This is a genomic window from Streptomyces sp. NPDC031365 (assembly GCF_055569765.1).
Genome location: NZ_JBVIIM010000003.1, coordinates 361,533 through 417,979, shown reverse-complemented (window position 1 = coordinate 417,979; position 56,447 = coordinate 361,533). Strand labels below are relative to the sequence as shown.

The 56,447-nt window shown below is 72.7% G+C and carries 47 protein-coding genes and 4 pseudogenes (1 of these 51 only partly in view); 23 read left to right on the top strand and 28 right to left on the bottom strand.

What is annotated here, in order from left to right; all coding sequences use genetic code 11:
- Together ACZ5C2_RS07195 and ACZ5C2_RS07190 are read right to left on the bottom strand one after the other, a co-directional pair.
- Nucleotides 1-35, bottom strand: partial view of a GAF domain-containing protein gene (locus ACZ5C2_RS07195; protein ID WP_468787698.1) — the 5' end (the start) only. The gene continues 1,225 nt to the left of window position 1, outside the view; 35 of the gene's 1,260 nt are visible here — the first part of the coding sequence; its start codon is at nt 33-35; the stop codon falls past the left edge of the window.
- Nucleotides 36-474: 439 nt separating this feature from the next.
- Complete coding sequence (locus ACZ5C2_RS07190; RefSeq protein ID WP_468787455.1) at nt 475-2,109, bottom strand: acyl-CoA dehydrogenase family protein; 1,635 nt, start codon at nt 2,107-2,109, stop codon at nt 475-477.
- A gap of 89 nt (nt 2,110-2,198) precedes the next feature.
- Between ACZ5C2_RS07190 and ACZ5C2_RS07185 the strand changes: the two genes are divergently transcribed.
- The gene (locus ACZ5C2_RS07185) at nt 2,199-3,344 is read left to right on the top strand and encodes a YihY/virulence factor BrkB family protein (protein WP_468787453.1); all 1,146 of its coding nucleotides are present in this window, start codon (nt 2,199-2,201) and stop codon (nt 3,342-3,344) included.
- A gap of 121 nt (nt 3,345-3,465) precedes the next feature.
- On the opposite strand, the gene ACZ5C2_RS07180 is transcribed toward ACZ5C2_RS07185, so the two are convergent.
- On the bottom strand, nt 3,466-4,308 hold the full coding sequence (locus ACZ5C2_RS07180; protein WP_468787451.1) for a Rossmann-fold NAD(P)-binding domain-containing protein: 843 nt from the start codon (nt 4,306-4,308) through the stop codon (nt 3,466-3,468).
- A gap of 81 nt (nt 4,309-4,389) precedes the next feature.
- Between ACZ5C2_RS07180 and ACZ5C2_RS07175 the strand changes: the two genes are divergently transcribed.
- The gene (locus tag ACZ5C2_RS07175) at nt 4,390-5,325 is read left to right on the top strand and encodes an AraC family transcriptional regulator (RefSeq protein ID WP_468787449.1); all 936 of its coding nucleotides are present in this window, start codon (nt 4,390-4,392) and stop codon (nt 5,323-5,325) included.
- A 10-nt stretch (nt 5,326-5,335) separates the two neighbouring features.
- Nucleotides 5,336-6,022, top strand: a complete 687-nt coding sequence (locus ACZ5C2_RS07170; RefSeq protein ID WP_468787447.1) for a helix-turn-helix domain-containing protein — start codon at nt 5,336-5,338, stop codon at nt 6,020-6,022.
- Here the strand turns inward: ACZ5C2_RS07170 and ACZ5C2_RS07165 are convergent.
- The gene (locus ACZ5C2_RS07165) at nt 6,005-6,364 is read right to left on the bottom strand and encodes a VOC family protein (RefSeq protein WP_468787696.1); all 360 of its coding nucleotides are present in this window, start codon (nt 6,362-6,364) and stop codon (nt 6,005-6,007) included. The two genes, ACZ5C2_RS07170 and ACZ5C2_RS07165, sit on opposite strands and share 18 nt — an antisense overlap.
- Before the next feature lie 144 nt (nt 6,365-6,508).
- On the opposite strand from ACZ5C2_RS07165, the pseudogene ACZ5C2_RS07160 reads away from it, so the two are divergent.
- Nucleotides 6,509-6,754, top strand: a pseudogene (locus tag ACZ5C2_RS07160) (SDR family oxidoreductase); the annotation flags it as partial.
- Between the two features lie 177 nt (nt 6,755-6,931).
- On the opposite strand, the pseudogene ACZ5C2_RS07155 reads toward ACZ5C2_RS07160, so the two are convergent.
- Nucleotides 6,932-7,621: pseudogene (locus ACZ5C2_RS07155) on the bottom strand (LysR family transcriptional regulator substrate-binding protein); the annotation flags it as partial.
- Nucleotides 7,622-7,650: 29 nt separating this feature from the next.
- Between ACZ5C2_RS07155 and ACZ5C2_RS07150 the strand changes: the two are divergent.
- Complete coding sequence (locus ACZ5C2_RS07150) at nt 7,651-8,301, top strand: ThuA domain-containing protein (RefSeq protein ID WP_468787445.1); 651 nt, start codon at nt 7,651-7,653, stop codon at nt 8,299-8,301.
- Here the strand turns inward: ACZ5C2_RS07150 and ACZ5C2_RS07145 are convergent, their stop codons facing one another.
- Genes ACZ5C2_RS07145 through ACZ5C2_RS07135 form a run of 3 tightly spaced genes read right to left on the bottom strand, consistent with a single transcriptional unit; the run spans nt 8,302 to nt 11,126 of the window.
- Nucleotides 8,302-9,198, bottom strand: a complete 897-nt coding sequence (locus ACZ5C2_RS07145) for a transporter substrate-binding domain-containing protein (RefSeq protein WP_468787443.1) — start codon at nt 9,196-9,198, stop codon at nt 8,302-8,304.
- Nucleotides 9,199-9,211: 13 nt separating this feature from the next.
- Nucleotides 9,212-9,961, bottom strand: a complete 750-nt coding sequence (locus ACZ5C2_RS07140; RefSeq protein WP_468787441.1) for a hypothetical protein — start codon at nt 9,959-9,961, stop codon at nt 9,212-9,214.
- 58 nt (nt 9,962-10,019) lie between these two features.
- Nucleotides 10,020-11,126: a LacI family DNA-binding transcriptional regulator gene (locus ACZ5C2_RS07135; protein ID WP_468787439.1), complete on the bottom strand. Its 1,107-nt coding sequence runs from the start codon at nt 11,124-11,126 to the stop codon at nt 10,020-10,022.
- A gap of 208 nt (nt 11,127-11,334) precedes the next feature.
- On the opposite strand from ACZ5C2_RS07135, the gene ACZ5C2_RS07130 reads away from it, so the two are divergent.
- A complete protein-coding gene (locus ACZ5C2_RS07130; protein ID WP_468787437.1) occupies nt 11,335-12,879 on the top strand; it encodes a carboxylesterase/lipase family protein in 1,545 nt (514 codons plus the stop codon).
- Nucleotides 12,880-12,896: 17 nt separating this feature from the next.
- On the opposite strand, the gene ACZ5C2_RS07125 is transcribed toward ACZ5C2_RS07130, so the two are convergent.
- Complete coding sequence (locus ACZ5C2_RS07125; RefSeq protein WP_468787435.1) at nt 12,897-13,457, bottom strand: mycothiol transferase; 561 nt, start codon at nt 13,455-13,457, stop codon at nt 12,897-12,899.
- A gap of 70 nt (nt 13,458-13,527) precedes the next feature.
- Nucleotides 13,528-13,731, bottom strand: a pseudogene (locus ACZ5C2_RS07120) (DNA alkylation repair protein); the annotation flags it as partial.
- Nucleotides 13,732-13,776: 45 nt separating this feature from the next.
- On the opposite strand from ACZ5C2_RS07120, the pseudogene ACZ5C2_RS07115 reads away from it, so the two are divergent.
- Both ACZ5C2_RS07115 and ACZ5C2_RS07110 read left to right on the top strand, forming a co-directional pair.
- A pseudogene (locus tag ACZ5C2_RS07115) lies at nt 13,777-14,127 on the top strand (transposase); the annotation flags it as partial.
- An 815-nt stretch (nt 14,128-14,942) separates the two neighbouring features.
- A complete protein-coding gene (locus ACZ5C2_RS07110) occupies nt 14,943-15,371 on the top strand; it encodes a transposase (protein WP_468787694.1) in 429 nt (142 codons plus the stop codon).
- Here ACZ5C2_RS07110 and mmuM read toward each other — a convergent pair.
- Together mmuM and ACZ5C2_RS07100 are read right to left on the bottom strand one after the other, a co-directional pair.
- Complete coding sequence (gene mmuM / locus ACZ5C2_RS07105; protein ID WP_468787433.1) at nt 15,271-16,188, bottom strand: homocysteine S-methyltransferase; 918 nt, start codon at nt 16,186-16,188, stop codon at nt 15,271-15,273. The genes ACZ5C2_RS07110 and mmuM overlap by 101 nt on opposite strands.
- A gap of 166 nt (nt 16,189-16,354) precedes the next feature.
- Entirely contained in the window at nt 16,355-17,758 is a 1,404-nt protein-coding gene (locus tag ACZ5C2_RS07100; protein WP_468787431.1) for a DUF2252 domain-containing protein, read from the bottom strand.
- A 287-nt stretch (nt 17,759-18,045) separates the two neighbouring features.
- On the opposite strand from ACZ5C2_RS07100, the gene ACZ5C2_RS07095 reads away from it, so the two are divergent.
- From ACZ5C2_RS07095 to ACZ5C2_RS07085, 3 genes are all read left to right on the top strand, one after another.
- Nucleotides 18,046-18,873 carry a class II glutamine amidotransferase gene (locus ACZ5C2_RS07095; protein WP_468787429.1) on the top strand — a complete coding sequence of 276 codons (828 nt, stop codon included), beginning with the start codon at nt 18,046-18,048 and terminating at the stop codon, nt 18,871-18,873.
- 683 nt (nt 18,874-19,556) lie between these two features.
- Nucleotides 19,557-20,363 (top strand): isocitrate lyase/PEP mutase family protein, encoded by an 807-nt coding sequence (locus ACZ5C2_RS07090; protein WP_468787427.1) that lies wholly within the window; start codon nt 19,557-19,559, stop codon nt 20,361-20,363.
- A gap of 71 nt (nt 20,364-20,434) precedes the next feature.
- Nucleotides 20,435-20,860, top strand: coding sequence for an NUDIX hydrolase (locus ACZ5C2_RS07085; protein ID WP_468787425.1), 426 nt, complete (start codon nt 20,435-20,437; stop codon nt 20,858-20,860).
- Here the strand turns inward: ACZ5C2_RS07085 and ACZ5C2_RS07080 are convergent.
- Together ACZ5C2_RS07080 and ACZ5C2_RS07075 are read right to left on the bottom strand one after the other, a co-directional pair.
- Entirely contained in the window at nt 20,847-21,575 is a 729-nt protein-coding gene (locus ACZ5C2_RS07080) for a hypothetical protein (RefSeq protein WP_468787423.1), read from the bottom strand. The two genes, ACZ5C2_RS07085 and ACZ5C2_RS07080, sit on opposite strands and share 14 nt — an antisense overlap.
- Nucleotides 21,576-21,603: 28 nt before the next feature.
- Entirely contained in the window at nt 21,604-22,980 is a 1,377-nt protein-coding gene (locus ACZ5C2_RS07075; RefSeq protein ID WP_468787421.1) for a prenyltransferase/squalene oxidase repeat-containing protein, read from the bottom strand.
- Nucleotides 22,981-23,437: 457 nt separating this feature from the next.
- Here ACZ5C2_RS07075 and ACZ5C2_RS07070 point away from each other — a divergent pair, with 457 nt between their 5' ends.
- Nucleotides 23,438-25,165, top strand: coding sequence for a PHP domain-containing protein (locus ACZ5C2_RS07070; protein ID WP_468787419.1), 1,728 nt, complete (start codon nt 23,438-23,440; stop codon nt 25,163-25,165).
- Nucleotides 25,147-25,671 carry a hypothetical protein gene (locus ACZ5C2_RS07065; RefSeq protein WP_468787417.1) on the top strand — a complete coding sequence of 175 codons (525 nt, stop codon included), beginning with the start codon at nt 25,147-25,149 and terminating at the stop codon, nt 25,669-25,671. The genes ACZ5C2_RS07070 and ACZ5C2_RS07065 overlap by 19 nt, the downstream gene beginning before the upstream one ends.
- Nucleotides 25,672-25,676: 5 nt before the next feature.
- Here the strand turns inward: ACZ5C2_RS07065 and ACZ5C2_RS07060 are convergent, their stop codons facing one another.
- From ACZ5C2_RS07060 to ACZ5C2_RS07035, 6 genes are all read right to left on the bottom strand, one after another.
- Nucleotides 25,677-28,550: a glycoside hydrolase family 2 TIM barrel-domain containing protein gene (locus ACZ5C2_RS07060; RefSeq protein WP_468787415.1), complete on the bottom strand. Its 2,874-nt coding sequence runs from the start codon at nt 28,548-28,550 to the stop codon at nt 25,677-25,679.
- Between the two features lie 11 nt (nt 28,551-28,561).
- Nucleotides 28,562-29,434: a carbohydrate ABC transporter permease gene (locus ACZ5C2_RS07055; protein ID WP_468787413.1), complete on the bottom strand. Its 873-nt coding sequence runs from the start codon at nt 29,432-29,434 to the stop codon at nt 28,562-28,564.
- Nucleotides 29,431-30,396, bottom strand: a complete 966-nt coding sequence (locus ACZ5C2_RS07050) for a carbohydrate ABC transporter permease (RefSeq protein ID WP_468787411.1) — start codon at nt 30,394-30,396, stop codon at nt 29,431-29,433. The genes ACZ5C2_RS07055 and ACZ5C2_RS07050 overlap by 4 nt, the downstream gene beginning before the upstream one ends.
- A gap of 23 nt (nt 30,397-30,419) precedes the next feature.
- Complete coding sequence (locus tag ACZ5C2_RS07045) at nt 30,420-31,685, bottom strand: ABC transporter substrate-binding protein (RefSeq protein ID WP_468787409.1); 1,266 nt, start codon at nt 31,683-31,685, stop codon at nt 30,420-30,422.
- Nucleotides 31,686-31,848: 163 nt separating this feature from the next.
- Complete coding sequence (locus ACZ5C2_RS07040; RefSeq protein ID WP_468787407.1) at nt 31,849-33,075, bottom strand: ROK family transcriptional regulator; 1,227 nt, start codon at nt 33,073-33,075, stop codon at nt 31,849-31,851.
- A gap of 137 nt (nt 33,076-33,212) precedes the next feature.
- Nucleotides 33,213-34,466, bottom strand: a complete 1,254-nt coding sequence (locus ACZ5C2_RS07035) for an FAD-binding protein (RefSeq protein WP_468787405.1) — start codon at nt 34,464-34,466, stop codon at nt 33,213-33,215.
- Between the two features lie 156 nt (nt 34,467-34,622).
- Between ACZ5C2_RS07035 and ACZ5C2_RS07030 the strand changes: the two genes are divergently transcribed.
- Nucleotides 34,623-35,945 (top strand): radical SAM protein, encoded by a 1,323-nt coding sequence (locus tag ACZ5C2_RS07030; RefSeq protein ID WP_468787403.1) that lies wholly within the window; start codon nt 34,623-34,625, stop codon nt 35,943-35,945.
- A gap of 238 nt (nt 35,946-36,183) precedes the next feature.
- Entirely contained in the window at nt 36,184-37,665 is a 1,482-nt protein-coding gene (locus ACZ5C2_RS07025) for a cellulose binding domain-containing protein (RefSeq protein WP_468787401.1), read from the top strand.
- A gap of 159 nt (nt 37,666-37,824) precedes the next feature.
- On the opposite strand, the gene ACZ5C2_RS07020 is transcribed toward ACZ5C2_RS07025, so the two are convergent.
- From ACZ5C2_RS07020 to ACZ5C2_RS07005, 4 genes are read right to left on the bottom strand one after another with little or no spacing between them, the layout of a single operon-like run.
- On the bottom strand, nt 37,825-38,466 hold the full coding sequence (locus ACZ5C2_RS07020; protein ID WP_468787399.1) for a hypothetical protein: 642 nt from the start codon (nt 38,464-38,466) through the stop codon (nt 37,825-37,827).
- 6 nt (nt 38,467-38,472) lie between these two features.
- Nucleotides 38,473-39,879, bottom strand: coding sequence for a (Fe-S)-binding protein (locus tag ACZ5C2_RS07015; protein ID WP_468787397.1), 1,407 nt, complete (start codon nt 39,877-39,879; stop codon nt 38,473-38,475).
- Nucleotides 39,876-41,258 carry an FAD-binding oxidoreductase gene (locus ACZ5C2_RS07010; RefSeq protein ID WP_468787395.1) on the bottom strand — a complete coding sequence of 461 codons (1,383 nt, stop codon included), beginning with the start codon at nt 41,256-41,258 and terminating at the stop codon, nt 39,876-39,878. Before ACZ5C2_RS07010 ends, ACZ5C2_RS07015 begins: the two co-directional genes overlap by 4 nt.
- Nucleotides 41,258-42,934: an L-lactate permease gene (locus ACZ5C2_RS07005; RefSeq protein WP_468787393.1), complete on the bottom strand. Its 1,677-nt coding sequence runs from the start codon at nt 42,932-42,934 to the stop codon at nt 41,258-41,260. Before ACZ5C2_RS07005 ends, ACZ5C2_RS07010 begins: the two co-directional genes overlap by 1 nt.
- A 131-nt stretch (nt 42,935-43,065) precedes the next feature.
- On the opposite strand from ACZ5C2_RS07005, the gene ACZ5C2_RS07000 reads away from it, so the two are divergent.
- Both ACZ5C2_RS07000 and rsgA read left to right on the top strand, forming a co-directional pair.
- Entirely contained in the window at nt 43,066-43,737 is a 672-nt protein-coding gene (locus ACZ5C2_RS07000) for a GntR family transcriptional regulator (protein WP_468787391.1), read from the top strand.
- Between the two features lie 462 nt (nt 43,738-44,199).
- Nucleotides 44,200-45,300 carry a ribosome small subunit-dependent GTPase A gene (gene rsgA, locus ACZ5C2_RS06995; protein ID WP_468787389.1) on the top strand — a complete coding sequence of 367 codons (1,101 nt, stop codon included), beginning with the start codon at nt 44,200-44,202 and terminating at the stop codon, nt 45,298-45,300.
- Between the two features lie 222 nt (nt 45,301-45,522).
- On the opposite strand, the gene ACZ5C2_RS06990 is transcribed toward rsgA, so the two are convergent.
- Both ACZ5C2_RS06990 and ACZ5C2_RS06985 read right to left on the bottom strand, forming a co-directional pair.
- Nucleotides 45,523-46,527, bottom strand: a complete 1,005-nt coding sequence (locus ACZ5C2_RS06990; protein ID WP_468787387.1) for a MerR family transcriptional regulator — start codon at nt 46,525-46,527, stop codon at nt 45,523-45,525.
- Nucleotides 46,514-47,203 (bottom strand): HEAT repeat domain-containing protein, encoded by a 690-nt coding sequence (locus ACZ5C2_RS06985; RefSeq protein ID WP_468787385.1) that lies wholly within the window; start codon nt 47,201-47,203, stop codon nt 46,514-46,516. The genes ACZ5C2_RS06990 and ACZ5C2_RS06985 overlap by 14 nt, the downstream gene beginning before the upstream one ends.
- Before the next feature lie 136 nt (nt 47,204-47,339).
- On the opposite strand from ACZ5C2_RS06985, the gene ACZ5C2_RS06980 reads away from it, so the two are divergent.
- Nucleotides 47,340-48,719 carry a bifunctional transcriptional activator/DNA repair enzyme AdaA gene (locus tag ACZ5C2_RS06980; protein WP_468787692.1) on the top strand — a complete coding sequence of 460 codons (1,380 nt, stop codon included), beginning with the start codon at nt 47,340-47,342 and terminating at the stop codon, nt 48,717-48,719.
- Between the two features lie 2 nt (nt 48,720-48,721).
- Nucleotides 48,722-49,216 (top strand): methylated-DNA--[protein]-cysteine S-methyltransferase, encoded by a 495-nt coding sequence (locus tag ACZ5C2_RS06975; protein WP_468787383.1) that lies wholly within the window; start codon nt 48,722-48,724, stop codon nt 49,214-49,216.
- A 12-nt stretch (nt 49,217-49,228) separates the two neighbouring features.
- Here ACZ5C2_RS06975 and ACZ5C2_RS06970 read toward each other — a convergent pair whose 3' ends face one another.
- A complete protein-coding gene (locus ACZ5C2_RS06970) occupies nt 49,229-49,711 on the bottom strand; it encodes a DUF456 domain-containing protein (protein ID WP_468787381.1) in 483 nt (160 codons plus the stop codon).
- A gap of 172 nt (nt 49,712-49,883) precedes the next feature.
- Between ACZ5C2_RS06970 and ACZ5C2_RS06965 the strand changes: the two genes are divergently transcribed.
- Nucleotides 49,884-51,449, top strand: a complete 1,566-nt coding sequence (locus ACZ5C2_RS06965) for a protein phosphatase 2C domain-containing protein (RefSeq protein WP_468787379.1) — start codon at nt 49,884-49,886, stop codon at nt 51,447-51,449.
- 66 nt (nt 51,450-51,515) lie between these two features.
- Nucleotides 51,516-53,258 (top strand): pyruvate dehydrogenase, encoded by a 1,743-nt coding sequence (locus tag ACZ5C2_RS06960; protein WP_468787377.1) that lies wholly within the window; start codon nt 51,516-51,518, stop codon nt 53,256-53,258.
- A 6-nt stretch (nt 53,259-53,264) separates the two neighbouring features.
- Here the strand turns inward: ACZ5C2_RS06960 and ACZ5C2_RS06955 are convergent, their stop codons facing one another.
- Entirely contained in the window at nt 53,265-54,860 is a 1,596-nt protein-coding gene (locus ACZ5C2_RS06955; RefSeq protein ID WP_468787375.1) for a helix-turn-helix domain-containing protein, read from the bottom strand.
- A gap of 249 nt (nt 54,861-55,109) precedes the next feature.
- Between ACZ5C2_RS06955 and ACZ5C2_RS06950 the strand changes: the two genes are divergently transcribed.
- Entirely contained in the window at nt 55,110-55,730 is a 621-nt protein-coding gene (locus tag ACZ5C2_RS06950) for a hypothetical protein (protein ID WP_468787373.1), read from the top strand.
- Between the two features lie 202 nt (nt 55,731-55,932).
- Nucleotides 55,933-56,334, top strand: coding sequence for an ATP-binding protein (locus tag ACZ5C2_RS06945; protein ID WP_468787371.1), 402 nt, complete (start codon nt 55,933-55,935; stop codon nt 56,332-56,334).
- The last annotated feature ends 113 nt before the right edge of the window (nt 56,335-56,447 follow it).

The window sequence follows — 56,447 nt, the reverse complement described above, 5'->3', positions numbered from 1 at the left end:
GCCGTGTCGACGGCCGTCAGATGCGTCATGTCCATCGGCGAGAACGCCACCGGACCTCCCGGAAGAAGACCTGTCGGACCCATACTGCCGTCTGCCCCGGGTGAAGACGCTCAGTACGGGGACGGCGACAGCACGTTGCAACCCCCTGCAACCCTGGTGGACCGCCGTCGACTGTTTGAAGATTGAGCGACGTCGCCCCGAGCGGCGTCCACGGCTCCCATGGGGCCCGTGCGGCGGGGGTGGTGCCGTGTCGGCGCAGCACCACCCCCGCGTTGTGCCGGGCGGAGGCGGGGCGGTGTGCGCGGCACGGGGTACGGCTCGCTGCGCGTCGGCGGCTCTCGGGCAGTGGGTGGCTGGTCGCGCAGGTCCCCGCGCCCCCTGGGTGGGTGGCCGGTTGCGCGGCTTCGGGCGTTCGCGCGCCGTGCCCCTCGGGCCCGCGCCCGCGCCCGTGTTCTCGGACGGGTCGCCGGCCGCTCAGGAAACCGGCCGGGCCCGCTCCACCACCGACGCCAGAGCCGGCGTGTGCGGCAGCGTCCCGAACGCCGCGCCCGCGTCGCCACCCAGCCGTGCCGCGCAGAACACGTCCGCCACCTCCGGCGGCGCGTACCGCACCAGCAGCGACCCCTGGAGCACCAGCGCGAGGCGCTCCACCAGCCGCCGCGCCCGCCCTTCGGCACCTTCCAGATCCGCCAGCCCGGTCAGCAGGTTCTTGATCGCCCCGTCCAGCCGGTGATCCGCCCCGCGCGCCTGCCCGACCTCCCGCAGATACGCGTCCAGCACCGTCGGCTCCCGGCGCAGCGCCCGCAGTACGTCCAGCGCCTGGACATTGCCCGCGCCCTCCCAGATCGAGTTCAACGGCGACTCCCGCACCAGCCGGGGCATCCCCGACTCCTCGACGTAGCCGTTCCCGCCCAGGCACTCCGCCGCCTCCACCGCGACCGGCGCGCACCGCTTGGTCACCCAGTACTTCGCCGCCGGCACCGCGATCCGCAGCAGCGCCCGCTCCTGCTCACCGCCGTCGTCGTAGGCCGCCGCCAGCCGCAGCGCCAGTGTGGTGGCCGCCTCCGACTCCAGCGCCAGATCGGCCAGTACGTTGCGCATCAGCGGCTTGTCGACGAGTTTCCCGCCGAACGCCTCGCGGTGCGTGCAGTGGTGCACCGCCTGCGCCACGGCCTGCCGCATCAGCCCTGCCGAGCCCAGCACGCAGTCGAGCCGGGTAGCCGCCACCATCCCGATGATGGTGCGCACCCCGCGCCCCTCCTCCCCGACCCGGCGCGCCCACGTCCCGGCGAACTCGACCTCGGCGGAGGCGTTGGACCGGTTGCCCAGTTTGTCCTTGAGCCGCTGGATGAGGAACACGTTGCGCGTGCCGTCCTCCAGCACCCGCGGCACCAGGAAACACGTGATCCCTCCGGGCGCCTGCGCCAGTACCAGGAACGCGTCGGACATCGGCGCCGAGCAGAACCACTTGTGCCCGGTCAGCTCGTACGCGCCGTCCTCGGCCAGCGGCCGCGCGGCCGTCGTGTTCGCCCGTACGTCGCTGCCGCCCTGCTTCTCCGTCATGCCCATCCCGAACAGCGCGCCGGGCTTCTGCCCGGGTGGCCGCAGGGCACGGTCGTAGACGGCCGACGTCAGCCGGGGCTCCCACTCCGCCGCCAGCGCCGGATCCGTACGCAGCGCGGGCACCGCCGCGTGGGTCATCGACAGCGGGCACAGGTTGCCGGCCTCCACCTGGGTCCACATCAAGAACGCCGCCGCCCGGCGCACATGCCCGCCCGGCCGTCCCCACGCCCCCGTCAGCCCTGCCGAGACGCCCTTGCCGAGCAGCCGGTGCCAGGAAGGGTGGAAGTCGACCTCGTCGATCCGGTGACCATAGCGGTCGTGGGTGCGCAGCCGCGGTGGATGCTCGTTGGCCTGCACTCCCCACTCCTGCACCTGCGCGGAACCGGTCGTCCGCCCGAGGGCCGACAGCTCCGAGCGTCCCTCGTCGAGCACGTCCGCCGCCAGATGCCGTTCGACCGCCTCCACCAGAGCCCGGTCGGCGCCGAAGACGTCGTACTGCACCAGCGGTGGAGCCTGGTTGGTCACGGTGTGCGTGGTGCCTGCCATGTCCCGAACGTACCCGGCGGCGGGCCTTCCTCACCCGGCGATCCCGCCTCTGGGTGAGTGCGACCAGGCACGACGGATACCTTTAGGGCGTGCAGCCAGCAAGTGAACCCCCAGACGAGCCCTCCGGCCGCCTCCACCGGGCCCGGGCCCTGTACCGGAACGTCTCCAAGCGGAGGACCGCCTGGCTGCTGCTCAAGGACACCGTCAATTCCTGCATGGAGTACCGCATCCTGGGCCTGGCGGCCGAGGCCGCGTTCTTCACGCTGCTGTCGGTGCCCCCGCTGCTGCTCAGCATGATCGGCCTGCTGGGCTACGTCGACGCGTGGACCGGCGCCGAGACCATCCACAGCCTGCAGCGCAACCTCCTCGACGCCTCCCGCACGGTGCTCTCCGACCGGGGCGTCAGCCAGATCGCGGAGCCGATCCTGCGGGACGTGACGAAGGGCGGCCGCCCCGACGTGATCTCCCTCGGCTTCCTGATCGCCGTGTGGTCGGGCTCCCGCGCGGTGAACGTCTTCATCGAGACCATCACCGTCATGTACGGCCTCGACGGCGTCCGGGGGATCGTGAAGACCCGGCTGCTGGCCTTCCTGCTGTTCATCGTGGCCCTGCTGATCGGCTCGATCGCGCTGCCGCTGATGGTCGCGGGACCGGACGCGGTCGTGGAGATCGTGCCCTGGTCGACGACGCTCGTCCAGGTCCTCTACTGGCCGGTCGTGATCCTGCTGTCCGTCGCCTTCCTGACCACGCTCTACCACGTCTCCGTACCCGTGCGCTCCCCCTGGATCGAGGACGTGCCCGGCGCGCTGGTCGCCCTCGGCATGTGGGTGCTCGGCAGCTTCCTGCTGCGCATCTACCTGACCAACACCGTCGAGGGACCCACCATCTACGGTTCCCTCGCGGCCCCCGTCGCCGTGCTGCTGTGGATCGGCGTGTCCGCGTTCGCGGTGCTCGTCGGCGCCGCCGTCAACGCGGCCATCGACCGGGTCTGGCCGGCCGCGGCGACCGCCGCGGCCCGCGAGGCCAACGAGCGGTTGCGGCAGGCCCAGGTCGCCGAGTACGTCGCCCGCACCACCGCCACGGCCGGGGAGGCCGACCCCGACATGCCCTCCGAGTTCCCCGAACGCTGGTCGCGCTTCCTGCCCCCGGAGGACGTCACGGCACGCCTGCGCACGCACGTGAAGACCATCCACCCGAGGGACGGCGAGAGCCCGCCGCCCCAGGAGGAGAAGTGATCCGTCTCCTCCACCGCCCGGTGGATGCCGTTTCCCGCCCCGCCGCCCCTTCCCGTCCCGAACCCGGGGCTCCGCCCGACCCCCGGAACGGGAAGGGGCGGCGAGGGCGGATCACCCCGGCTCACGCCGCCCACGTCCCGGCCGCCGCCTCCTCCGCCACGAAGTCCCCGAACTCCCGCGGCCCGCGCCCCAGCACCTGCCGCACCCCGTCCTCCACGTGCGCGTTACGGCCGTCGAGCAGGGTCTCGAACACCCCGGTGAGGAAGGCGGCCTCCTCCGGCGGCACCCCGAAGCCCACCAGCGCCTCCCCGTAGTCACGCGCCGGCACCGCCCGGTACGTCAGCGCCCGCCCCGTCGCCGCCGCGATCTCCGCCACCGCCTCCCGCCAGGTCAGCGGCCGGGGCCCGGTCACCGTGAGCGTCCGCCCCGCATACCGCTCCCCGCCCGTCAGCGAGGCCACCACCACCTCCGCGACGTCCCGCACGTCCACGAACGGCTCCGCCACCTCACCCGCGGGAAACACCAGCTCCCCGCGCAGCACCTCCGCCAGCAAGGGCCCCTCGCTGAAGTTCTGCGCGAACCAGGCGGCCCGTACGACCGTCCAGTCCGCGCCCGACGCACGCAGCGCCTCCTCGGTGGGCAGTGCCTGGTCCTCGCCCCGCGCGGACAGCAGCACCAGCCGCCGCACCCCCAGGCCCAGTGCCACCCCGGCGAGCTCACCGACCGCCTCCGCGGTCCCCGGAGCGCCGACGTCGGCGGGGTGCGCCAGATACGCCGCGCTCGCCCCGCGCAGGGTGTCCGCCCAGGTCGACCGGTCCTCCCAGTCGAACCCGGTCGCCCGCGACGCCGCCCGTACCGTCAGCCCCGCCGCCTCGGCGGAGCGCGCCACCCGGCTCCCCGTACGCCCCGAGGCGCCCGTGACGACCAGGGTCATGTCCTTCGCACTCTTCGCGTTGTCCGTCATGCCACCGAGTCAACTCCGGTACGGCGCACGCGACCATCGTCGAACGGCTCATTCCCATAAGCCCGCGTCTACGCTGACCCCATGGACGCACTCACCGGCCTGCTCGAAGGCCCCCGGGCCCGCGGCGCGTTCATGATCCGCGCGTGTTTCGACCCGCCGTGGGCGGTCCGCGTGGAGGACCGCGCCCCGCTGACGGTGATGCTCCTCGTCCGTGGCCGGGCGTGGATCGTGCCGGACGAGGGCGAGCGCCTCCGACTGCGCCCCGGCGACCTCGTCATCGCGCGCGGCCCGGCCCCGTACACCTGCGCCGACGACCCGGGAACGGCCCCCCAGGCGCTGATCCTCCCCGGCGGCGAGTGCCACCACCCCGACGGACGGCCCCTGAACGGCGTCATGGACCTCGGCGTCCGCACCTGGGGCGACCGCCCCGACGGCGCGACGGTGCTGCTGATCGGCACCTACCAGATGCGCGGCGAGATCGGCGGACGGCTGCTGGACGCGCTGCCGCCGCTGCTCTCCCTCACCGCCGAGGTGTGGGACTGCCCGCTCACCCCCTTCCTCATGGAGGAGATCGTCCGCGACGCACCCGGTCAGGAGGTCGTCCTGGACCGGCTGCTCGACCTGCTGGTCATCGCGGCGCTGCGGACCTGGTTCGACCGGCCGGAGGCGGAACCGCCCGCCTGGTACCGGGCGCAGGCGGACCCGGTCGTCGGCCCGGTCGTACGGCTGCTCCAGGACGACCCCGCCCACCCGTGGACGATCGCCGGACTCGCCGCGAAGGCCGGCGTCTCCCGCGCCGCCCTGGCCCGCCGCTTCACGCGGCTCGTCGGCGAACCCCCGATGGCGTACCTCACCGGCTGGCGCCTCGCCCTCGCCGCGGACCGCCTCCGTGACACCGACGACACCATCGGGGCGATCGCCCGCCAGGTCGGTTACGGCAGCGCCTTCGCCCTGTCCACCGCCTTCAAGCGGGCCTACGACGTCAGCCCCCAGGAGTGGCGGGCCCGCCCGGCGTAACCTGGGTGACGTGTACAGGGAGCGGGCGGCACGGCTGACGGGCGCGGTCGTGTGGACCAACTCGCCCTCCGGCAGCGGGGAGGGCAGGGTGCTGCCCGACGGCTGCATGGACCTGCTCTGGAAGGAGGGCCGGCTGCTGGTCGCCGGCCCCGACACCCGCGCACACGTCACCGGGGGACCGCCGGCCACCTGGGCGGGCGTCCGCTTCCACCCCGGCACGGCACCCGCCCTGCTGGGCGTCCCCGCCCACGAACTGCGCGACCGTCGTGTCGACCTGGTCGACCTGTGGCCCGCGGCGGACGTACGCCGCCTCACCGCCCGGGTCAACGCGGCGGACGACCCGGTCCACGGCCTGGAGGAGCTGGCCCTGCGCCTGGCAGCGGAGACGGCCCCGCCCGACCCCCTGCTCGGCCGTCTCGTGGCGGCGCTCGGAGAGGGCCGCCCGGTCGCCGCGATCGCCGACGAACTGGGGCTCGGCGCACGGCAGTTGCACCGCCGTGCCGTGACGGAGTTCGGCTACGGTCCGAAAACCCTGGCCCGCATCCTCCGCATGCGCCGCGCCCTGGCCCTGGTGTGGGCGGGCGTCCCCTTCGCGGAGACGGCGACCCGCAGCGGGTACGCGGATCAGCCTCATCTCGCGCGTGACGTGCGGGACTTGACGGGCCTGTCCCTGAGCGAGCTACTCGTCCGCCGGTAGCGGAGCGAACAGGTCCACCCCGTTCCCGTCCGGGTCGAGGAGGACGGCGTAGCGCTGTCCCCACACCGCGTCCCACGGCTTGAGTTCGAAACGGCTGCCGGCGGCCGCCATCTCCTCGAAGAGCGTGTCGACCTCGGCGGGACCGTCGCAGCGCAGTGCGAGCGAGGTCCTGCCCCCGCCCCCCGGCGGCTCGAACTCCGTGTGGAAGGACCGGACCACCTCTTCCGTGTCCATCATGAACCGCAGTCCGCCCGGCAGTTCCGCTTCCACATGTCCCTGTGTCTCGGCCCCCTCCGCAAAGGCGAACCCGAGCCGCCGGTAGTAGGCGACGGAGGCGGCCATGTCCGAGACGACCATCCCGATGGCATCAAAGCGTGCACTCATGTCACCCACCGTAGGGCGGGCCCGCCGGACGGGTCTTGAAGGAATCGGACACCGAGCGGGCCGGTTCGGGCCGGACACCCGCGGCCTCCTCACCACCTCGGCGACCTGCTGTCGCGCGGCATCCGAGTCAACGCGGTCAGGCCCGGTCCCGTCGACACGGGAATCCTGGAGCGGACGATGACCGCGGAGGCCGCCGAGGAGTTCACGGCGGAGCGGGTCGCGGACAATCCCATGCTGCGCTTCGGCACCCCCGAGGAGATCGCGGGGGCATCCGCGTTCCTCGCCTTCGACGCCACGTACACCGCCGGCATCGAGCTTGCGGTGGACGGAGGCTACACCCAGCTCTGAACCCGGCCCGCCCTGCGTGGGGCGGCTCGCCCGGGTCGTCAGAACAGGGGAGAAGGACCGGGACGCGGCCTCGGACCGGGACGTGGATCCGGCTCCGGATGCGGCTTCGGCCACGGATACGGCCTCGGACTCGGTCTCGGACGCGAACGGGGCCGCGGACTCGGCCTCGACCCCGGCCTCGACCCAGGTCTCCCCGTGCAGGAGTTCGAGCAAGGCCGTCTCCGCCGGGCCCGCGTCCTGCCGGACCACGGCGATGACGGGCCGGAAGACGGCCGACGACACCGGGCGGACGAGGTGCTCGTGACCGGGAGGCACCGCCGAGGCCGGGACGAGCGTCACTCCCAGCCCGTGGGCGGCCCAGCGCACGGCCGTCGCCGTCTGGGACACGCGGGCGGCCGTGACCGGGGCCAGACCGTTGTCCCGCAGCACGCCCAGCAGTGCGCCGTCGAGCACGCTGTCACGGTCGAACCGCACCCACGGCTCCCCGTCGAGTTCCCGCAACTCGACCCGGTCCGAGGCCAGCTGCGGGTGCCCGGCGCCCAGCACCACGACGAGCTCCTCGTCGCCGAGGTGGTGGGCGTTGGCGGGGCTCCGCTCGCACGCCGCCATCAGGGCGAAGTCCAGCGTGCCCCGGCGGCACAGCCGATCCAGCTCGGCGGAGCTCGGTTCCTCGAAGACGCTGACCTCCAGCCGGGGGAAGCGGCGACGCAGCGCACCCAGCGCCCGCGGCAGCTGCCGCGTGCCGAAGCCCATCTGCACCGCGACCACCAGCTCACCCACCAGGTCCTCGGCACCGGCCCGCGCCGTCGCCCGCGCCCGCCGCGACGCGCTCACCGCGACCTGCGCCTCGCGCAGGAACGCACGGCCGCCCGGCACCCTCGCGTAGGCTCCGGCGCATGGCCGCTCCCGCGCTTCTCGTCTGCACCCGCACAACGGATTACCGGCACGAATCCATCCCGGCCGGTGTCGCCGCCCTGCGCGGGCTCGGCGGCTTCGAGGTGGACGCCACCGAGGACCCGGAGGCCTTCGAGAGCCCTCTCGACCGGTACGCCGCCGTCGTCTTCCTCTCCACCAGCGGCGAGGTGCTCACCCCGGCCGGGCGCGCGCGGCTCGCGGCGTACGTCGAGGCGGGCGGCGGGTTCGTGGGCGTGCACGCCGCCGCCTGCACCGAGTACGACTGGCCGTACTACGGCGAACTCCTCGGCGCCCGCTTCGAGAGGCACCCCGCCTTCCAGCCGGGCCGCGTCCTGACCGAGGACCGCGACCACCCGGCGACCCGGCACCTGCCCCCGGTCTGGGAGTTCACCGACGAGTGGTACGACTTCCGCACCGGCCCCCGCGGAAGAGTGCGGGTCCTGCTGTCCGCCGACGAGTCGTCGTACGACGGCGGCGGCATGGGCGACGACCACCCGCTGGCCTGGTGCCGTGACCAGGGCGCCGGCCGCGTCTTCTACACCGCCCTCGGCCACGCCACCGAGGCCTACGCCGACCCGCGCTTCCGTGCCCACCTGCTCGGCGGCATCACCTGGGCCGCCGCCGCACGTTGATCAGTTCTTGCAGGAGGAGTACGTGTCCACGTCCTCCCCGTCGGGGCGGAACACGTTCTCCCAGTCACCCGGGTACGCGGTGACGAGCGCGGGCAGCTGGGCCTTCACATCGGCGGCCCATTCCTCGCTGAGGTAGTCGCGCAGGGCGTCGCGCAGCTTGTCGCAGTCGCCCCGGCGGCCCTCCGGCAGCGCGATGCCGTATCGGTTGATGCTGCCGAACGAGACGTCGGGAACGACCCTGACGGGCGTCTTGCTGCGCTTCTGCTGCTCCACGAATCCGTACAGCAGCGCCTCGTCGGTGAACACGGCGTCCACGTCGCCCTGCTGGAGCTTGCGCACACAGGTCGAGTAGTCGCTCTCCTCGTGCGGCGTCGTCCCGCCGGGCAGCGCCGCGAGGGCCGACGTGGAGCCCTCGACCGTGCAGATCACCTTGCCCGCGACGTCCTTCTCGCTCTTGATGCCCTGGTAGTCCTCGCGGACCAGGAACCCTTGTTTGGTGACGAAGTAGGGCCCGACGAAGTCGACCTGTTCGTCCCGCCGCGGAGTGATGGAGTAGGTGGCGATGATCAGGGCCGAGGCCTTGTCGACGAGTTCCTGCTCCCGGTGCGCGGACACCACGTCGTGCCACTTCGGCGTGAAACCGATCCGCTTGCCGAGGTAGGCGGCCAGGTCCGGTTCGAAGCCGCGGTCGGTGTGCGCGCTGTGGAGGTTGAACCCCGGCTGGTCGTTCTTGCCGCCGATGTACACGGTGCCGGTGAGGGAGGACTTCTCGTCCGCCCCGTCCGCCGTCCATCCGCAGGCCACGGCGCCGAACAGGAGGGCGGCGGCGGCCGTGACCCGCGCGCACCGGTGACCGAGGGAGCGGAGGGAGCGCGGAGAGCGCTTCTTGGCTGTCACTGGGCTCTCTTTCCTAGTCATCCAGATGCGCGGAGGCGACGGACAGATCCACTGCGCAGCCCGGCTCCGCGTCGAGCCGGACGGACAGTTCGACATCGGTCGTGCCCCGCCCCAGGGCGAAGGTGAACTCCGTGCCGGGGACGCCCGAGTGCACCTGGTCCTTCCCGGCGCCCGCCGTGAAGATCACGGTCAGTTCGGTGCCGGGCACGCACACCGGAGCGGCAGGGTCGTGCGGGGCCACGTCGAAGGCGATGGTGAGCCGCGGTTTGGGGTCGTCGGTGTGCACGGAGGCGATGACGGTGTCGCCGTCCACCAGGGGAGGGCCGGGATCGAGGTCGACCCGATGCGTCACCTCCACCGGGCGGCTGTCCAGGAACGCCCATGTGCCCCAGGCCGGCACTCCGACGGCCAGCACGGCCAGCGGGATCACCACGAGGACGAACGGCGGCCACAGCGGTGGCTGCCCGTCCGGGCCCCGGCGCCCGATGAGCGGCAGCATGGCGGCGGCGAACGCCAGCAGGGCCGCCGCCGTCACCCCCACCACCGCCGGATCCCCGCCGAGCGTCAGCCAGATCGCGCCCGCCCCGAGGACGGTCACGAGATCCGCCAGCAGCAGGAGGGTGATCATCCACGCGCCCGCGGAGGCGTCGCGAATCCGCAGGGCCGTCCGCCGGAGCCACGAGGGGCGGGGTGGGCCGTCGCCACCCGGGGGGTCCCCACCTGCCGACGCGCTCGGTATGGCGCTCGTCACGTCGTTGGTCACGCACGCAGCATATGGATACGCAGTGTAACGCAACGGAAGATTTCACCAAGGAGGTTGATTACGGTCCGAAGGTGCCCGCAACCGCCTTCCACTGTGCTACACGCGGTCCCTGCCGGTCGGACGGGTCCCGTGGCCGTGCGGTGCCGGCGCGTTCCACCAGCCGGGTCGACAGTTCCGTGCGGGTGCTCTCCGGACGGTGGCCGTCCGCCATGCGCAGGAGGAGGCGCAGGGCCGTCGCCGCCATCTCGGCCGGCGGCTGGCGGACGGTGGTCAGCGCCGGGGTGGGCCAGCGGGCCTCGGGCAGGTCGTCGAAGCCGACCACACTCATGTCGTCCGGCACCCGCAAGCCCCGTTCGGCCAGCGCCTCGTAGACCCCGCACACCATCCGGTCCGAGCAGAGGAAGACGGCCGTCGGCGGCTCCGGCAGATCGAGGAGCTCGCGCATCCGGCGGTGGGCCGCGGCCTCGTCGGGGCCGGTGTGCCGGACGTACTCGGGACGGTGGCGCACACCGGCCGAGGCGAGGGCCGAGCGGTATCCGGCGACGCGGGCACCGCCGGACATCGTGCCCCGGAGGCCGGCGATGACGGCGATGCGTTCATGGCCGAGCGACAGCAGGTGCTCCGTCGCCGTCACCCCGCCCTGCCAGTTCGCCCCGCCCACCGAGACGGCGCCCGGCGCGGGTTCACGGACCGGGTCGATCATCACGAAGGGGATGCGGTACCGCTCCAGCCACGCGTACTGCTGCTCGCTCAACTCGGCCAGATGGAACAGGACCCCCGCCGATCCGCGCAGCACGAGCCGTTCCAGCCAGACCCGGTCCGGGCGCCCGGAACGTCTCCGTGTGAGGGCCGCCGACACCACGATCTCCAGCCCGGCGTCGTGCGCCGCCTCCTCCACGCCGTACAGCACCGCGCCCGAGGCGGAGTCCCCCAGGGAGTGCACCACCAGGTCCACCGGGTGCGGGGGCCTCGCTCCGTCGAACCGGGGTTTCCTGACGTACCCGAGCCGGTCCAGGGCCGCCGTGACGCGACGGCGGGTCTCTGGGGCCACGTCCTCGCGGCCGTTGACGACCTTGGACGCGGTCGGCACGGACACCCCCGCCTCCCGGGCCACGACCGCCAGCGTCGGCCCGGCCGTCATGCCGGCACCACCCGTACGGGCCATCGGGAATCCACCTCTCCACCGGACAGGGAACGCATAGAAAGCGCTTCCTGCTGTAGGTCCGGCACTCCGGGGCGGGAAGAACTCTCACACGTGACAGGAATACCGATGAGCGTGGCGGTGCTCTGGTGTTACCGGTGGGTCCGGCCCGTGTCCGGCCTCGGAGGGCCGGTGCGGCGTGAGCACGGCGCGGTGAAGGGCTGGTGGGCACATGACGGCAGGCCGGGAGAACCCCGTGATCAGGACGCCATACGGTGCCGTACGCGGCCGCCGCGAGCGGGACGTCGCCGTGTTCCGGGGCATCCCGTACGCGGCACCCCCCTTCGGCCCCCGCCGTTTCCGCCCGCCCGTCCCCCCGGAGCCCTGGGACGGCGTACGCGACGCCGGCGCCTTCGGCCCGACGGCCCCGAAACCCCCGTACTCCGAGGCGTTCGCCCAGTACCTCTCCGACCCGGTGATCAAGGGTGACGACTGTCTCAACCTGAACGTGTGGACCCCCGACCCGTCCCCCGACGCCCGGCTCCCCGTCCTCGTATGGCTGCACGGCGGCGCCCTGACCCGAGGCTCCTCCGCCGTCCCCGTCTACGACGGCCGCACCTTCGCCCGCGACGGCGTCGTCTTCGTTTCGGTCAACTACCGCCTCGGAACAGAGGGTTACGGCCTCCTCCCGGACGCCCCCGCCAACCTCGGCCTGCGCGACCAGCTCGCCGCCCTCCGCTGGGTCCACGCGTCGATAACGGCCTTCGGCGGCGACCCCGGCCGCGTCACCCTCGGCGGCCAGTCCGCCGGGGCCATCAGCACCGGCGCGCTCGTCGCCGCCCCGCAGACGCGAGGGCTGGTCCGGCGGGCCGTCCTGCAGAGCGGCCCGCCCGAGACCACGGACCGCGACAAGGTACGGCGCATGGTCCGCCGTATGGCGAACCGCCTGAGGATCCCGGCCACCGCCGCGGCCTTCACCGCTGTCGACCGCGAGCAGCTGCTCCGCGTCCAGGCCGACATCGGCCGTCTCAGCAGCCCCGTCCTGGGCGGCCCCGCCTTCGGCATCGTCCTCGACGGCGACCTGGTCCCGCGCGACCCGCTGGAGGCCCTCACCGACGGCGCCGCCCCCGGCGTCGACCTCCTGACCGGCTGGACCCGCGAGGAACACCGCCTCTGGCTGGTCCCCGGCGGCCTCCTGGAACGCGTCGACCGCCTCGGCACGGTCGCCCTCGCCGGCGCGATGGCCCGCTGCCGCTGCGGCAGCGAGGTCCCGCGTGGCTACCGCGCCCTGCACCCCGGCGCCGGAACCGCCGAGACGGTCGGCCAGCTGGTCACCGACCACCTGCTGCGCGCCCCGCTGCACCGCCTGGCCGACGGCCGCACGGAGCCCTCGTACGTCTACGAGTTCGCCTGGCCCTCCAACCGGCCCGGTATGGGCGCCTGCCACGCCCTGGAGCTGGGCTTCGTCTTCGACAGCCGCGACGAGCCCGACGCCCGCAAACTCACCGGCGGGGGCGCGCCGCCGGAACTGGCCGACGCGATGCACGCGGCGTGGGTACGGTTCGTCACCGACGGTTCGCCGGGGTGGGAGCGGTGGGACGCCCACCACCCGGTGCGGATCTTCGGCGACGGTGCCCCGCACACCGTCCAGGGCCCGCGCGACCTCGAACTCGCCCTGTGGACCGCCCCGGAGGCCTCCGACCCCGCCCCGCCGCCCTCCGAACTCCGCTCGGTCGTCCGCCGTCTGCGCCGCACGGGCGCCCTCCGCCGCAACTGAACCGCCCGGCAGTCCCGTTACTGCCCCACACGCCCGTCGACGCACTCACGCAACAGGTCCGCGTGCCCGCAGTGGCGGGCGTACTCCTCGACCCGGTGCACCAACAGCTCCCGCACCGCGATGCCTTCCTTCCCGAGCCGCACGCCCGGATCCGTATGAGCGGCGAGTGCCGCGTCGGTCGCGGCCTGCTCCCGCTCCAGATCCGCGTAGGCGGCCTCGACCACGGCCGGATCGCCGACGGCGTCGTCGAAGTCCCCGTCCCGCCTGCCGTACAGCTTCGGCAGAGGCTCCGTATCGCTGATCCAGTTGCGCCAGTCCCGCTCCGCCTCGGCGAGATGGCGCACCAGCCCGAGCAGCGACATCGTCGACGGCGGCACCGAACGCCGCGCCAACTGCTCCGCGTCCAGCCCTTCGCACTTCATCCGCAGCGTCAGCCGGTAGTTCGTCAGCACGTCCACCAGCGTCGCGAGCTCCCCGTCCGGCGCGGGGCCGTCGTTGTTGCGGGGGTCGGCGTCCGGGTCGGCCCACATGTCGGGGTAGACGGTCGCCTGGGTCCATCGCTCGGGTTCGTCGATCATGGACTCCATGCTGGACGACGCGAACCCGGCGCCGCCAGCCCTTTTCCCCGTCCCAGGGGTGGACCGCCTGCTACCCCGCCCGCCGGCTCACCATCTCGTTGATCCACGCCGGCGCGAACGGGGACGTGCAGCCCGGGGGCGTCGGGTAGTCCTTGAGCACCTCCAGCCGCTCACCGATGCCGAGCGCACGGGCACGGTGCTCGGCGTGCTCGATCCCGATCTGGGCCAGACAGTGGTTCATCGCCCACTGGAGGCGGTCCGGAGCGTCCTTCATCAGATTCCTCCGTGGATACTCCGCCCTTCAGGACTCTGCTGAGGAATGCGTGATTCGAGCAGGGTTGGGTCGTTGGTCCTCCGTGGTTGTTGTGGTCGTGGGTGGGAGGGCCGAGAGATGTCGCTGGAGCCGCGGGCTGATCATGGGGTGCCGGAGCTGACGGCCCGGGTGGTGCGGGCAGCGTTCCCGAAGGGGACGCTGGCGGTGCGGATCCGGGAGGCGTTGGGTCCGCTGTTTGAGGACGAGGCGTTCGCCGGGGCGTTTGCTGTCCGGGGGCGTCCGGCTGTCTCGCCGGGGGCGTTGGCGTTGGTGTCGGTGTTGCAGTACGCGGAGGGGCTGACCGATCGGCAGGCCGCTGACCAGGTACGGGCCCGGATGGACTGGAAGTTTCTCCTCGGCCTTGAGCTGGATGATCCCGGGTTCGATGCCTCCGTGCTGAGCCTGTTCCGTTCCCGTCTCATCGAGCACGGACTGGAACAGACGACGCTGGAGCTGGTGCTGGAACGCCTGCGCGGGCTGGGCCTGCTGAAGGCCGGTGGCCGGCAGCGGACCGATTCCACGCACGTGCTGGCGGCGGTGCGGACACTGAACCGGATGGAGTTCGTCGGCGAGACGCTGCGGGCCGCACTGGAGGCGCTGGCGGTCGCTGCCCCGGCATGGCTGTCCGGCCTGGTCACGGCCGAGTGGGCCGAGCGCTACGGGCCACGCGTGGACGACTACCGTTTCCCCAAGGGCGAAGAGGTCCGTGAACAGTGGTCCGAGCAGGTCGGACAGGACGGGTTCTTCCTGCTGGACGCGGTCTACGCCCCCGCGGCTCCGAGCTGGCTGCGTGAGATCGAGGCAGTGCAGGTCCTGCGTGTCTCCTGGGTCCAGCAGTACCACCACGACGAGAGGGGCGTGCGCCGGCGGGAGACCAAGGATCTCCCGCCGGTTCATCAACGGTTGTGCTCGCCCTACGACACCGACGCCCGCTACGGGATCAAGCGCGGCTCCGGCTGGACCGGCTACAAAGCGCACCTGACTGAGACCTGTGAGCCGGACGCGCCGCATGTGATCACGCAGGTGGCCACCACCGATGCCGTGGTGGCCGACACCGAGATGACCGAACCGGTCCACCAGGCGCTCACGGAACGGGGGTTGCTGCCGGACGTTCCGTCGTGGACGCCGGCTGCACCACTGCCGCGCTGTTCCTGTCCGCGACCGGGCAGGGTATGGAACTGCTCGGCCCGGCCCCGCACGACAGCAGCCGCCAGTCCCGAGAGGATCAGGGCTTCTCCCATGCCGATTTCACCATCGACTGGGAGGACGAGAGCGCCGTATGTCCAGGCGGGCACCGAAGTTTCGAGTGGTGGGAACAGAAACACCACCGCAACGGCACTCCGGTCCTCAAGGTGTTCTTCTCCGCCGAGCACTGCCGCCCCTGCCCGAAGCAGACATCGTGCACCAAGCCCCCGTCCGGCCGCCCGGCCACCTCGGCATCCTTCCTTCAGGCGCGGGCTTCAGCCTACGACGACGTGAAGGCGGTCTGGTGCGAGTTCGCTACGAGCGGCCCAGCGTCGCCGCGACCGACGAGATCGTCTCCGGGCCCACTCGGCAGCAGCCCCCGATCAGCCGGGCCCCCGACTCCCGCCATCCCGTGACGCGAGAGGCGGTGAAGGTCGGCCTGCCGGTCCAGGCCCGCGCCCCCGCGTCCCACTCCTCCCCGCTGTTGGGGTAGACCACGACCGGTTTACCGGTGACACGGGCGGCGAGCGCGACCGTGTGGTCGGCGGCCTCCGGCGTGCAGCAGTTCACACCGACCGCGATCACTTCGTCCGCCCGCGCGGCCAGTGCGAACGCGTCCTCCAAGGGCTGGCCCGCGCGGGTCCGGTTGCCGGCCGCCGAGTACGACAGCCAGGCCGGTACGCCGAGGCCGCGCAGGGCGCGGAGCAGAGCCTCGGCCTCCTCGGTGTCGGGGATGGTCTCCAGGGCCAGGAGGTCGGGGCGCGCGGCGGCCAGGACCTCCAGGCGGGGGCGGTGGAAGCATTCCAGCCCCGTGACCGACAGGCCGTAGCGGCCCCGGTACTCGGAGCCGTCCGCGAGCATCGCCCCGTACGGACCGACCGAGGCCGCCACCCACAGCGGGCGGGACGCCCCGGCCCGCCGGGCCGCCTCCCGGGCACACCCGACGCTCAGCGCGAGCAGCGCGGACGCCTCCTCCCGGCCGATCCCGCGCCGCGCGAAGCCCTCGAACGTCGCCTGGTAGCTCGCCGTGATCGCGACATCCGCGCCCGCCTCGAAGTACGCGAGGTGGGCCGCCGTCACCGCCTCCGGCTCCTCGGCGAGCAGCCTGGCCGACCACAGCTCGTCGCTCAGGTCATGTCCGGCCGACGCGAGCTGGTTCGACATGCCGCCGTCGAGGACGACCGTGCCGTCCGCCAGGGCCTCGGCGAGGGAGGGTGCGGTGCCGGTGCTCATGGCCCCGACGGTAGTAGGTGCACGGCTCACCGGTCACCTCGCGTCCTCCTTGCCGGGTGCCGGGTGCCGGGTGCCGGGTGCAGGGATGGAGCACCGTCTTCGGAGGTGGCCTCGCGGAGACGGTTCGTCGCCCCGCACAGGGACCCCGTCCAGCGGGCCGGCCGCGTCACACGCTCTCGGCGCGCACCCTGCCGGACCGGACGGCGGCCCCCAGCGCCTCGAAGTCGCGCTCGTTGCGGTCGGCGTAATCCTGGGCGAACCCGGTGAGCGCCCGGTCGAAGCGGTCGCCCCGGCCCAGGTAGGCGGCGATGGCGATGGGGTCGCCCGAGCGGGCGTGGGCCCGCGCCAGGCTCGCCCCGCAGAGACGGGCGAACAGTGACAGCGTGGCCGGGTCCATGGTTTCCGGGCGGGCGATGCCCTTCCAGTCGCGCAACTGGCGTACGTAGAAGTCGCGGGGGCGTCCGTCGAGCCCCACGGCGTGGGTCCAGCCGAGCATGATGTCGCTGGTCGTCTGGATCAGCCGCTGGCCCGCGACCACACGGCGGCCCTGGTTGTCGTAGCGCCCGCCGTCCGTGTGCGGGGCGAGCACCGACTCCTGCGCCTCCTTGGCCTGGAGCAGCAGGGGATCGTCGTCGTCCCGGCCGAGGAGGAGGACGATCCAGCAGCGTGTGCCGACACTGCCGACGCCGACCACCTTCCGGGCCATGTCGACCAGGCGGTAGCGCCGCAGCAGGTGCCGCCGTTCCGATGACAGCGACCGCGCGTAACCGTCCAGGACCTCCCGCAGGGCCCGCTCCTCGGCCGAGGGGTCGTCCAGCAGGTCGGCCAGTGGTGTGATCAGCGGTGGGTCAGGGGTGATGCGGCGCCCGTCGGCGGTGGACCGGGTGAGTTTCGCGAAGGCGCGGAGATGGGTGCGGGACCGGGCGCGGGCGGTCGCCTTCGCCGTACGGCGCCGGGCTTCGCGGTCCATCGACGCGGCCATGATGCCCCGCAGCCGGTCGGCGTCGTCCTGGGCATACCAGATGTCGAGGGTGCGCATGCCGGCGAACTCGCGCATGCGGCCGCGGTACGCCGCCACGCAGGCGAGCACCGTGTCGTCCTGCGCGCCGGTCGGGAAGCCGTTCGCCCGTCCGGCGATGGCGAGGCTGGCCGCCAGCCGTTTCACATCCCATTCGAAGGGGCCGGCGAGGGTTTCGTCGAAGTCGTTGATGTCGAACACCAGATGACGCTCCGGTGAGGCCAGCAATCGGAAGTTCAGCAGATGGGCGTCGCCGCAGAGCTGCACGGTCAGGCCGGTGCTCGGAGCCGGTCCGAGATCCGCCGCCATGATCGCGGCTGCTCCCCGGTAGAACCGGAAGGGGGATTCGAGCATCCGGCCGTAACGGACCGGCACCAGCTCGGGCAGCCGGGTCGCGGACTGCCGCTCGATGATCCCGACGGGGTCGGGCCGTCCACGGGCGGCTTCGAACCGGCCGTGGGACGAGCGTGACGTGCGGCGTCGCGCGTTCTTGCCGCGCGCGGCCCGCTCGGCCGGGGACGGGCTGCCGCTGAACGGACTCGGTACGGGCATCGGGGCCTCCCGCCTGCGCCGTGAGCCGCGCTTCCTCGTGGCTCCCCGCGCCTTCTCGCCCTTCATCCCATCGTGCACGGCCTCCGGCATGATCACCCGTCGTGGATGAGGCGGCGGGAGCGCGCCGGGGACGGGCCGAGGGCGGCGGCCGGGCGGGGTGCCGGGGCCCACGGCCCGGAACGGAGCAGGGAGGCCGCCCGGCTCGCGTCCCACCCGGCCGGCTGGGTACCCGGCGGGCAGCGGGGCTCCGCCCGAGTCGTGGCCGCGGGGCCGGAAAGGCGGTGGACATGTGCCGGTGGCTCGCCTATTCGGGCACTCCGATCCTGCTCGACAGCATCCTCTACAGGCCGGCCCACTCACTGATCGACCAGAGCCTGCACGCCAAGATGGGCGTCGAGACCACCAACGGTGACGGGTTCGGTGTCGGCTGGTACGGGGAGGACACCGACAGCCCCGCCGTCGTCCGCGACATCGGACCGGCCTGGAGCGACCGCAACCTGCGGGAGATCGCCCGGCATGTGGTCTCGCCGCTGTTCTTCGGCCATATCCGCGCCTCCACCGGTACGGCGGTGCAGCAGACCAACTGCCATCCGTTCCGCCACGGCCCCTGGATGTGGATGCACAACGGCGCGATCGACGGGTTCCACCTCATGCGACGCGATCTCGCGATGGCCGTGGACCCGGGCCTGTTCGCCGACATCGAGGGGTCCACGGACTCCGAGATGATGTTCTACCTGGCGCTCACCCTGGGCCTGGAGGAGGACCCGCCCGGCGCGGTGGCCCGGATGGCCGGTCTGGTGGAGCGCACCGGCCGTGCGCACGGCGTGGAGTTCCCGCTGCAGATGACGGTCGCGGTGACCGACGGCGCGCGGCTGTGGGCGTTCCGCTATTCCAGCCGGAAGGAGTCCCGCTCGCTCTTCTACAGCAGCCGGGTGGAGACCCTGCGCTCCCTCCACCCCGACCTCGCCTTCCTGCGCGAGCTCTCCGACGATGCACGTCTCATCGTCTCCGAGCCCCTGGGGGACCTTCCCGGCGCCTGGAACGCGGTCCCGGAGGGGGCGTACGGAGTCGTCCAGCCGGAGGGCGACAGGATGGCCGACTTCGTGCCCGTGTAGAAGTACGGGCCCGGTCACGGCTGGTGGGCTGAAGACGGCGGCGAGTAGGTGTCGGGTCTCCGGGACGGTCAGCTTGATCGGGGGTGACCGCGGGTGAGATGGGCTGGCTGGGCGGGGCGCTCGGATGCCGAGCTGGTGGCGACGGCGGTCAGCCAGAGCAAGAGCGACTACCGCCAGTATCAGAGAGATCGACGGCGACCCCCTGCACGACCCCGACCGGCACACCCGCGTGCAGCGGCTCGGCCGGCAGGCGGACGGCACCCGCGACTTCGGTGTCCCCGTCCCCCATCCCCGTCCCCGTTGCCGACGGCCCGGCGGCCCGGCGGGGGAGGGGGCGACGTGGGACGGGACTGCGATGGCGGTGGCAGACGTGGCCGGCGGCTGCGCGGCCGACTCGGCGTCGGTCAGCGCACACCTCTGTGTTGGAGATACCAACCAGCGGGGGACACAAGGGACATGAGGTCGTCCCGCTGAGTGACTGAACGGTGCGGACTCGGGAACTCGTCGACCTGCCTCTGGTGTTGAAGGGGGAAGTCGGGGTGGGATGAGCCCCTGGGGCGCTCCGTCCGGAACCGGGGCGTCCCAGGTCCGTGCCGTCCCGTGAGGCTGGGGCGAAAGGGCACGGCCGGAGAGGCACGGACACTTCGGCCGGCACCGAAGCGTTCCGCTTCTACCGTTTCCGCATGACCGAGAGCGCACCGACCTCCCGTCCGTCCGCGGCCGCCACCGCCTTCGCCGGCCTCCACCACGCGGACCAGCCCCTGCTGCTGCCGTGCGCCTGGGACCACGCCTCCGCGCTGCTCCTGGCCGCCCAGGGGTTCCGGGCCGTCGGGACCACGAGCCTCGGTGTCGCCGCGGCGGCCGGACTGCCCGACGGCGCCGCCGCCACCCGGGACCTGACGCTGCACCTCGCGCGCGTCCTCGGCTCCGGACCGTTCCTGCTCTCCGTGGACGCCGAGGGCGGTTTCAGCGACGACCCCGACGCGGTGGCCGAGTTCGCCAGGGAGCTCCACGCGCTGGGCGCCGTCGGCATCAACCTGGAGGACGGAAGAGGCCCCGCCGACCTGCACGCCGCGAAGATCGCCGCCGTCCGCGCCGCGGCCCCCGGCCTCTTCGTCAACGCCCGCACCGACACGTACTGGCTCGGCGACGGCGACGGCACCAGGCACCGTCTCGACGCCTACGTGCGGGCGGGCGCGCACGGAGTGTTCGTCCCCGGCCTCACCGACCCGCGGAGGATCGCGGACCTGGTGCGCGGCCTGGACGGCGTTCCGCTCAACATCCTGTACACGCCCACCGGGCCGTCCGTCCCCCACCTCACCGACCTCGGCGTCCGCCGCGTCAGTCTCGGCTCCCTCCTGTACCGCCGGGCACTGGGCGCGGCGGTGGAGGCACTGGCCGGCATCCGCGCGGGTGACGGGCCCCTGCGGGGAACGACCCCGTCGTACGCGGAGATCCAGGCGTTCGGTGGACGGGACCGGGGGGAGTGACCCTGGTACGGTGGGCACTTTCGCGGGTATCAGACCCTTTGGACTCATCTCCGGCGAGGGACCGAGGAACCATGGACATGGACATCCCCGGCGAGAAACGACTGGCGGCCGCGGTCGTGCGGGACGACGAGGGGCGGGTGCTCCTGGTGCGCCGCAGTGCGACGGAGAGATTCCTGCCCCGGGTGTGGGGCGTTCCCTGCGGCAAGCTCGAACCCGAGGAGAACGCCCGTGACGGCGCGTTGCGCGAGCTGAAGGAGGAGACCGGCCTGCTCGGCGAGATCGTGCGCAAGGTGGGCGAGTCGTCCTTCGTCAGCGAGTACCGGGGGCGGGAGACCAAGAACTGGCAGGAGAACTTCCTGGTCCGCCCGCTGAGCCGGAGGATCACCCTCCCCCTGCCGGACCAGGAGCACGTCTGGCTGCATCCGTCCGAGCTGACCGGCGTCGACATCGACGACTACAACCTGGACGTAGTGCGGCAGGCGCTCACGCGCTCCTGAGCAACTCCGCCAGCCCGTTCAGCGCGGCCAGATAACCGGGCCCGTCCAGCGGCTGCTTGGCCACCGCACCCGGATGCGGTCCCGCCGCCGTGAACACATCCGTGTGCCGGCGCCGTCCACCGCCGGTCTCCAGGAACAGCGTCACCGTCGGCTCGTCGGTGTCGCACCACGCCCGGTGCAGGGTGTGCGCGGGCAGGGCGTAGGTGCTGCCCGCCGCGTAACGGCCGGTGTGCGTCAGCCGCAGCCGGGCCCGCCCCGCGGGTTCCAGCAGCCAGTCGGCCGACCCGTCGGCCAGGGACTCCTCGTACCGGGTGGCCTCGACCCCCTCACCGTCGTCGCGCGCCTCGTACAGCTCCATGCTCAGCCGCCCCCGCACGATGTGCGATGCCAGCGTCGAGCGATGGTTGTGGATGTCGTCCGTGCCGGTGCCGCCCCCGCCCGCATGCCACAGATGGACCCGCAGCATGTGCCGCGCGCCGACGCCGGCCAGCAGCAGCTTGTCGAAGCCCAGCACATGGCGGTACGACAGCCGGGCACAGGCCTCCGGATCGCCCGAGCCGCCGGCGAGTTCGGTGATCAGTTCCAACAGTTCGTCGGGGTCGCCGAGCCGGGCCACGACCGCGCCGGCCGCCGCCACCCGGTCCCGCTCGGGGTGCTCACCGTCCAGTGACTCCGTGAGCAACCGCCGTACGGCCCGCACCTGTCGATCCCCCACCCATCCCACCCTCTCGAGTCTCCGCGCGTCACGTCGTGGTCGTCGTGGTCGTCGTGTCGTCCGGCCGGTACGCCCACAGGGCGTGTCCCCGCAGCGCCGTCAGGCCCTGATACGTCATCCACATCGGGTGCCGCAGCTCGTTTCTGTCACCCCGGTCCCAGGACCAGATGCCGTCCCGCTGTCCGGCCCGCACCGCGGCCACCGCTCCGTCCAGCAGCTCGCGCCAGATCCCTTCCAGGCCGTCCCGCCGGGCGACCTCCAGCGCGCCCCGGGACAGCAGGGCCCTCACGATCCAGGTCGCCGTGAAGTGCCGTACGTTCAGCACCTCGTGGTGCGCGGGATCGTCCGGGCGCGGCCGGCGTACCTCCTCGCGCAGGTTCTCCAGGTCCACGCAGGCGTGGTGTTGAGCGTCGGGACAGGACAGCAGCCAGCGCACCCCGTCCTCCCGTGCGGCACGCACGCCCGCGCTCTCGCCCAGGACGCGTGCGGCACGCTCCAGCGCGACCACCGCCTGCGCCGTGTGCAGGGGGGACGGGGATCCGTACGGCGGGTCGAGCCGGTAGCCCCAGCAGCGCAGATGGTCACGGGCCGGATCGCTGATCGCGCCGTCCACCAGGGCCTCACGCAGGGAGGGCAGGGCGGCGAGGCGGGGTGCGGCGCGCAGCAGCCCGCGCAGCACCGTCGTCATCACGTGCGTCGACTCCCGTCCCGCGCGGTCGAGTTCGCGGGTGAACGCGTTCGTGCAGCGGTCCACCTCTTCAGCGAGCCGGTCCGGTGACACACCCGCACGGGCCAGCGCGCCCAGCACCAGCGCGGTGACCTCCGGCCGGGCCTCGGCCCCCTGGGACCGTGCCGACCATCCGCCGCCCGGCAGCCGCAGCCGCCACAGCGTGTCGACGAGCTCGCCCGGTACGAGCCGGCCGTCGGTCATGCCGAGGTCGAGCATGATCTGCAGCCCGTACGCGGTGCCCACGGAGGTGGGGCGGGAGGGGCTGCTCTCGCCCAGGGAGTGCGACCAGCCGGTGAGTCGGCCGCGGCCGGGGTCGTCGACCACGGCCACCTGAGCGACGAGGGCGTCGTAGGCGGACGCGAAGACCTCGGGGAGCGGACCGGGCGCGGGGCCGGTCCCGGTCGCGGGCGGCCCGGCGGGGCGGGCGGCTCCGTCGGCCCGGGCCCGAACCAGCGCGGCGGCCAGCCACGCGGCGAGCGCCGTGCCGAACCCGCTCACCGAGGCGATCAGATACTTCGCCGCCTCCCCGCCCAGGGAGCCGGGCAGCACCTGGAACAGGAACTGGAACACTCCGTACCCGGCGGCCAGGCACCCGAGCCCGCCGAGCCAGCCCACGAACCGTCCGGGACGGGATGTCCCGTCGTCCGGTCCGGCAGGCGTCGGATGCGTTCGCACGGGCCTCAACGGTTCGCTCCTCAGGGGGCGTTGGGACACGTCGCGCTCCCTCCCCCTGGGCGGCGACAGACGGCTGCGGCAAGATTCCATCCTAGGGAATCCCGGACGAACGGCTCCGACTCACCGTCCGTACCGCTGTTTCCGCCGTCTCACACCCGTCAGGACAGGGGGTCCAGGCGGATCCGGGTGGCCGCGTACCGGGCGGGTGAGTCAGGGCGTACGCGCGGTGGACGCCCCGGCGAACGCGGTCAGTGCCTCCTCGCCGGTCCGGCGCGGGGATGCGGTCCTCCCGGAAAGTTCTCCGGGGTCCCGAGAGCGGATCCGGCCCACCCGGGGTGTGCGGCGAGCCGTCGTGTCCGGGGCATGTGCGGCTCACCCGCCGGTCGTTCCACGTTCACGCGCCGCGTTGATCCTCCACTCGCGGCGTGGTCGCGTCGCGGCATCGAGGAGGCACGTCATGGGTCACGGGCACGCACACGGACCGCACCACCATCACCACCACGGACACGACCACCGGCAGGAGGCGACGGCGCCCCTGCCCGCCGCCTTCGACACCTCCGTGCCGGACGAGGCGCTGAACCCCGAACAGAGGTCCCGTCGCACGCTGCTGCGCCGGGCCGGGCTGCTCGGCGCGGGGCTCGCGGCCGGCACCGTGCTGTCCGCCGGCGCCGGTGCGGCCGCGCCCGCACACGCGGCGGGCGACAGCCGTCGTGGCAAGGGCGGCGGCAAGGGCTTCCTGTGGCTCGCGGGCGACCACCACATCCACACCCAGTACAGCAGCGACGGCAAGTACCGCGTCGTCGACCAGGTCCGCCAGGGCGCCCGGCACGGCATGGACTGGCTGGTCATCACCGACCACGGCAGCACCACCCACGCGAAGATCGGCGTCGAGAAGGTCAACCCGGACATCAGACAGGCCCGGGCCGCCCACGAGGACACGCTCGTCTTCCAGGGCCTTGAGTGGAACATCCCGGCCGCCGAACACGGCACCGTCTTCGTCCACCCCGGCCGTCACGAGGTCTCCGTCCTCAAGCAGTTCGAGAACGACTACGACGGCAGCGTCAAGGGCGCCGGCGACTCCACCCCCGCCAACGAGGCGCTCGCCGTCGCCGGCCTCAACTTCCTCGCGGACCAGGTCAGACGGCGCAAGGTCAAGGACGCCCTGATGCTCGCCAACCACCCCGCGCGCAAGGGCATCGACTCCCCGCACGAGATCCGCGCCTGGCGCGACGCCACCGGCAGCGGGGACCGGCAGATCGCCGTCGGCTTCGAGGGCGCCCCCGGCCACCAGGCCGCCGGCCTTCCGAAGCCCCTCGGCATGGGTCGCGCCCGCGGCATCTACGACGGCAGCCCCGGAGCCAACTCCTTCCCCGGCTACCCGCTGGAGAGCTACCGCACCTGGGGCGGCTTCGACTGGATGACCGCCACCGTCGGCGGCCTGTGGGACAGCCTCCTCGCCGAGGGCCGCCCCTGGTGGATCACCGCCAACTCCGACTCCCACCAGGTGTACGCCGACACCGGCGCCCGCGGCGGGGGCGACTTCGCGGCCAACGGCCGCTACGACGACCCCGTCTACGCCGGGAGGATCGACGTCACCCAGGGCGACTTCTGGCCCGGACAGTACAGCCGCACCCACGTCGGCGCCGACGGCTTCTCCTACGCGGCCGTCATGGACGGCATCCGGGCCGGCCGCGTCTGGGTCGACCACGGACAGCTCATCAGCGGTCTCGACGTCCGGGTCTCCGGCGGCAGCCGCTGGGCCACCCTCGGCGGGGCCCTGCACGTACGCAAGGGCACCCGGGTCACGCTGAGCGCCGACGTCGCGCTCGCCGGCGGCACCAACTGGGCCGGTTTCACACCGAAGCTCGCCCGCGTCGACGTCATCCAGGGTGATGTCACCGGCCCGGTCACCGACAAGGACACCTTCACCGCGCCCACGGCGAAGGTCGTCCGCTCGTACGACATCGACAAGCCGGCCGGTACCGTCCGCGTCACCTTCGACCTCGGCCGCGTCGACCGCCCGGTGTACGTCCGGCTGCGCGGCACGGACGGCAACCGGTCCGCCGTCGGCGCGATGGGCGCGCGGGTCGACCCGGCGGGCCCCGCCCTCGACATCGTCGGCGACGCCGACCCGTGGCGCGACCTGTGGTTCTACACCAACCCGGTGTGGGTGCTGCCGTCGTGACGCCGTACGCCCTCACCGTGGACGCGGGTGTCCGGGACCTGCTCGACGCCGACCACCTGCTGCACGAACTGGCAGCCGGACTCGACCTGCCCGAGGACATGTTCGGCTGCACCCACCTCGTGCGCGGCGACCGGCCGCGCGTCGCCGTGTCGCTGTCCCTGCCCGCGCGGCCGCTCCCGGACACCCTCCGGGAGCGGCTCGCGGGGTACGGTGCCGTCTCCCCGGGACTGCCCGACGCGGTCGGGCGCGCGGTGCTCTATCCGGGCGCCCGCGCCCTCACCGGCACGATGACCGTCGCGGAGCTGATCGCAGGCTCCGCGATCGCCCGCGTGACGGTTCTGGGCACGCCCGAGCCACCCGGCCCGCAGACGCGCATGGTGACCCGTGACCATGTCCGGCCGCAGTGGCAGCGGGACGAACTCGTCCTCGCCGCCACTCCGGCCCTGGGCGGCACCCTCGTGCCGTTCGAGGCCCCGGACCCGACGCCCTGCTGCGCGGACCACTGAGTCCGTCAGTCGCGCGGCGGCGAGAAGACGAACGAGAACTCCGCCGGCTCGGGCCACAGCTGGTACTGGGGCAGCGGGCCCGGGCCGCAGGACTGGGAGCCGATGGCGTGCTGGCGGTGGTCCAGGTTGACCCAGACCGTGTCCCCGGGGGTGAGGTCGGTGCGGTGCCGGGCGGCGTCCAGGTGTTCGGTGGTCCAGGGCCTGGCCGTGAACCAGAACTCCGGGTCGCCGTCGATCCTCAGGCCGCCGGCCTCCGCCCAGCGCACGTGCGCGCGGGCGCCGTTCTCCTGCGGGCGGACGTAGGGCGTCTGGAGGTCCTGGACACTGGCGTCCCACAGCAGGTCCCTGGACGCGGTCACGGTGTCGGGATACGCCTCGTTCCCGCCGCCGAACCAGAGGACGGCATCCTCCGCGGTGGCCCCGACGAGGCCGAAGCGGACGCCGAGCCGGGGCAGCGGCACCCGCCAGTCGCCCTCCGGTACGACCGAGACGGCCAGCCGCACGTGCGTGCCGTCGGAGGTCCAGCGGTACGCCGTCCGCAGGCCCGCCTCGCGGCCGGCGGGCGCCACCCGGGTCCGTACGGTCAGGCCGTCGCCGTCCGTCTCGACGGCCTCGACGCGGTGTCGCATGCGGTGCAGGCCCAGTTCGCGCCAGAGGAGCCCGTACCGGGTGTCCGGCTGCCAGGGCGCTCCGTCGTCGTTGTCCGTGGTCGCCCGCCACACGTCCAGGCGCAGACCGGAGACCGGCACGCCGATGAGGGTGCGCGGCGCGCCGGTGCGGGCGTCGAAGACCGCCGGGCCGAGGGTGATCCGGTCCCCGTCGACGGTGGGGCGTACGCCGGCGGCGGCGGGCAGCGGGGCGCGGCGGGACACCGTTCGCTGTGCCCAGGCCACCTCGTGGTTCCTCCCGGCCCAGGGGGTGTCCCCGGCGAGCCGTGCCTCCACCGTCCACTGCACCTCCTCGCCCTTGCCGTCCGGGGCCTCGGGCAGCTCGACCTCCGCCGACGCCCCGGGGACGAGCGCGGGCACGGCGAGCGGGTGCGCCCCGGTCGGCAGGCCGTCCACCTGGTAGGAGACCGAGAACTCCAGATGCGACAGGTCCGCGAAGTCGTACCGGTTGGTCACCCGTACGGTGCCGTCCGTGTCGCCCGCCTCGATCCGGACCGGCTCGATCACCTTCTTGTACTCGGTCAGTCCCGGTGAGGGTGTGCGGTCCGGGAACAGCAGCCCGTCGCAGACGAAGTTGCCGTCGTGCAACTCCTCCCCGAAGTCACCACCGTAGGCGTAGCCCAGGTCCGGGTGCTCGATGCCGTGGTCGATCCACTCCCAGACGAAACCGCCCTGGAGGCGGTCGTACGTCTCGAACAGCTTCTGGTAGTCGGCCAGTCCGCCGGGTCCGTTGCCCATGGCGTGCCCGTACTCGCAGAGGACGAGCGGCAGTCGGCGCCTGCCGTGAGGGCCGCCGTCCAGGCCCCGGGCGATCCGCTCCACCTCCGCGTGCGGCGGATACATCCGCGAGTACACGTCCGTGTCACGGCAGCCGGAGTCGCCCTCGTAGTGCACCGGCCGGGACGGGTCCCGGCCGTGGATCCAGTCGGCCATCGCGGTCAGTCCGCGTCCGGTGCCCGCCTCGTTGCCCAGCGACCACATCACCACCGACGGGTGGTTCTTGTCCCGCTCGACCATGCGGGCCGCGCGGTCGAGCAGGGCGGGGGTCCAGCGGTCGTCGTCGACGGGGTTGTCCCGCCAGTCCTGTTCGACGAATCCGTGGGTCTCCAGATCGCACTCGTCGATCACCCACAGCCCGTACTCGTCGCACAGGTCGAGGAAGGCGGGGTGCGGCGGATAGTGGGAGGTGCGGACGGCGTTGATGTTGTGCCGCTTCATCAGCAGCACGTCCTCGCGCATGGTGGCGGGGTCCAGTGCGCGGCCCCGGCGCGGATGCCACTCGTGCCGGTTGACGCCCTTGAACAGCAGTGGCGTCCCATTGACTTTGATCACGCCGTCGTCCAGGACGACCGTTCGGAAGCCGACACGCAGCGGGACGCGTTCGCCCGCCGTCGCCAGTACCCCGTCGTACAGCCGGGGCGTCTCCGCCGTCCACGGCCGGACCGGGAGCGTCACCGGTTCGCCGGTCGCCACGTCGATGCCCAACTCCGGTACGGTCACCCGGCCCGGGGTGCCGGAGTCGACGCGCAGGGTGCCCTCGCCGGTGACATGGTCGTAGGCGGCGTGCACGAAGAAGTCGCCCACGCCGGACACCGGGCGGTGCAGCAGCGTCACGTCACGGAAGATGCCGGGCAGCCACCACTGGTCCTGGTCCTCCAGGTAGGAGCCGGCCGACCACTGGTGGACCCGTACCGCGAGGACGTTCCCCGACGGCTTCAGCAGGTGCCCGACCGCGAACTCGTGCGCCAGGCGGGAGCCCTTGAACTCCCCGATGTCCGTGCCGTTCAGCCACACCCGGGCGCAGGACTCCACCCCGTCGAAGCGGAGCACGCTCCCGCCGTCGCCCGGCCACGTCCCGGGCAGGTCGAAGAGGCGCAGATGGTCGCCGGTGGGGTTCTCGGCGGGGACGTGCGGCGGGTCGACGGGGAAGGGATAGAGGTGGTTGGTGTAGATCGGCGCGCCGTGGCCCTGGAGGACCCAGTGGCCGGGCACGGTCACCTCCGCCCAGTCGCCGGCGTCGTGGCCGGGTTCGGCGAACGAGTCGTCCTCCGCGTCGGCGGTCGGGGACACCCGCAGGCGCCACCTGCCGTTCAGGGACAGGGATGCCGCGTCGGAGGAGGCGTACCAGGCGCGCGGGGGCAGGGCCCCGCGGCCGGGTGAGACGTCCTCGACATAACCGGTCGAGCCGCTCGCCGGGGTGCGCGATGACATGGGTCTCCTACTCAGCCCTTGATCCCGGTCTGTGCGATGCCCTGGACCAGCCAGCGCTGGAGGAACAGGAACACGCACACCAGGGGGAGGATGGAAATGGCCGTGGCCATGAAGATCAGATGGAAGTTCACGGTCTGGTTGGTCATGTAGGAGGAGAGGGCCACCTGGACGGTCCAGGAGCTCGGGTCCTGGCCGATGACCAGCGGCCACAGGAACGAGTTCCAGCCGCTGATGAAGGTGATCGTGGCGATGGCGGCGAAAAAGTTCAGCGAGTTCGGCACGACGACCCGCCAGTACGCGCCCCAGTAGCCGAGCCCGTCCACCCGCGCCGCCTCCTCCAGCTCCTTGGGGAACCCCAGGAAGTACTGCCGGAACAGGAAGCAGGTGAAACCGCTGAAGAGGCCCGGAATGATCAGACCCCGGTAACTGTCCACCCAGCCGAGCGAGGAGACCAGCACGAAGCTGGGCACGAAGGTGACCGCGGTCGGCACCATCAGGGTCACCAGCACGGCGTAGAAGACCTTGTCGGCGTGCCGGTACGGGATGCGGGCGAGGCCGTATCCGGCGAGTGAGCAGACCAGCAGGGTGCCGACGGTGTGCGCCACTCCGACGACCGCCGAGTTCCACAGCGACCGGGCGAAGTCGACCGTCGGATCGTCGAACGGCTCGGTGACGTTTCCCCATTGGATGTCGGTGGGGAAGAACCGCCACTCCTCGCCGGTGATCTCGCGGTCGGTGGACAGGGCGCCCCGCACGATCAGGTAGAAGGGGACGAGGAACAGCAGCGCGGCGACGGCCGTGGCGGCGTACAGGCCCGCCGAGCCGATGACGTTCCCGCGGCGGACCCGGCGCGTCGGTCCCCGCCTGGGAGTGGTGGTGGTCACTTGGGGCCCTCCCCCCTGCCGAAGCCCATGATCCGGCCCTGGAGCAGCGTCACCAGGCAGATCAGCAGCGTCAGGATCAGCGCGCCCGCGCTGCCCGCGCCGTAGTCCTGGTTCTCGCCCAGCGCTTTGTAGTACAGCTCCACCAGGGGCGGACGCCCCCAGGTGGTCTTGTTGAGCAGGTTGAAGAACTCGTCGAAGGCCTGGTAGGCGGCCACGAGCAGCAGCAGGATCACGGCCGTCGAGGTCGCGCGCAACTGGGGCAGCGTGATGTGCCGGAACGTCTGCCGGCCGGGCTTCGCCCCGTCGATGGCCGCCGCCTCGTACAGCTCCGGCGGGATGTTCTGCAGCGCCGCCAGGAACAGGATCATGTAGAAGCCGGCCTGCAGCCACAGCCGTACGGTGACGATGACCAGCCAGTACCAGGGCGGGTCGGGGCTGGCCAGCCAGGCGGTGTTGTCGGCGCCGAACCAGCCGAGGACGGTGTTGGCGAGCCCGAAGCGTACGCCGTTGAAGATGGACATCTTCCAGATGAGTGAGGCGGCGACATAACTGACCGCCGTCGGCAGGAAGAACACCGACCGGAAGAACGCGCGCATGAACCGCAGCCGGTTCACCGCCAGCGCGAGCGCGAGCGACAGCGCCCAGGTGGTGGGGACGATGATCACGGCGAAGACGGTGAAGGTGACGAGGGAGCCCATGAACTCGTCGTCGGTGAGCATGGTGCGGTAGTTCTCGAAGCCGACGAACTCGCTGGGCGTGACCGTGAAGCGGGCCTCGAAGAGCGACAGCCAGGCGCTCCAGAGGATCGGGACGTAGACGAAGACCGCCAGGCCGAGGAGGAACGGCCCGGTGAACAGCCAGAAGGCGAGGGTGCTGTTGCCCCGGAGCCGTCGCCGCGGCCGGGCGGGGGAGCCCTTGCCGGGAGCGGGGCGGGCGACATCGCGCGTGGAGGTGGCCGACATGGGGTGGCTGCCCGTCCGCCGGTCTATCCGAAGAGCTTGTCGAGCTCGCGGTTCACCTTCGCGTCGGCCTTGTCGAGCTCGGCCTCCGGGTCACCGCCCTTGCGGACACAGTTGGCGAGGACGTCCTCCAGGGCGGTGATCATCGACTGGGTCCAGCCGATGTTGTCGAAGTGCCCGAACTCGTTGAACAGCCTGACGCCCTCGGCCGGCAGACCCGACTTGAGCTTGCCGGCGGACTCGGCGATCGAGGTGCGCGGCGGGATGTGGAAGCCGTAGGAGAGCGCCCAGTCCTCCTGGTACTCCTTCTGGTCGATCCACAGCCACTTCACGTACTCCTTGGCCGCTTCGACGTTCTTTCCCTTGGCGTTGACGAACATCGACCACCCGCCGTTGTAGACGGCCTGCTTGCCGGAGCCGGTCACCTTGGGGAAGGGGAAGATCCCGAGGTCGTCGCCGAGCGCCTCCTGCATCTGCGGCATGGCCCACATGCCGCACCACTGGATGGCGGTGAGGCCCTGGTTGAGCGCGGAGGGGTCCCAGAAGTCGGTCGGCGCGTCGAGCAGCAGATCACCGCTGGTGAACAGCTTGCGCAGGGTGCCGAAACCGCCGACGACACCGTCCGTGTGGTAGGCGATCTCGTTGTTCTCGTCCAGGGTGTCGGCGCCGGACGCCCAGATCAGCGGGTTGACCATCGAGTGCAGGGTGTTGCCGAGGTAGATGCCCTTGACCTTGTCGGTGGTCAGTTCAGCTGCGGCGGCGAGGAGTTCGTCGAGTGTCCGCGGGATGTCGACGCCCGCCTTGTCGAAGAGCGACTTGCGGTAGAAGAAGAACTGCGGGTCGTCGATCATCCGTACGCCGTAGATCTTGCCGTCGACGGTGTGCGACTGGATGTCGGCCGGGTTGAAGTCGTCCTTCACCGGGTCGACCAGCTCGGTCAGATCGGCCACCTGACCGCTCTTGATGAGCTGGATCTGCGGGTGGAACTCGAAGACGTCCGGCGCCTTGTCGGTGAGCAGTGAGGAGAACAGCTTGCTCTCGAAGTTGGAGCCCGTGATCCACTGCGTGGTCACGCTCGCCTCCTCGTAGGCCTTGGCGTACCGCTTGATCGCCTGCTCGGTGCCGGCCTCGCCGTAGGCGTGGAAGTACTGGACCAGGGACGTGCCCGAACCCGAGCCGCCCCCGCGTCCGGTGTTGCCGCCGCACGCGGCGAGCCCGCCGGCGGCGGTGAGTCCCAGGGCGGCACGGAGTACTGCTCGACGGTCCCATGTGCTGGTGCTCGATGCCGGCATGACGGACGTCCTTGTCTCTTGTGCGGCTGCGGCGGGGTGGCGCTCAAGGACTTGCGGTGCGCGGGACGTTAACCTTCGGCCAATACTTCGGCAAGGGGTTGGACAAAGCCCGTTCGAAGTGTTGTGGGCTGTTCGCGATGACGAACGAGTCCTGGGCCGGGAGTTACCGGCGACCGCTCACGGCGCGGTTCCTGGCGCCCTTTCCGGCCGGCTCCAACGCGCCCTCCAGCGCGAACGTCGCCGCTCCCAGGCACACCGGGTCGGTCGGGATCGGCGAGAGGACGATCCGGGTGGCGGCCAGCGGACGGCGCAACGCGTGCCGGGTGACGGCGGCGCGCACCTCGTCGAGCAGCGGCTCGCCGAACGCGGCCGCGACCCAGCTGCTGAGCACGACCACCTCCGGATTGAAGAGGTTGATCAGACCGGCGACGCCGGCACCCAGATAACGGGCGGTGTGCCGGAGCACCCGCAGCGCCGGCGGATCGCCCGCGCGCACGGCCCGGGCGAGCGCGTCGACGGTGGCCGTCTGGTCCTCCGCGTGCAGCAGCGGACTGTCCGGGCTCAGCTCCCACAGGTTCAGCATGATCCCCGGCGCGCCGGTGTACGTCTCCACACAGCCGCGGTTGCCGCAGTGACACGGGCGGCCGTCCAGGACCAGTGTCGTGTGACCCCATTCGCCGGCGCTGTTGCTCACGCCCCGGTGCACCCCGCCACCCAGCACCAGCCCGGCGCCCACCCCCGTCCCGAGGTTGACCACCACCGCGTCCCCGTGCCCGCGCGCCGCCCCGAACCACAGCTCGGCCACCGCGCACGCGCGCAGCGGATTGTCGAGATACAGCGGGTAGGCGATGTGGTCGGCGAGCAGGTCGAGCAGCGGTACGTCGTGCCAGTCCCAGTTCGGCGCGTACTCGGAGACACCGGTGTCCCGGTCCACCTGACCCGGCACGCTCACCCCGGCCCCGAGCACCCGCGCGCCCTCCACCCCGGCCTGTGCCACCACCGCACCGACCGCCCTGGCCACACGCCCCACGACCTGCTCGGGCCGTCCGTCCCCGGGGCGCATGCCCTCCTCCGCGCGGGCCAGTACGTTCAGCGCGAGGTCGAACAGCTCGACCCGGACATAGGTTTCGGCCAGGTCGACACCGATCAGCGCGCCCCCGGACGCGTTGACGGCGACCAGTCCCCGGGGACGGCCCCCGGCGGAGTCCTCGAAACCGACCTCGGTGATCAGAGCGAGGTCGAGCAGCTCACCGACGAGGGTGGCGACGGTGGCGACGCTCAGACCGGTGGCGGCCGCCAGCTCCTGCCGGGAGGTGGGCGACGCGGCGATGATCTGACGCAGCACCTGATAGCGGTTGGCCGTACGGATGTCCCGTGATGTGCGCTTCACCGTCAGCTGCCCCCATCCCTGCCCGACCGGGCCGGGCCGGCCCGGCACCGGCGCGCGGCAAGGCTACGCAGGACACGGAACGTTCGACAAGGCCTTTGGAAAGGGGCTTGACGAAGGCAGGACCCGGGCGCCGGGGCTCAGCCGCCCAGGACCTCCCGTACGAAGGCGTTGGTGAACTTCCCCTCCGGGTCCAGGTCGCGCACGAGCGCACGGAAGTCGTGCAGGCGCGGGTACCGGGCGTGCAGCTGGGCCGCCGGTGTGGTGAACACCTTTCCCCAGTGCGGCCGCGCGCCGAACGGAGCCAGAGCCTCCTCCACCCGGGTCACCACGGGCAGCACCGTCCGGGTGTCCTCGGTCCAGGTGAAATGGGCGGCCACCGTGTCCTGGTCGTAGCAGGGACCGATCCACTGGTCGTCGGCGGCGACGGTGCGTACCTCGCAGGTCTGCAGCACCGGGGCGACGGTCTCCCGGATGCCGTCCAGCGCCCGCAGCATGCCGACGGCCGACCTGCGCGGCATCAGGTACTCCGACTGGAGTTCCGCCCCGCTGCTCGGCGTGAACTCCGCCCGGAAGTGCGGCAGCCGCTCGTGCCAGGGACCCGGTACCCCGAACTGCTCGGTGCAGTTCACCGCCGGCATCCCCGGCACCGGATGCATCTTCTCGGTCGCTGCGGGAGCCCAGGGGAAGTCCGGCAGCGGCTGGTCGGTGCGCCGCTTGACCCACACCTGACGGAAGCCCGGTGCCCGCCAGTCGGTGAACAGGCTCACGCTGTACGCCGCCGACATCACCTTCTCGAACGTGGCGTCGTCCAGCCCGTCCAGGGGCAGCTCGGTGAACACACGCTGCTCGACCTCGAAGGACGGCTCCAGGTCCAGGGTGAGCGCGGTGACGACACCGAGCGCGCCCAGTGAGGTGACCGCTCCGCCGAACCGCTCGTCGCCGCGCGCCACGGTCACCGTCGAGCCGTCCGCCGTGACCAGCTCCACCGCGCGCACGGACGAGGCGAGCGGGCCGTTGCCGACCCCGGAGCCGTGCGTGCCGGTGGCGACCGAGCCGGCCACCGAGATGTGCGGGAGCGACGCCATGTTCGCCAGCGCCAGCCCGTGCCGGTGCACCTGGCGGGCCAGCTCCGTGTAGCGCACCCCGCCCCCGACCCGTACCGTCCGGGCCGCCGTGTCCACGTCGATCCGCGGGGGCAGGGCGTCGAGGGAGAGCAGGACGCCGTCCGGGCCGGCCTCGGCGATCTCGTTGAAGGAGTGCCCACTGCCCAGGGCCCGCACCCGGGGGCTCTCGGCGACCAGCGCGCGCAGTGCGTCCAGGGTGTGCGGGCGGTGCAGCTCCTTGGCGGCGTACGTGATGTTGCCCGCCCAGTTGGTCACGCTCTCGGCCATCCCTCGTCCTTCCCGACGGTCGGGGCCGGAAAGGGCCCCGGTCGGAACCTATCCCGCGGAGTGACCCACGCCATGTGGGGGACCCGCCACCCCGGACGTCCGACCGGGGGCATACCGTGAGGAGTCGTACGTCCGAACCGGGAGGAGAACACGTCGATGGGCAGCCGTACCGCGCTGGTCGAGGATCTGATGCAGCGGTTCCCGCACGTGCCGCGCGAGGCCGTCTTCAAGGAGGACCTGCTGCGCGGCGGTGTGGCCTTCGACCCCTCCGCGCTCAGCGACAACGAGAGCGGCGAGGTCAAACCGAAGTCGTACTTCATCTTCTCCTTCGACCACGGGACCCTGCCCGAGCTGGGCGAGGCGGCGCTGCGGCGCCCGCCGGAGGAGATCATCCTCACGGGAGGGCCGTACGACCTGCGCCGCACGGTCGTGTCGGTGCGCGTGAACCCGGCCTCCCCCTACCGCGTCGCCGCCGGCGAGGACGGCATGCTCGGTCTCTACCTCGACGGCAAGCGGATCTCGGACGTCGGTGTGCCGCCCATGCCCGAGTACTACCGGCACACCCTCGCCAGCGGGAAGTCGGTCATGGAGGTCGCCCCCACCATCCAGTGGGGCTATCTGATCTATCTGACCGTCTTCCGGGTCTGCCAGTACTTCGGCGCCAAGGAGGAGTGCCAGTACTGCGACATCAACCACAACTGGCGCCAGCACAAGGCGGCCGGCCGGCCCTACACCGGCGTGAAGGACGTCGAGGAGGTCCTCGAGGCCCTGGAGATCATCGACCGGTACGACACGGCGAAGGTCTCCACCGCCTACACCCTCACCGGCGGCGCCATCACCAGGACCGTCGCCGGACGCGACGAGGCCGACTTCTACGGTCACTACGCCAAGGCCATCGAGGAGCGCTTCCCCGGCCGCTGGATCGGCAAGGTCGTCGCCCAGGCGCTGCCGAGGGACGACGTGCAGCGCTTCAAGGACTACGGCGTGCAGATCTACCACCCCAACTACGAGGTGTGGGACGAGTACCTGTTCAAGATGTACTGCCCCGGCAAGGAGCGCTACGTCGGCCGCGACGTGTGGCACGAGCGGATCCTCGATTCGGCGGAGATCTTCGGTGCGCGCAACGTGATCCCGAACTTCGTCGCGGGCGTGGAGATGGCCGAGCCCTTCGGCTTCAAGACGGTCGACGAGGCCATCGAGTCCACCACCGAGGGCCTGCGCTTCTTCATGTCGCACGGCATCACGCCCCGCTTCACCACCTGGTGCCCGGAGCCGACCACCCCGCTGGGCAAGGCCAACCCGCAGGGCGCGCCGCTGGAGTACCACATCCGGCTGCTCCAGGCGTACCGGCAGACCATGGAGGACTTCGGTCTGTCCTCGCCCCCCGGCTACGGTCCGCCCGGACCCGGCCAGGCGGTGTTCTCGGTCAGCTCGTTCATGGACAGCCTCCCGGCGCAGGAGCCCGCGCAGACCGGCTGAGACACCGGGGGCCTGCCTCGCAGGCGCCGCTCGAAGAGATCGGGAAGGCCGGAACCGAGACGTTCCGGCCTTCCTTGCGTATTGTCCACGCGAGGGGTTGCCGCACCGCCACAGAAAGTGAAGACGGCGCTTGTCAGTTGTGTCGGGAACGTGAAAAGCTCTCGTCCACTGCCGCGAGGTTTCCCCAACTCCACTGCCGGTATGGCGAGTTGACCTCGCTCGTGGATGCAGGAGTCTTATGCCCGACCTGCCGAGCCCTCAGGACGCCACCGAGGCGGCACTGTTCTCCGAATGCTGGGACGCGGTGCTCTCCTACGCGGATCTCTGCACGGCGGGATCCACCGCCGCCGCCGAACTGGCCCGCGAGGCCTTCACCCAGGGCATAGGAGAACTGCGCGCCGCGGAGGCCGGCACCCTGCGCGGCACCGGCCGCCGTTCGTCCCGGCTGCCCCGGATACCCCTGCTGCTGAACGCCGTTCGGACCGCAGCGGCCGCCTGGGAGGAATCGGGACAGGGACACAAACTCGACCCCGACCTCCGGCTGTGGCTCCACTCCGACCAGGCCGCCCGCTACACCGGCCCGCCGCTCGGGCGCCCGGTCGCCGTACGCGGACTGCGCGATCTGCAGCAGGCCGACGCCGAACTGCTGTGGCTGGCCGAGGCGGAGGCGCTGCCGCTGCCCCTGGTCGCCCGCCGGCTCGGCCTCGACCCCGACACCGCGGCCGACGAACTGGCCCAGGTGAGCCGCCTGTTCCGGGACCGCTGCCACCGTAACCACCTCGACTCCCCGATGGACGCCGAGTGCCGCAGCTACGCCCGGCTCCTCGACGCCGTCACCCGCTCGCCCGCCGCCGACACCCCCGGTGACCTCTCCCGGCATCTCGCCACCTGCCACCCGTGCGCCGAGGCGGCCGCCTGCCTGCGGCTGCACGGCGGGGGACTGCCCGGGGCGCTGGCCGGCGGGGTGATCGGCTGGGGCGGCCTCGCCTATCTGGAGCGCCGCCGCCGCGCCGCCGAGGTACGGCTCGGAGCCGGACGCCCGGACCGGGCCGAGGCCGACGACCCGGCCGCCGGGAACGGCAGGACACGCGTCGCCCGGCACGGACTGCTGGCCGCCGCCGTCCTCGTCTCGCTGCTCGCGCTCGCGGTCTCGCTGATGCCGTTCGGGGACGGCGCCGCCGAGAGCGCGCCCCACCCCGACGCCGACCGCCAACCGGTGGCCGACCCCGGCCCTTCCCTGCCGCCCGCCCCCACCGCCCCGTCCACCGACGCCACCGCCGGTTCCCCGGAACCGTCCGCCGAGCACAGTCCCGGGCACACCCCGGACCGGAAGGACCCCGAACCCGAACCCCAGGGCACGTCCTCCGGTACCGCCGCGCCCGAGACCACGGCTCGCAGCGCTCCGGTCGCCTGCCGGGTCGACTACGACCTGTCCAACCAGTGGCCCGAGGGCTTCCAGGCCGCCGTCACCGTCAGGACACGGGACGCCCTCGACTCCTGGCGCGTCGGTTTCACCTTCGAGGACGGCCAGCGGATCACCCAGATGTGGGACGCCGCGGTGCGCCAGGACGGCTCCCACGTCACCGTCACCGCCGCCGATTACAACAAGACCGTCCCGGCCGGCGGAAAGCTGGCCTTCGGCTTCCTCGCATCGTGGCGCGGCACGAACTCCCCGCCCACCGGCATCACCCTGAACGGCCGTCCCTGCGTCCGCGGCTGAGCCCTGTCCCGCGGATCGTGCCGAAACCGCGGGGCCCGGCACGCCCTCCCCCTGCCCGAGGCGTGAGAGGTGCCCCCAGCGGCGGCGACGTGCGCTTCTCCTGCCCGGATCGTCCCCGTGCCCGGCCGCGTCCGCCGCACCGTCTCCGCCCGCTCCCTGTCAGGGCATGCCACCCCCTGAGAAGTCACCCATCTGAGGGAAGGCCACGATCGGCGTGGCGAGACGCCGCTCGTGGGCCGGGGCGGTTGACGGGTCGGCAGCCCGGGGCCGGTGAGAGGGGTGCATGCCGAACAGCGAGCCGGTGGCGGCCGCCACTTCGGCAGCGAGGTCGGCCGACTCCTGTGCCGGCACGCCCAGTCGGCGCAGGGCACCGGCGAAAGCGTCCTCCACCAGCTCCAGTCTCCGGGGCAGGCCCGCCGCACCGGGCGCTTCGCCGCGCGGCCGGACGGACAGGGCCGTGAGGATCTCCTCCGCCCTGTACCGCGCCGTACCGAGGGCCTCCCAGCCGGACGGCCGCGGTGCGGCGGGGGACGCGACGCCCCCGGCCCCCGGCAGGGACGGTCCGAGAACGTCGCGGATCCGGTTGCCCACGGTGGAGTACCAGCCGGTCAGGGTGCCGTGCAGTTCGGCGTGCAGACCGTCGAGGAACATCAGCAGTCCAGCCGCGCCGTCGGCCGGACCGTCGTACGGCGGCCGGGACGCACCGCCGTACCCCCCGGGGTCGCGCAGATGCCCCCGGAGGGCACCCAGACCGTGCGCCACGACGTCGGCCGCGGCCCGGCAGGCGTGATCGGTGGGCATGGGATCTCACCGCTCCCTCGGGTCGGCCGCACCCGGGCCGGCCGCACCCGGGCCGGGATCCGGCCGGCCGGGCCCCGGCTCTGCCGCCAGGGTGAGGAACTCGGCCAGATGGATGGCCTTCGCACGGGAGCGGACACGGCGCAGTCCCTGCTCGAGCTGTCGCAGACAGCCCGGATTCAGCGCCACGACGTAGTCCACGTCCGCCGTCTCCACCTCGCTCAGCTTCGGGTCCAGCACCTTCCTGCTGTCGGCCGGCCGGAGCAGCGCGTAGGTTCCGGCCGCGCCGCAGCACTGTCCCGCGCCGGGGAGTTCGACGTAGTCGGCGACCTCGGCGATCAGCTCACGGGGCGGGCGGGTCACTCCCAGACCGTTGCGCAGATGGCAGGAGTCCTGGAGGGCGGCCCGTGCCCTGCGGCCGTCGACCGTGACCTGGGCGGCCGGCCGGTCCCCTCGCTCGTCGAGGTACTCGCTCAGCTCCCGTACCCGGTCGCGGCCGAGGTGGTGCGCGAGGTGTGCGGCGCAGCCGCCCGCCGTGGTGAGGACGGTGCCCGGCAGCTGTTCGCCGAGCGTGCGGGCGAGCTTCTCGCCGGTGGCCGAGTCACCGTTGTGTGCGTGCAGCGCGCCGCAGCATCCCTGTGCGGCCGGTACGTCGACCTCCGGGCACAGCCGGCGCACGGCACGGGAGACCTGCGGGTAGAGGCCCCGTTCCACGCAGCCCAGCATCAGGGACACGGGCTGCTCCGACGGCTCCGACCGCTCCGACGGCTTCGTCGGGTTCTCCGGGGACGGTGACGCAGGAGAGGAGGGGGACGCCGGAGATGCCGGGGACGTAGGGGACGAGGGGAACGACGGCGCGGGTGGGACACCGCGCGGTCCGGTCTTCCTGCCTGGGCCGCGGGCGTGGCGCCGCAGGAGTCCCTGGAGGCGCAGCAGCCCCGGCCGGGAGACCAGCATCATCAACGCCCGTGCGATCCATGGCCGGTCACGGCCGCTCCACTGGTGGTCCCGCCACTGCTCCAGTAGCTGGCCGTACTCCACGCCCGCCGGACACACCGTCTCGCAGGCACGGCAGCCCAGGCAGAAGGAGGACTCCTCGGCGAGCGTGGGATCGTCGGGAGAGAGGTCCCCGGTCTCCAGGGCACGCATCAGTGTGATGCGCCCGCGCGGGGACGAGGTCTCCTCGCCGGTGAGGGCGTAGGTGGGGCAGGCGGGCAGGCAGAACCCGCAGGAGATGCAGCGGTCCAGCAGTTCCTTGTCGAAGATCCCGAGGCCCGGCGCTCCGGCCGGGGGGAGAGCGGCGGGCGCGTGGGGAGCGGGGGAAGGCGTGGGAGAGGGCCCGGGGACCCCTCCGGCGCACCCGGCGCCGGAGCAGCCGCACGGGCCGGAGTGGTCCACGCTGTCGGGGTCGGTCATGATCCGAGCTTTCCGGGGTTGAGGATGCCTGCGGGGTCGAAGGCCTTCTTGATACGGCGCAGCAGCGCGACCTGGTCGTCCCCGAGCCGGTCGGCCAGGTACGGCAGCTTGGCGGCACCGACGCCGTGCTCGCCGGTGATGGTGCCGTCCATCGCGATCGCGGCGGCGAAGATCTCGGCGAAGGCCCTGTGGGCGCGGTCGGCGCCCTCACCGTCGTCGGGGTCCAGCACGCAGGTCGGGTGCAGATTGCCGTCACCCGCATGGCCGAACGTGGCGATCCGCAGGTCGTACCGGTCGGCGATGTCGTCAATACGGTCGACCATGTCGGCCATGCGGTGCCGGGGAACGGTGGCGTCCTCGAGGATCGTCAGCGAACCCAGCCGGGACAGCGCCGGCAGGGCGCAGCGACGGGCGGCGAGCAGGGCGTCCGCGCGGGCCACGTTCTCCGCCAGCGTGACCTCCAGCGCACCGTTCTCACGGCAGACGTCCCCGATCCTGGCCAGGTTCCCGGCGACGTTCGCCGCCGAGCCGTCGTCGCCGAACAGCAGCAGCGCGCCGGCGTCCCCGCGCAGGCCGAGGCCGGCGAACTCCTCGACCGCGTCGATGCACTTGCGGTCGAGGAACTCGAGCGTCGCCGGGACGATGCCGGAGGCGATGACGGCCGCCACCGCGCGCGAGGCGTCGGCCAGGGTGTCGAAGTACGCCACTCCGGTACCGGTCTCGGCGGGCGCCGGGAGCAGCGCCACGGTGGCCTCGGTGATCACCGCCAGGGTGCCCTCGGAGCCGGTGAGCAGCCGGGTCAGGTCGTAGCCGGCGACGTCCTTCCACAGCCTGCCCCCGGTGCGGATGATCTCGCCGGTGGGCAGGACGGCCTCGAGCCCCAGGACGTAGTTGCGGGTGACGCCGTACTTGAGCCCGCGCAGGCCCCCGGCGCAGGTCGCCACGTTGCCGCCGATCGTGGAGACGGTTCTGCTGCCCGGATCGGGGGCGTAGAGCAGGCCCTTGGCGGCCGCGGCGTCCGCCAGTACGGCGGTGGACACCCCGGTCTGCGCGCGGGCCAGCAGTTCGTCGGGACTGACCTCGAGCAGCTGGTTCAGCCGGGTCAGGACCAGGACGATGCCGCCGGTCAGCGGCACGGTGCCGGCGCACAGGTTGGAGCCGGCGCCCCGCGGCACCACGGGGATGCCGCGGGCGGTGGCGTAGCGGAGGACCGCCGCGACCTCCTCGGTGCTGCCGGGCAGCACCACGGCCTGCGGCCGGGAGTGGAAGAGCGGGGTGGCGTCGCGGGCGTACGCGGTGAGGGCGCCGTCGTCGGTCCGCACATGGTCCCGCCCCACGATCGCGGCCAGGTCCCCGGCCAGGTCGGTGGCGGCGGGCATCAGCGCACCACCATCCAGTCCAGGACCGGGGTCGACTGGAGGTAGACCAGGGCGCAGACCGCGACGAGCATGCCGAGACCCCAGCCGACGACCTTGCGGAACAGCTCGCCCTCCCGGCCCTCGAGGCCGACGACCGCCGCGGCGATGGCGAGGTTCTGCGGGGAGATCATCTTGCCGAGCACACCACCGGTGGTGTTGGCCGCGCCGAGCAGATAGGCGGAGATGCCGGTCTCCTCGGCGGCGGTGACCTGGAGCATGCCGAAGAGGGAGTTGGAGGAGGTGTCGGAGCCGGTGACGGCCACGCCGAGCCAGCCGACCACGGGCGAGAGCAGGGCGAACGCGGCGCCGGTCTGCGCCAGGAAAAGGCCGAGGGTGACGGTCTGGCCGGACAGGTTCATCACATAGGCCAGGGCGAGCACCGACATCACGGTGACGATCGTCCAGCGGAACTGCCGGATCGTGTCGAGGTAGGCGCCGGTGGTCCGCCGGGCGCCGATGCCGTACAGCACGGCAGTGAGCAGTCCTGCCACCAGCAGGACGGTCCCGCCGGCGTTGAAGACGTTCAAGTTGTACGTCAGGGAGGACAGCGGCTCGCCCTTGGCGTTGACGACGTCCAGGCCGGGCCAGGCGAACTTCCAGCCGGAGTGTGCCTCCAGCCAGGTCTTGACGGGTCCGGCGGTGACCACGGAGAAGAGGGCCACGACGATCAGGTACGGGGCGAAGGCCTTGAGGGCGGAGCCCTCGCCGGTCTGCCGGCGCCGCGCGATCGCGTCCGAACGCTCGTTGGCGATGGAGCCGCCGGCGATGACCGGGGTCTGCCCCTGCGCGGCCAGCATCTCCTTGGGCTGCCAGACGCGCAGCATGCCCACGACGGCCAGGGCGCCGGCGAAGGCGGCCACGATGTCGGCGATCTCGTACGAGATGTAGTTGGCACTGACGAACTGGGCGGTGGCGAAGGCGAATCCGGCGACGAGGGCGAGCGGCCAGGTCTGCTTCACACCGCGCCTGCCGTCCACCATGAAGACCAGGACGAGCGGTACGAACAGGGCGAGCAGCGGGGTCTGGCGTCCGACCATGGCGCCGAGGTCGGCCGCGTCCATGCCCGTGATCTTGCCGAGGGTGGTGATCGGGACCGCGATGGCGCCGAAGGCGACCGGAGCGGTGTTGGCGACGAGGGAGACCGCGGCGGCCTTCATCGGTCGCAGGCCTACGGCCATCAGCATCACGGAGGAGACGGCGACCGGGGTGCCGAAGCCGGCGAGCGCCTCGAGCAGCGCGCCGAAGCAGAACGCGATGATCACGGCCTGGACCCGCTGGTCGCCGGAGAGCGACCCGAACGCCCTGCGCAGCACGGCGTCCCAGCCGGTGATCTCGGTCATCTTGTAGATCCACAGTGCGTTCAGCACGATGAAGATGATCGGGAACAGGCCGAACGCGGCTCCCTCACTCGCGGCCAGCGCCGCCTGCCCGACGGGCATCGAGTAGGCGAAGACCGCCACCCCCAGAGCGACCGCGAGGGACACCAGCGAAGCCTTCCACGCCTTCCAGCGCAGTCCGCCCAGCAGGACGAAGAGGGTGACGAGGGGGAGCGCGGCGAACAGCGCGCTCCATCCGAGAGATCCCCAGACGGGGTCGAAAATCTGTTGGTAAGCAGCCACGACGCGTCCTTGCCTCATGTCCGGAAATGGACGTGATGCCCGTCACTCTGGTGTGCAGGGCTGGTCGATTGTCAGACAACCGAACATGTCTGTCAATGGATCGCGTCAGTCTGCGTGCGAGAATGACGGCGTTCCCTTCGGAGGTATTCATGGCTCAGGACGCCGCCATCCGGCTGTCCACCGTCTCGGTCGTCGACGCCCTTGCCGCATCCCTGCGCGACCGGGTGCTCGACGGGCAAGTGAAGCCCGGCACGGCCATCGCCGAGACGGAGATCGCGACGGACTACGGTGTCTCGCGACCCACCGCCCGCAGCGCGGTGACCGCCCTGGTCCATGAGGGACTCCTGCACCGCCACGCCAACAAGCCGGCCTACGTGCCCCACTTGACCCGGGCCGACGTCGACGATCTGTTCCTGGTCCGCACACCGCTCGAGACGCAGGTCGTACGGGTTCTCGTCGAGCGCGGCGCGGTACCGGTGGCCACCGCGGAGCAGGCCATCACGGATCTCGACCGGCTGGGACCCGACGCGCCGCACAGTGCCTTCGTCGAATCGGATCTGCGTTTCCACCAGTCACTGGTGGACGCGATCGGCAGTCCCCGGCTCAGCCGGCTCTACCGCGGCATCAAGGGCGAGATGCATCTGTGCATGGTGCAGACCCGGCACACCCTGGGGCGCGAACGCATCGTCGCCGAGCACGGGGCGATACTGGACGCGCTGCGTGCCGGTGACGCCCAGGAGGCGATTCGCCGCATGGAAGCCCACCTGGACGGTGCGCGCGGTTCACTGCAGCGGATCTTCGAGGACGACGATTTCTCGTAGTGCCGTCGACCACCCGGGCGTGGCAGGCGGGCCCACGGCTGCCGCGCGGTCCGTCATGCGGCAAGGCGCATGACGTCGACCGGTCGGCGGGTCGTGACATGTGCCGCCGGTCCCGGCGCGCTTCCCGCCGAGGACCCGCGACCTGCCTCACGGGCAGGCGCACGCCCTGGGACCGATGGCCCTCCCCCTCCCGGCCGGCCCCCGGGCGGAAAAGCGATGGCACGCGGGCCGATGGCCCTCTAATGTGTGCTCCGCAGCGCTCGGCGACCGGGGTCGCCGGACGCCGATGGTGCTGATCCGAGTGAGAAGTGGGAGGTGTGACCGATGGCTGTCGCCGCGACGGGCCGTGCCCGCATCCAGACGTTCGTCCACTCCACCTCCGTGGCCACCGGCTGACCTCACCCTTCCTGTTCCGCGTGCGTACGCGGCCGCCGGGGCCACCCTTGTGAAGGGTCATCTCCGTTGAGTTCCACCTCTGTTCCCTCTCTTCACCCCGTGCTCGTCCCCTACGGATGGGACGACGCCTGGGCGGACGAGTTCGCCCCGTACGACGCGGAAGGGCTGCTGCCCGGGCGCGTGATCCGGGTCGACCGCGGCCAGTGCGACGTCGTCACCGCCGGCGGGGTCCTGCGTGCCGACACCGCTTTCGTCACCCCGCACGACCCCCTGCGGGTCGTGTGCACGGGCGACTGGGTCGCCGTCGAACCCGGCGGGAACCCCCGCTACGTACGCGCGTATCTGCCGCGCCGTACCGCCTTCGTGCGCTCCACCTCCTCCAAGCGGTCCGAGGGGCAGATCCTCGCCGCCAACGTCGACCACGCAGTCGTCGCCGTCTCGCTCGCGGTCGAACTCGACCTGGGCCGCATCGAACGGTTCCTCGCGCTGGCGTGGGAGTCCGGGGCGCAGCCCGTGGTCGTGCTGACCAAGGCCGACCTGGTGCCGGACGCCGTGACCCGGGCACACCTCGTCCAGGACGTGGAGACCAGCGCGCCGGGTGTTCCGGTGCTGACGGTCAGCGCGGTCGACAGGGACGGACTCGACGTCCTGACCGCGCTGGTCTCCGGTGGTACGTCCGTGCTGCTCGGGCAGTCCGGCGCCGGCAAGTCCACCCTGGCCAACGCACTCCTCGGCGAGGACGTCATGGACGTCCGGGCCACCCGGGACACCGACGGCAAGGGCCGGCACACCACGACCACCCGCAACCTGCTGGCGCTGCCCGGCGGGGGAGTCCTCATCGACACGCCGGGACTCAGGGGCGTCGGCCTGTGGGACGCAGGCACCGGCGTCGGCCAGGTGTTCGCCGAGATCGAGGAACTCGCCGAGGGCTGCCGGTTCCACGACTGCGCCCACGAGAGCGAACCGGGCTGTGCGGTTCTCGAAGCGGTCGGGACGGGTGAGCTGCCCCAGCGCCGTCTGGACAGCTACCGCAAGCTGCTCCGGGAGAACCAGTACATCGTCGCCAAGACCGACGCCAGGCTCCGCGCGGAGATCCGCAAGGACTGGAAGCGCAAGGGAGCCATCGGCAAGGCCGCGATGGAGGCGAAGCGGGGCCGCCTGCGGTGACACGGGCGTGACGGGTGGTGCCGGGCGCCGACCGCCGGGCCGGGCACCACCCGCGCGGCCGGCGGAGGCGCCGCCCCTGGGCGCGGTCCGCGCGGGTGGAGGTGGTCGTTCTTGGGCTTTACCCGCTCGGGGCGGTGGTGGAGGTGGTTGCCTCCGGGCGCCGTCCGCACCGGTGGCCGAGGTGGCCCTCCTCGGCCACCACCCGCATCCGCCACCGGACCGTCATCGCCTGCCGCGCAGCTCGACGACGTAGGTCGCGGTGATCGCCACGGCGCGGTCCGCGTCCCGGGCGAGCTCCGTGAGCGCGCGTGACGCCGTGACTCCCGGGATGTCCGCCAGCGCCTGCGTCAGCCGGCGGCGTGCCGACGCATCGAGGACACCGTCGGCGAGGCGGTCGACGAGCCCGGCGGCGATGCGGTCCGCCGCGGCCGGATCGCCCGCCAGCACGCTGAGCGCGTCGGCCGCGTCGACGTCGTTCGCCGCGTCGACGATCATGCCGATGAGTACCGGGACCGCCTCGGCCACACCCCGCGTCCCGAGCTCCAGCGCCGCGCACCTGCGGACCGCGAGGTCACGGTCCCCGAGGGCGCGGCGCAACAGTGCGGTGGCGGCACCGTCCGGGATCTCGGCGAGGCACTGCGCGGCACGCCTGCGCACCTCGGCCCGCGGTGAGTCCAGGCCCTGCGCCAGCAGGTCCGCCCCCCTGCCTCCCGACTGAGCCAGCGCCCATCTCAGGGCCCCGGCGACATGCGGATCCGCCTCGTGCAACGCCGCCTCGACCAGGGCCGCCACCGGTACCGGGACCACGCCGACCGAGGAGAGAGCCGCGCGCTGGCGCTGCCCCGCGTTCTCCGACCGCAGGGCCTGCAGGAGCGCCACGACACGGAGCACGTCCTTCCAGCCGGCGGGTTCCGCGGCACCGATCCGGTCGAGACGCGTCAGCAGCTCCGTCTCGCTCGCGATGCGCTCCCGTGTCCGGCGGGCCAGGTCGGCGACGAGCTCCGACGGCCTGAAACCGGGGTCGTCCAGCGCGCGCCCCACTTCACGCAGCGAGAGCCCCAGCGAACGCAGGCTCTCGACATGGAAGATCCGCCGGATGTCCTCGTCGGAGTACTCCCGGTAGCCGGCCCCTGTCCGCCCCGTCGGCCGCACCAGGCCGAGCGACTCGTAGTGCCGGAGCATCCGAGGGCTCACCCCGGAGCGTCGCGCCACTTCACCGATCAGCACCGTCCCTCACTCCTCCCGGCCCGTCGTCCCCCAGGGCCACGATGCGCACGGCCTCCTCGACGGCGTACTCGAATCCGGCGTCCGGGTCGTGCCACAGCCGTTCCGTGGCGGTCGCGTGCCCCCGCACTCGGGGGTCCGGATGTGTCGCCGCGGCGCGCAGAACCGGCACGATCACCTCGCCGAGTGTGATCAACGCCCGGCTCAGACTCAACCGCGTCTCCCGCCCGCCGCGCCCGAGCTGTGCCGCCAGCACTCCCGCCAGCCCGGCCACCTCACCCTCCGGGACCAGGACGACCGCCGCCCGCCAGGCACTGCGCGCCACCTCGTCGTCGGCGTCGGTCAGCAGCGCCCCGGTGATCGCCGGCCAGGCCCGCCGGTCCCCGATCTTGGACAGGGTGTGCAACGCCTGGCTCCGCGCCTGGGCGCACCCGGAGCCGAGTTCGGCGACGACCCCCGGCAGGGTCAGGGACGAGGGATGGCGGGTGAGCGCCCAGGTGAGCATGTCGCGCACGTGGAAATCGGGTTCGGTCCCGCAGCGCTCGACGAGCTTGCCGACGAGTCGCGCGTCCGGGGCCGTGCCCGCCGCCAGCGCCGACCTCAGGCGCACCGACGCGTCGCCGTGCTCCAGCCCCTGGAGCACTCGAGTCGTGTGCGCGGCCGCATTCGGCATGGTCATCAGGGAACACCTCCTGGACCGCAGTGAAGACCTTCTCACCGTGTCAAGGTCAAGCGGCGCCGCCCTGCCCCGTGAGCGGGACTCCCTGTCCGATTTCCGCCAGTCGTGGCCGGCGGAATGGCGGAGACTGGACGGTGTGAGGGACGAGGACAGCAGGTACGAGGCGGTGCGCAGCCGGGACGCGCGGTTCGACGGCGTGTTCTTCTTCGCCGTGGAGACGACCGGCATCTACTGCCGGCCCAGCTGCCCCGCCGTCACGCCGAGGCGGCACAACGTGCGGTTCTTCGCGACCGCCGCCGCCGCGCAGGGCTCCGGGTTCCGGGCCTGCCGGCGGTGCCGCCCGGACGCCGTGCCCGGTTCCGCCGAGTGGAACGTACGGGCCGATGCCGTGGGCCGGGCCATGCGGCTGATCGCCGACGGCGTCGTCGACCGCGAGGGCGTCGCCGGACTCGCCGTACGGCTCGGTTACAGCGCCCGCCAGGTGCAGCGACAGCTCACCGGCGAGCTCGGCGCCGGGCCCGTCGCACTCGCCAGGGCCCAGCGGGCGCACGCCGCGCGCGTGCTCCTGCAGACCACCGGCCTGCCGGTCACCGAGATCGCCTTCGCCTCCGGATTCGCCAGCGTGCGGCAGTTCAACGACACCGTGCGGGCCGTGTACGCGACCACCCCCAGCGGGCTGCGGGCCTCCGCGCCCCGCGGCGGCCGGACCGCCGCACCGTCCGCCGGGATCCCCCTGCGGCTCGCCCACCGCGGCCCCTACCGGGCTGGCCCCGTCTTCGACCTGCTGGAGCGCGAGGCCGTCCCCGGCGTCGAGGAGGTGAGCGGCACCCCGGGCGCCCGTGCCTTCCGGCGCACCCTCCGGCTGCCCTACGGCACCGGCATCGCGGCCGTCGGCGAACGCACGCACACCGGCGCGGGCGCCCACCCCGGCGGCTGGCTCGACGCCCGGGTCCACCTCACCGACCTCCGTGACCTGACCACCGCCGTGCACCGGCTGCGGCGGCTGTTCGACCTGGACGCCGACCCGTACGCCGTCGACGAACGCCTCGGCGCCGACGCACGGCTCGCCCCGCTGGTCGCCGCGCGTCCCGGGCTGCGCTCACCGGGCGCCGCCGACCCGGACGAACTGGCGGTCCGCGCGCTCGTGGGCCGCGAGGCTGCCGCCGAACTGGTCCGGCGCTACGGCAAGAGGCTCGACGCCCCCTGCGGAAGCCTCACCCACCTGTTCCCCGAACCCGCCGTCCTCGCCGCCGCCGAGCCCGACGGCACCCTGGGCGCACTCACCGCCGCCCTCGCGGACGGCACCGTACGCCTCGGTCCCGGCGCCGACCGGGACAGCGCACGGGACGCCCTCGCCGCCGTTCCCGGCCTGGACGAACGGGCCATCGCGGCGATCCGCACCCGTGCCCTCGGCGACCCGGACGCGGCCCCGCCCGGCCCGGACGTCCCCGACAGTTGGCGCCCCTGGCGTTCGTACGCCCTGAACCACCTGCGTGCCGCAGGGGAGTTGGAGTAATCATGACGACCGCGACGTACTGGACGAGTGTCGGCAGCCCCGTCGGACCGCTGCTGCTCACCGCCGCCCCGACGGGCGAGCTGACCTCGCTCTCCGTGCCCGGTCAGAAGGGCGGGCGCGCCGTGTCGGCCGACTGGCGCCGCGATCCGGGGCCGTTCCGCGAGGCCGAGCGGCAGCTCGCGGCGTACTTCGCCGGTGAGCTCAAGGAGTTCCGGCTGGCACTGAGCGCCGTGGGCACACCGTTCCGGGAGAGGGTGTGGGCCGCGCTCGACGACGTCCCCTACGGGGCGACCGTCTCCTACGGCGAGATCGCGGCGCGGATCGGCGCGTCCCGGCCCGCCGTACGGGCCGTCGGCGGCGCGATCGGCGCCAACCCGCTGCTCATCGTCCGCCCCTGCCACCGGGTGATCGGCTCCGACGGCTCGCTCACCGGGTACGCGGGCGGGCTGGAGCGGAAGGTGCGGCTGCTGACCCACGAGGGCGCGCTGCGGCCGTGAGCGGGGCCGTGGTCAGCCCCAGAACACCGCGCCCAGCCACGCGGCCGTGATCAGCTGACAGGTGAACAGTTCCGTCAGCAGGCTCCAGCCCCCCGAGCGCATCGCCGTGCGTGTCGCCGCGACCGCCTCGCGGCGGCGGCCGAGACGGAGCCGCTCATGGAGGTAGACCCCGCCGAGAAAGCCCGGGACCGCCCCGAGCACGGGCAGCAGGGCGAATCCGAGCAACGACCCCCAGCCCGCGTACGCCAGCATCCGGGCGTCGTCGCCGGTCGCCCGCAGCCGGCGGGGCGGCAGGGCCCAGCGCACCACCTGGGACAGGAACAGCACGACGGTCGCCCCCACGCACACCCACCACGCGACGGGCCGCGGGTCCTTCAACGCCCACCACAGGACCGCGGCCCACACCAGCCACGACCCGGGCACCCCTGGCAGCAGCACTCCGCACAGGCCGAGCAGGAGCACCAGTCCGGTCATCAGGAGGTCCCACGCTCCCATCTGTCCAGCGTGCAGGAGGACGCGGAGCGGCGCAGAACAGGACGGCCGGGCCGCCCCCCTGTCGCACAGCCGTCCCACCCTTCACCCGGGCGGCCGTCCGGTGCGTGCCGCCGGGCGGGGATTTTCCGGATGCCCCGTTTTCAACCGGGCCGCGCGGGTGACAATTGGGGGCATGAGTCAGCAGGGCGGAAGGCCCACCGGCCCCGAGGACGACTGGTGGCGGCAGTTGTACGACGACGCCACCGACGACACGGGCCCCGCACCGGCGCCCGATTCCCTGGACGACCGGTTCGCCTCGGCGTCCGGCACGCTGGACACCGGGACCCCGGCCCCGCCGTCCGCGACGAGACTCCCCGCGCCCCGCCCGGCTCCCGCACCGCCCTCCCGGGCCCCGTGGGAGCCCCCGCCCGCCGCACCGGCGGGCCCGGTGACCTTCCCGCCGACGTCCCCCCGGCCGCCCGGGCCACCGCACGCCGTGGACGCCGCCGCAGACATTCCGCCGGGTACGGGCCGGGGCACCCCGCGGGATGCCGGCGCAGACATTCCGCCGGGTACGGGACCGGACATGCCGCAGGGCACGCCGCCGCCCTTGCCTCCCCTCGCCTTCGGCACCTGGACGCCCTTCCCGGCCGCGGCCCGCGAGGACGGAGGGCCCGCCACCGGTCCCCGGGGAGACCGGGGACCCGCCACCGGCGGCAGCACCCCGGAGCCCCCGGACAGGCTGCCCCAGGCCGACCCCCGCCCCTCCCGCCTGGAACCCCTCCCGGCGCCCCCCACCCGCGGCCACGTCGGCTCCCGGCCCCCCACCTATGACCCCGAGCCCACCGCGCTCCCCGCGGCCGATCCCGACGAGCTGGACGGCCTGGTGCCGGACACCGTGCTGGACGGCGCCCGGTACGGTGCCTGCACCCTGCGGGCCGCCTCCGTACGCGGGGACTCCGCGCGCTACCGGGGAGAACCACGGCGCGACGCACTGCTGACCGCGCGGTTCGGGACGGGCGAGCGGGCGCTGCTCCTCGTGGCCCTGGCGACCGGTGCCCGGAGCGCACCCGGGGCCCATCGGGCCGCCGCCGAGGCATGCCGCTGGATCGGCGGTGCGGTGGGGCGCAGCCACGCCCGTCTCGTCGACGACATAAGGGCCGCCCGGCGCGGCGACCTCAAGTCGGGGCTGCACCGCCTCACCGACCGCAGCCTCGGCAGACTCCGCGCCGGGGCGGCCGAGCAGGGCCGCGAACCCGACGCGTTCGCGGTGAGCCTGCGCTGCCTGCTGCTGCCCGCCGATCCCGAATGCCGCACCCGGGTCTTCTTCGGCGTCGGCCCCGGCGGACTGTTCCGGCTGCGGGACGGCGAGTGGCAGGACATCGAACCCGAGGTCGCCGAGGTCAAGGGCGAAGCCGTGCTCTCCTTCGGCTCACCGCCGTCCGAGACCCCCGACGGCGACCGCCTCACCATGGACCTGGGCATCCCCACGCCCCCGAGCCCTTACGAGCCCGCCCCCGAACCGCCCCGGGAGCCCTTCCGCTTCCGCACCTCCGTAGCCCGCCCGGGTGACACGCTGCTGATGTGCGGCACCGGCCTCGCCGACCCGCTGCGGGGTGAGCGGGAACTCCGCGCCCATCTGGCCGACCGGTGGTCACGCCCCGAACCGCCCGGCCTCACCGCCTTCCTCGCCGACACCCAGGTACGGGTCAAGGGATACGCCGACGACCGTACGGCCGTCGCCGTCTGGGAGGCGTGAGCGCGCCCGGTGTGAATTCATGGAACCCGTCAGGCATCTTCGGCACCGGAGGGGCAGACGGAACCCATGGCCAAACAGAGCATCGCGGAACAGTTCGTCGACATCCTCACCCGTGCGGGGGTCAAACGCCTCTACGGCGTCGTCGGAGACAGTCTCAACCCGGTGGTCGACGCCGTGCGCCGCAACTCCGCCATCGACTGGATCCATGTCCGGCACGAGGAGACCGCCGCCTTCGCAGCCGGCGCCGAGGCCCAGGTCACCGGACGGCTGGCCGCCTGCGCCGGCTCCTGCGGCCCCGGCAACCTCCACCTCATCAACGGCCTCTACGACGCCCACCGCTCCATGGCCCCGGTCCTCGCCCTCGCCTCGCACATCCCGTCCAGCGAGATCGGCCTCGGCTACTTCCAGGAGACCCACCCCGACCAGCTGTTCCGCGAGTGCAGCCACTACAGCGAGATGATCTCCAGCCCCCGGCAGATGCCCCGGCTGCTGGACACGGCCATCCAGCACGCGGTCGGCCGCTCCGGCGTCAGCGTCGTCACCCTCCCCGGCGACCTCGCCGACGAGCCCGCCCCGGACCAGGCCCCCGAAACCGCCCTGGTCACCTCCCGGCCCACGGTCCGTCCCGGCGACGCCGACATCGACCGGCTCGTCGACATGATCGACAGGGCCGGGAAGGTCACCCTGTTCTGCGGCGCCGGCACCAAGGGCGCGCACGCCGAGGTCATGGAGTTCGCCGGGAAGATCAAGTCCCCGGTGGGGCACGCCCTGCGCGGCAAGGAATGGATCCAGTACGACAATCCGTACGACGTCGGCATGAGCGGACTGCTCGGCTACGGTGCCGCCTACGAGGCCACCCACGAGTGCGACCTGCTGATCCTGCTCGGCACCGACTTCCCGTACAACGCCTTCCTCCCCGACGATGTGAAGATCGTCCAGGTCGACGTGCGGCCAGAGATCATCGGCCGGCGCTCCAAGCTGGACCTCGCGGTGTGGGGCGATGTGAAGGAGACCCTGCGCTGTCTGACGCCCCGGGTCCGCACCAAGGACAACCGGAAGTTCCTCGACCGGATGCTGAAGAAGCACGCGGAGGCGCTGGAAGGCGTCGTGAAGGCGTACACGCGGAAGGTGGAGAAGCATGTGCCGATCCACCCCGAGTACGTGGCGTCCGTACTGGACGAGATGGCCGACGGCGACGCGGTGTTCACCGTCGACACCGGCATGTGCAACGTCTGGGCGGCCCGCTACATCTCGCCCAACGGCCGCCGCCGGGTGATCGGTTCGTTCTCCCACGGCTCGATGGCCAACGCGCTGCCGATGGCCATCGGAGCGCAGTTCACCGATCCGGGCCGACAGGTCGTGTCGATGTCCGGCGACGGCGGTTTCAGCATGCTGATGGGGGACTTCCTCACCCTCGTGCAGTACGACCTGCCGGTGAAGGTGGTCCTGTTCAACAACTCCTCGCTGAGCATGGTCGAGTTGGAGATGCTGGTGGCCGGACTGCCCTCGCACGGCACCGCCTTGAAGAACCCCGACTTCGCCGCCGTCGCCCGCGCGTGCGGCGCCTACGGGGTGCGGGTGGAGAAGCCGAAGGATCTCGCGAGGGCGCTGAAGTCCGCGTTCAAGCACAAGGGCCCGGCCCTCGTCGACGTCGTCACCGACCCCAACGCGCTGTCCATCCCGCCGAAGATCAGCAAGGAGATGGTGACCGGATTCGCCCTGTCCGCCTCCAAGATGGTGCTGGACGGAGGGGTCGGCCGGATGGTGCAGATGGCCCGGTCCAATCTGCGCAACGTCCCCCGTCCGTAGGGGTGTTCACTCGGTACGGGACCGCCAGTCGCGCGCGGAGGTGTCGTACTCGTAGCGGGGCAGGCCCTCGATGCCGCTGGTGCGGAACGGCCGGCCGCGGTCGTCGATCCGGACCGTGCCGGTGCGGCCCCGCGAGGACCAGTCCAGCTCCAGGTACCAGCGGCAGTCGCAGCCCGCGGTCCGGGCGGTGACGACCAGCACCTCCGGGTCGGTCGCGGAGACCCGGTAGGGCATCCGCGCGGCCGGGATCGGCGTACCGGCGTCGTTCCCGGCCACGGCGCGGGCGATGGGCCGGTCCTTGTCCAGGTCCACGTCGAAGTACCGCGGGGTGAGCGCGCCGCCACAGCCCTGGTCCATGGCGTACGCGTTCCCCGGTACCGGGTCGGCGCGGCCGGCCACACGGACCCGCAGCGCGGTGAGGACGACGGCCGTGTCGGACGTCCCCTGCACCGACAGCTCCACCATGGTCTCGCCCCCGTGCACGGCGGACTGCGTACCGGCCCAGGTGCCGGCGTCCTGTGGGGCGGGGGGCGGGGGGACCTGCTTCGGGGGCTTGGCGATGACGTAGTCGTGACCGCACCCGTATGCCCAGACATGCGAGTCGGCGGACCAGGTGAGGGGCGGAGACCCGGCGGAGGACCGTGCCCTCGGCTTCGGTGTGGAGGAGCGGGCTGGCTGTGATTTCGGGAAGTCGTGGTCTGGATCCGGCGTTGCGGAGCCGGGGTGGGAGCCGGAGGGGGAAGGGGAGCCGGAGGGTGGGGAGGAGGTACGGCTGTGGGGCGTCGAGGCCGGGCCGGTCGTCGCGGAGGGGCCGGAGCGCGCACCGGGGCTCTTCTCCCCGGCGGACGCACCCCGGCCGTCCGGCAGCGCGGACAGACTTCCCACGGTGGCGAGCAGCGCGCACGCGGCGGCCAGGGCGACGGCGACCCGCTCGCGCCGCCGGTACCAGGGCCGCGGTTTCCCGGTACCGTCCGGCAACGGGCCGCTCACGACGGCCGCTTCCGGCGCGGGGCCGCCCGTGTGCGCCGATTCCCCGGTGCTCCCGGGGACGCCTGATCCGTCGACCGGACCGCCCGCCGACCCGCCCGCGGTGCGAGAGCCTTCGGACCGCGGTGTGCGGGCAGGCACGCCCGGGACGTCCCGCGTGGTGGCCGGATCGCCGGCGCGGCGTAAGCCCGCCGGCGCCGCCCGGCGTCCCGCGGCGGGCCCGGCGTCAGGCTCCGCCGCGTGGGCGCCCTCTGCTCCCGCGGCGTCGGCAACTCCGCCGCTCGGGCCCGAGCCCGGCCCTGTGCCCGGCGGCTGCGTGGGAGGAGACCCCGCTGCTGCCGGCCCGTCCGGTGCGCGGGGGCGTTGGCGGGCCTCCAGTGCGTGGAGCCAGCGTCGGTGGAGGTCCAGGCGTTCCGCGGCCGTCGCGCCGCACAGTGCGGCGAACCGCTCCACGGGGGCGAAGTCGACGGGGACCGCCTCGCCCGCGCAGTAGCGGTGCAGCGTCGAGGTGTTCATGTTCAGGCGGCGGGCCAGCGACCCGTAACTGCGGTCCGTTCGTTCCTTCAGCTCGCGCAGCAGGGCCGCGAACCCGGCCACGTCGTCCTGTGCCGACACCGACACCGTCACCCCGCACTCGCTTCGACCCGGACAGGGCCCTGGGACGGTATCCCAGGCACCCCCTGTACCTGCACGTCGGACGGGCTGGGATGGTTCCACGCCGGTGAATCCGGCGCTGACGCTTGCGCCGGCCTCCCGGGGCGGCCGATGCTCTTGGCACCGCCCCGACGGCCGCCGACGGACCATCCCGGTCGTCACGGCGTACCGCTTCGTCATTCCATCACGCACACCTCACGGGGGACATCCATGCCCATGCGCACCCGGGCCGTCGCACTCGCCACGCTCACCGTCGCCGCACTCGCGGCCGGCACCGTGCTCACCGCACCGGCCGGCGCCGTGCCGAAGACGGCGGTTCCGCCCGCGTTCCTCGCCGCCTCCGAGTTGCCCCCTCACCCGTCGTCCACCTGGGCCGCCGGCCCGGTCACCGACGGCTTCCCGACGGAGCTCGCCTACTGCCTGGGCGAGGGCGTACCCGCCTACGACTACCGGCACCGCGTCTTCCACACCGACCTGGACACGGGGGCCGTACAGGTCACGGCCGTCACCGGCTCCGCGACCAAGGGCAAGGCGCTGGCCGCCCGGCTGAACAAGGAGATCCGCTCCTGCGCCGACCGGATCGAGCTGTCCGACCCGGAGATCGACGCCGAGGGCCGGTACTACGGCACGCTGCCGGTCGAGGAGGGCGCGAAGGTGCACGGGCTGCACACCGAGACCTCCTGGGGCGCCACGGACATTCATCTGCTGTCCGTGGGACGGGACGGCAGGACCGTGACCGTCGTCGGCTGGGGGCAGATGGGCGACTTCGGCGACGCCCCGGTGGCCGCCTTCAAGAAGACGACGACGAAGGCCGTCAACAAGCTCCACTGAGCCGCACGACCACCACGGAAGCCGGGGTCGTCCTCTCGCCACGGGGGTCGGGAGGACGGCCCCGCGCGCATACGTGGCCACTGCACTTCGGCCAACAACCGGTCGGTGACGTGCGGCATGACTGCCGCGTGGGTGGCCGGGCAAGGATTCCCGTGAACGCGTATCAACAGGGGGAATCGACAACGGGACGTGGGCGGGGGCCATGAAGAGTCAGGCTTCGGCGGATCGGCTGAGGCGCACACTGGGACGGGCGGATCTGAGAGCGGTGCCCGAGTCCCGAAGAGCACTGCGCGAACTGCTCGCGCACTGGGGGACGCCGGAGCGGTCCGCGGTCGCGGAACTGCTCACCAGCGAGCTGGTCACCAACGCGCTCGTCCACACCGGCGACGGGGCGGTGCTGACGGCCGTCGTCGGACCTCAGGGACTGAGGGTGGAGGTTCGGGACTTCGTGGCCCGCGAGCTCCGGCCGCGCCTACCGTGCGCCGACGAGGGAACGAACGGCCGGGGTCTGATGCTGGTCGAGTCCCTCGCCGACGAATGGGGCGTCAGCAAGCACGACGTGGGCAAGTCCGTCTGGTTCCAACTCGAAGCGGACGCTGCCTGAAGGAGGCCGGTCACGGGGGGGGGGGGGGGGGGGGGGGGGGGGGGGGGGGGGGGGGGGGGGGGGGGGGGGGGAGGGGGGGGGGGGGGAGGGGGGTGGGGGGGGAGGACGTGGAT

Excerpts from the sequence above, each read along its gene's own strand:
- ACZ5C2_RS07030 (WP_468787403.1), top strand. The coding sequence starts at position 34,623 with ATGGGCAGCCGTACCGCGCTGGTCGAGGATCTGATGCAGCGGTTCCCG.
- ACZ5C2_RS07090 (WP_468787427.1), top strand. The coding sequence starts at position 19,557 with ATGACCGAGAGCGCACCGACCTCCCGTCCGTCCGCGGCCGCCACCGCC.
- ACZ5C2_RS07070 (WP_468787419.1), top strand. The coding sequence starts at position 23,438 with ATGGGTCACGGGCACGCACACGGACCGCACCACCATCACCACCACGGA.
- ACZ5C2_RS07045 (WP_468787409.1), bottom strand. The coding sequence starts at position 31,685 with ATGCCGGCATCGAGCACCAGCACATGGGACCGTCGAGCAGTACTCCGT.
- ACZ5C2_RS07125 (WP_468787435.1), bottom strand. The coding sequence starts at position 13,457 with ATGATCGACGAACCCGAGCGATGGACCCAGGCGACCGTCTACCCCGAC.
- ACZ5C2_RS07005 (WP_468787393.1), bottom strand. The coding sequence starts at position 42,934 with ATGAGGCAAGGACGCGTCGTGGCTGCTTACCAACAGATTTTCGACCCC.
- ACZ5C2_RS07050 (WP_468787411.1), bottom strand. The coding sequence starts at position 30,396 with ATGTCGGCCACCTCCACGCGCGATGTCGCCCGCCCCGCTCCCGGCAAG.
- ACZ5C2_RS06970 (WP_468787381.1), bottom strand. The coding sequence starts at position 49,711 with ATGGGAGCGTGGGACCTCCTGATGACCGGACTGGTGCTCCTGCTCGGC.
- ACZ5C2_RS07110 (WP_468787694.1), top strand. The coding sequence starts at position 14,943 with ATGGAACTGCTCGGCCCGGCCCCGCACGACAGCAGCCGCCAGTCCCGA.
- ACZ5C2_RS07095 (WP_468787429.1), top strand. The coding sequence starts at position 18,046 with ATGTGCCGGTGGCTCGCCTATTCGGGCACTCCGATCCTGCTCGACAGC.
- ACZ5C2_RS06965 (WP_468787379.1), top strand. The coding sequence starts at position 49,884 with ATGAGTCAGCAGGGCGGAAGGCCCACCGGCCCCGAGGACGACTGGTGG.
- ACZ5C2_RS07025 (WP_468787401.1), top strand. The coding sequence starts at position 36,184 with ATGCCCGACCTGCCGAGCCCTCAGGACGCCACCGAGGCGGCACTGTTC.
- ACZ5C2_RS07135 (WP_468787439.1), bottom strand. The coding sequence starts at position 11,126 with ATGGCCCGTACGGGTGGTGCCGGCATGACGGCCGGGCCGACGCTGGCG.
- ACZ5C2_RS06945 (WP_468787371.1), top strand. The coding sequence starts at position 55,933 with ATGAAGAGTCAGGCTTCGGCGGATCGGCTGAGGCGCACACTGGGACGG.
- ACZ5C2_RS07180 (WP_468787451.1), bottom strand. The coding sequence starts at position 4,308 with ATGACGGACAACGCGAAGAGTGCGAAGGACATGACCCTGGTCGTCACG.
- ACZ5C2_RS06975 (WP_468787383.1), top strand. The coding sequence starts at position 48,722 with ATGACGACCGCGACGTACTGGACGAGTGTCGGCAGCCCCGTCGGACCG.
- ACZ5C2_RS07175 (WP_468787449.1), top strand. The coding sequence starts at position 4,390 with ATGGACGCACTCACCGGCCTGCTCGAAGGCCCCCGGGCCCGCGGCGCG.
- mmuM (WP_468787433.1), bottom strand. The coding sequence starts at position 16,188 with ATGAGCACCGGCACCGCACCCTCCCTCGCCGAGGCCCTGGCGGACGGC.
- ACZ5C2_RS07020 (WP_468787399.1), bottom strand. The coding sequence starts at position 38,466 with ATGCCCACCGATCACGCCTGCCGGGCCGCGGCCGACGTCGTGGCGCAC.
- ACZ5C2_RS07010 (WP_468787395.1), bottom strand. The coding sequence starts at position 41,258 with ATGCCCGCCGCCACCGACCTGGCCGGGGACCTGGCCGCGATCGTGGGG.
- ACZ5C2_RS07130 (WP_468787437.1), top strand. The coding sequence starts at position 11,335 with ATGACGGCAGGCCGGGAGAACCCCGTGATCAGGACGCCATACGGTGCC.
- ACZ5C2_RS06960 (WP_468787377.1), top strand. The coding sequence starts at position 51,516 with ATGGCCAAACAGAGCATCGCGGAACAGTTCGTCGACATCCTCACCCGT.
- ACZ5C2_RS07165 (WP_468787696.1), bottom strand. The coding sequence starts at position 6,364 with ATGGCCGCCTCCGTCGCCTACTACCGGCGGCTCGGGTTCGCCTTTGCG.
- ACZ5C2_RS06985 (WP_468787385.1), bottom strand. The coding sequence starts at position 47,203 with ATGACCATGCCGAATGCGGCCGCGCACACGACTCGAGTGCTCCAGGGG.
- ACZ5C2_RS07060 (WP_468787415.1), bottom strand. The coding sequence starts at position 28,550 with ATGTCATCGCGCACCCCGGCGAGCGGCTCGACCGGTTATGTCGAGGAC.
- ACZ5C2_RS07035 (WP_468787405.1), bottom strand. The coding sequence starts at position 34,466 with ATGGCCGAGAGCGTGACCAACTGGGCGGGCAACATCACGTACGCCGCC.
- ACZ5C2_RS07190 (WP_468787455.1), bottom strand. The coding sequence starts at position 2,109 with ATGGCAGGCACCACGCACACCGTGACCAACCAGGCTCCACCGCTGGTG.
- ACZ5C2_RS07085 (WP_468787425.1), top strand. The coding sequence starts at position 20,435 with ATGGACATGGACATCCCCGGCGAGAAACGACTGGCGGCCGCGGTCGTG.
- ACZ5C2_RS07100 (WP_468787431.1), bottom strand. The coding sequence starts at position 17,758 with ATGCCCGTACCGAGTCCGTTCAGCGGCAGCCCGTCCCCGGCCGAGCGG.
- ACZ5C2_RS07015 (WP_468787397.1), bottom strand. The coding sequence starts at position 39,879 with ATGACCGACCCCGACAGCGTGGACCACTCCGGCCCGTGCGGCTGCTCC.
- ACZ5C2_RS07000 (WP_468787391.1), top strand. The coding sequence starts at position 43,066 with ATGGCTCAGGACGCCGCCATCCGGCTGTCCACCGTCTCGGTCGTCGAC.
- ACZ5C2_RS07150 (WP_468787445.1), top strand. The coding sequence starts at position 7,651 with ATGGCCGCTCCCGCGCTTCTCGTCTGCACCCGCACAACGGATTACCGG.
- ACZ5C2_RS06950 (WP_468787373.1), top strand. The coding sequence starts at position 55,110 with ATGCCCATGCGCACCCGGGCCGTCGCACTCGCCACGCTCACCGTCGCC.